Genomic DNA, 43,922 nt, shown 5'->3' on the forward strand with positions numbered 1-43,922 from the left:
CCCCGTCTCACCATCAACAACAGCTTCTGGAATACCACCATGCCGGGTGGCGACCACTGGTAACCCAAAACTAGCGGCCTCTAGATAAACGATGCCAAAACCTTCAACCGCCCCGTTCACCGTTCGTGGGGTCAAGCAGAAAATTGTCGCTTGGCGCATAAGATTGGCAACTGAAGCATCTGGCAGTAACCCACGAAATTGTACCTGCGGCTTTGTACCAACCAACGACTCAAGACGTTGTCGCTCCGGTCCGTCACCGACAATCTGTAGTTCCACACGTGGAAAAAAATGCCAAACAGTTTCCATAGCAGTCAGTAGCGTGTCAAAACCTTTGCGTTTAACGAGTCGCCCAACAGAAAGAATCATTTGCTTTTGTGATTGCGCTGCAGTGCTGTCCCCATATGCCGCTGGAATTGGATACAGCACTTGCACAGGCAACTCAGGAATATCAAGTCGTCCAACGGCTGTCGCCACATACGCGTTCGCTGCTACGACGCGTGCCGCTCGACGGCATATCTGCCGTATCATCCATCGCCGACGCGGTATGGAAGTCGCTGCGGTAATGTCCATGCCATGCACGAGTACGGTGTATCGAATCGTACGTACATACGAAAGAAGCCATACCGGTATGCCGAGTGGTAACACTTGACCAACTAAAATCTCACGTCCTGGTCTCCACCACCGAATAAGAACAAAAAAAGTAGCCAGCCAATGCGGCCACAGATAACGGAACAAAAGCTTACTGCCAGTCGGGTGCAGAGTACTTCGATCCACGAGAACGGTAATGCTATCCTTCAGCGTTGCGGCTAGTGCTCCATACATTCGGGCCACGCCGCCAATCTGAGGTGGATGCTCTAGGGTAAGGAGCAAATATCGAGACATATTACGCCTCTACGACAGGACGACGGAGATAGCCACTGACCCGTCTGATTTCACCCATAGATACCTCACGAGACAGTAAAACAACGGCACCGTACACGAGGACACCGATACTAATTTGCATACTTAACGGTGCACCATAAAGACCAAGGAGCCACACGGAAAAGCCCATAATGGCTGCTGCGGTGCACAGTCGCGCTAGTGATAAACTCAGTGAACCCCAGGGCAACGAAATCATCTTTCGACTATACACGATGCTCAGTATAAACATAACGACGTTTGCAATACTCCAGGCGACACTAGCGCCGATAAAGCCAAATGCCGGAATGAGATACATATTCATAGCCAGGTTGAACCCCAAACCAAGACCAAGTATCGTCGTTTGTTTACGCGCCTGATTTGCGGCGTTCAGCAGCGCTCCAAACGGAAAGGTCAGAAACATAAACGGCAAACTTGGTAGGAGAATACGTACTGCTGTTGCGGCTGGCGCATACCCTGGGCCAAGTCTGAGCACAAAGGCATCAGCTAGCACAAAAAGCCCCGTTGCAATTGGCAGCGATACCAAAAGAAGATACCGAATAGCCACTTGCGTAATTGATACAAAAAGCGATTTATTTGAGAGAAACACCGCGCTAAGCGTCGGATATAAGGCGGCCACGAAGGCGGCCGGTATAAATCCGAAGGCATTCATGGTCTTAGCGGCCACGCTATAGAGACCAACCGCCGCATTGCCGACGAGTGCGCTCAGTAGTACCGAGTCTAACTGGGCGTAGGCGGTTGAAAAAAAACCAGCAATAGCGAACGGCAGAAATGATGCTTTTAGTAAACGTGCTGACTCCAGGTCGCGTACGTATGCTGCAGTATCGACATGACGAAGCAGCGCAACACTCAACCATCCATACCCAATAAAGCCACCAACGAGTATGGCAATACCAAGCGCTAGCGGCGTCGGCATGACAAGAAGCGTCGCGACACCGGCCAGGAGCACACCTATTTTTTGAAGCACCAAGGCAATAGCTTCGTATGATAGTTCTTGACGAGCTCTAAAATAGCTATAGCCACTCAACGCAAATGAATCAAAAATCGCCACGAGTCCAGCCACGGCAACGAGCGGCAGCCGCGGGTGTGGTATACCAAAACTACCAAGTATAGATACCGAGCCGAGGAGCACAAGCCAGGTCACTACAGCCAATACGGCCTTCGCTCGTAGTGACGTTGTTAGTAACTGACTCGCCAGGTGCGGATAGCGAGCACCCTCACGAATGAGTACCTGACTAAGCCCGAGGTCAATAAAAAAAGCAAACAGGGTGCTGTACGCGAAAGCGGCCACGTACTCCCCGGTTGCCAGCTCACCTAACCGATGAGCAATGAAAAGGAAGAAAAAATACGAAATAATTTTCTGCAAAACGAATGCGGCTGTAACGTACGCCGCATTCGTAGCCATCCTGTCGGTCGTATGCATAGACTACCAGAATACCACACTCCGAACTCGACTGCTTATTCAATAGTAGGCGCGAGTACGCTAACGGTAGCAGTGGACCGACCACGAGGATTGCTGGAAACAAATATGTCGATTGTTGGGTGTGGTCGCATGTCATCAAGCCATTTCGCATAACGATCCTCGCAGGTGTACGTTACGCCAGCCACTACAACTTGCGTGCCCAATTTTAAGGACATTGGGCAGGCGGCGGCTCCAACGTACACGGCTCGCCCGCTCGCCATCAAACACTTACCTTTCCGAATGTTGTGGCAGCTGTCGGCGTAGCTGTATTGCGTAATGACTGCTTTAAACTCTCGCTCCACCGCAACCGCTGCTTCCTTTGTGTCGGCTTCTATAGCTGACAATGAGGGTGCGGCGGCGATACCGGTCATTGGCCCATAAAATAGACCAACGAGTACTGCGATGCTAGCTGAGATGCGTAAGTGGCTCAGAAATAGTGAATGCTCACTTTTTTTGGTATTAAAAATATGTCTCCGGCGAAGTGCCAGGACGATATTGGTAACGATAATGTATTTTTTAGCTCGCTTGGTTATGCCCATAAAGCTAATGAAAAACCCTGCGGGTAACCGTCAGAGTTGGCAAATATACTAACAAAAAACTACTTTCTTGTCAATACCTAAGAGGCGAACCCGATTTGGATTCGCCTCTTGGAGTGTAAAAGTATTTTGATTAATTCTATCGCTTCTGCCACTGTGGGGCTCGTCGGGCTCGCTTCAAACCTGGCTTCTTTCTTTCTTTAATACGGGCATCACGGGTCAACCATCCCATTTTTCGCATGACGGAACGCCAATCTTCGTTGTGAACCAACAGTGCTCTAGCAACTGCCAAGCGAACGGCCTCGCTTTGGGCATGCTTCCCACCGCCCGCTACCTTAACCGTAACGCCAACATCCTCCAGTAAGTTAACGTGCACCAACGGCTCAACCGCCACGTCTCGCCACAGGGTGTAAGGGAAATATTCAAGAATTGGCATCTCGTTCACGATAAACTTACCATCACCCTTCACGGTCAAGCGTAAACGCGCCACTGCCCGTTTTCGCCGACCAATAGTCTGAATATAGTCCTTTGGTGCTGTAACTTTCTTTACTGCTTTCTTTGCAATAGGCATAGCTTAACGGGTAACGATTCGTAAACGGGCCATTTGCCCCCGACTTAGCTTATTTTTTGGCAGCATTTGAGAAACCATGCGTCGCATCACTTCTTCCGGTCGCTTTCCCCATAGCTCTTCCAGAACGACTGAACGAAGTCCGCCAGGGTAACCAGTGTATCGGTGGTACATCTTTTGCTCCAGCTTCTTACCCGTAAATTTGGCATCCTTCAAATTTGAAATCTCCACAACGGCACCTTGGTCGAGATGCGGCAACCAATCAGCCCGATGCTTACCCTGGAGGTATTTGGCAGCTTCCGTAGCTACCCGCCCCAGACTTTTGCCTGTGGCATCAATTTTCTTAATAGTTCGTTCTTCCATAGTAGCTACTAAACTAGTTCAATACGCGCAATTGCCGCACCGTCCCCTGCTCGAACACCCAATTTAATAATTCTTGTGTACCCACCATCTCGCGCCTTATACCGTGGTGAAAGATCGTCGAGAGCTTTGGCAACGGCTGGCTTAACAGGAAGCAACTTTAGCAGCGACCGACGCGCGGTCAAGTTATTTTGCTTTGCCACCGTAATGGCGTGTTCCACAAGCGAACGCACTGCCTGGGCTTTCGCAACCGTCGTTGTTACTTTTTCGTACAAAATGACGCTGGACGCCAAGTTACGCAACAACAGCTCACGCGGTGCTTTCTTTCGGTCGAGAATTACTCCTGTGTTGCGATGGCGCATACTTTTTAGGCGTCCTTTTTAGCTCGTTTCTTTACTACTGGCACAGCTTCTTCAGGGGTAGCAATCTCCGCCACCTCGTCGCTACCAGTTATGCCGAGCGCACCAATGTGAGCGAAGTGATCCACCAAAATTTTGGCTGAGGCCTTAACTGCTTCCTCGCCGCTGATAGTGTTGTCCGTTTCAATGGTCATCACCAGCTTGTCAAAGTTAGTCATCTGACCAACCCGAGCTCGTTCTACCGTGAAGGAAACGCGTCGAACTGGTGAATAGAAGGCATCAACAGTGATAATACCTGCCTCACGCGGCAGTGCGTCACCGTATGAATCACCAATGTCGTATCCCCGACCCTGCTGTACCCACAACTCCATATCGAGCGCAGCGTCTTTGCTGGTAAGGGTCGCCAGGACGAGCTCTGGATTAGCAATCTCAATACTACTATTTGCCGTAATATCGCCCGCGGTCACTTGTTTCTGTCCTTTAGCATGAAGTTCTACCTTAACAACCTCGTCATTAAAAAGCTTCAATCGAAGCTGTTTCACATTCATGATAATTTGCAGCAAATCTTCTTGCACCTTTGGTAAAGCCGTAAATTCATGGGGCGCACCGGCAATACGTATGGCGATAACAGCCGCACTTGGAAGTGAAGAAAGTAAAATACGATGCAGGGCGTTACCAACCGTTGTTCCAAATCCCGGGTACAAAGGCTCCACGACGAGCTTACCGATACCCTTTTCGGCACCAGCCTCAAATCTAATTGTTGACGGCAAAGGAATTCGTTCCATAGTTTGTTTTAGCGTGAGTAGTACTCAACAACAAGTGTCATGTTGAGATTTTGTGGGAAATCTTCCGGCGCAGGCATGGAGAGCACCTTGCCACTCAAGCTGTCACGATTCGCATCCAACCAAGACGGCATGGGTGCCTGTCCTGCGCCACCAGTAAAGACCGATTTCATGAGCGGCCCTTGCTTTAACGCCGGTTTCACTCCAACGGTCTCGCCGACCCGAACTTGGTACGACGGAATGGTGAGTCGCTTGCCGTTTACTTGAACGAGACCATGGCTAACCATTTGACGAGCCTGGGCGCGTGTCTTGGCAAAACCCATTCGAAAAACAGTATTGTCGAGCCGTCGTTCTAGACCACGCAAGAAATTTTCAGCCGTGTTACCAGTCTTTCGAATGGCTTCATCGTAATAACGACGCAACTGCTTCTCCATGACGCCATACATAAATCGAGTCTTTTGCTTTTCTTTCAGCTGTGTACCAAATTCTGTAAGTCGACGATAGCCTTTCGGGCCATGCACACCCGGTGGCTGTTGACGGCGTGAAGATGGACACTTATCGCTCGTACAAAGCCGTTCTCCGACTCGACGACACATGCGATGTTTTGGACCAAGTATTTTTCCCATACTTTTTTATACGCGCCGAGCACGCGGACGGCGACAGCCGTTGTGTGGAATCGGTGTAATGTCTCTAATGGTTGTTACAGAAATATTGTTGGCGTGTAAGGCACGAATTGCCGCCTCACGACCCGAACCAACGCCTTTGACGAGGACGCTCACTTCTTGCAGCCCATAGGCCTTTCCGCGCTCTAGGGCGTCTTTGACAATAACCCCAGCTGCATATGGTGTTGATTTCTTTGGACCCTTAAATCCAACTCGTCCAGCGCTAGACCAGCTCACCACATTACCATTGAGATCAGTCAACGTAATGATGGTGTTATTGTATGTGGCTTGAATGTGCGCCTGGCCTTGTCGCACTTGACGCACGGGTTTACCGCGACGAGCCCGTCCAGTTGCCTTCTCGGCAGCTGCTGGCTCGGCAGGCGTCTCACTCGTCGTTGGTTCCAAAACTTCGTCCATTTCCATATAGGTGCTCTAAGTCTTCGTCAAAATACGCTTTCCGCTGCCCATTGTTCTTCGAACGTTTCCACGAACGGTACGGGTGTTTGTCTTACTGCGTTGACCACGTGCTGGCAATCGCTTGATGTGCCGAGTGCCACGGTACGAATTGATGTCTTTGAGGCGCTTGATGTGGCCAATAATTTCTCGTTTTAAATCTCCTTCAACACGAAGTTTCTTTTCAATATACTCTCGAAGCAAGGAAACCTGCGCTTCTTGTAAATCTCGCGTTCGAATATCTGGACTTACCTTCGTTTCCTTTAGAATTTTTTGCGCGGCCGCCAAACCAATACCAAAAATGTAGGTCAGTGCTACCTCAATTCGCTTGTCGTTTGGAATTGTAACACCAGCAATACGCGCCATACTAACCCTGTCGTTGTTTATGCTTTGGCGTACGACACACAACTCGCAATATGCCATTGCGTCTGACGTGTCGGCACTGCAGACAAATTTTCTTTACTGATGCTCGAACTTTCATAGTCTTAATATCGATAGGTAATCCTGCCCTTCGTCAGATCGTACGGTGTCATTTCTATACGAACACGATCCCCGGGAACTATACGGATTCTGAATTTACGCATTTTTCCGGACAAGTGAGCGAGTATTTCAGGTCCATTATCCAGCTTAACGCGAAACGTCGTTGCTGGAAGCAATTCAGTTACTTCACCGTCGACTTCTAAAAAGTCTTTAGAGGTATCAGCACGATTTTCTTCAACTCGTACTTTCCCTTTCTTCGCCTTTGCTATAGAACCTGAAGTTAGCATCCGGCAATGCCGGAAAAATAAAATCACTTGGTGCAGTCGCTCAGTATTTTTTACTATAGCGATTTGTACCAAATGGCCCAAAAAATGGATTTTCAGACATACCGCAACTGCTCCCCAAACTGGTGCGCAATTTCGTTTAGCCTACAGATATTCGTACTGTATGTCAAGGATTATGGTCACATTTTCGTAGCGGAACGGTAAAAACCGAAAAAAGCTTGGAAAATGCCTAATTTCTACCGCAGTAACGTTCGGTATTCCCTCAAAATAGGCTCGTAGCTGTGACTCATTTTTACGCCTTGTGTAGTAGTCAGTCTTAGAAATTGAAACTATTGGAACAGCCTTAGCTGAAGCCACTAGAATTACCGCCGTACGATTTTCGTCAGTGTCGCTTGTAGTATCTATCTCAAAGCTTGTCGTAAGTGAGTCGTCTAAAAGTACCAGCTCGCGAGAAAGTGCAGCCTGAATAGCGGTTTCAGCAAACTGCTTTGTGTCCTCACTGGCCGCGCACCGCACCGTATTTTGAATGCGAATTGTTGGCGCGTCGGGAACACACAACGCATCAGCCTTGGCAGCGAAAACGGCCAAGTTCGGCAGCGATTTAGAAATGGAAGTATCAAGCGTCGCCGGCAGCCGAACCTGAATTGGCTCTGACGCAACGGTTACCCGCACGGTCGCATGATGGGCAAAGAGAACGACAATGAGTGCTGCAATGAGAACAATACTCCACCCCAAAAAGCCTTTGGCGTGTCCCCCCATAAATCCGACTAGCGAACGACGGCTCGAATACGACGTATGCCTCGAGAAACAGCCTCTTCTTTGGTGATTACAAACGTACCAACCTGCGCTGTGTGCGTAACGTGTGGCCCACCACACACTTCCTTACTGTAATCTCCCATTTCATACACCTTCACTTTTTCTCCGTATCGGCTTTCAAAAAGACCCAGCGCGTTAACAGCCTGAGCTTCCGCAAAGGTCATCTCCCGCCAACTCACCGGTAAATCGAGTGAAATGGCCTCGTTTACGGCTTTCTCAACAGCCTGCAACTGCTCTGGGGTGAGTTTAGTGTCATGAGAAAAATCAAAACGCAGCCGATCACGGGTAATATTTGAACCCTTCTGAAACACATGCGCTCCAACAATCCGTCGCAGTGTCTCCTGTAATAAATGCGTGGCCGTATGCAGACGGGTGCACTCCCACGAATCGTCAGCTAATCCACCGTGAAATTTTTTTGTCACGTCTACGCGGGACAGTGCCTGATGCTGCTCAAACTCAATTGCGAACTCAGTCATTATCCTACTCCGATCGTACATACGTCGCTCGTCGATAGAAAGCGCCGGCAAAATAACTCGCTCTAATTCCTCAAGGGACAGCTCCACTGGAAAGCCATAGGTCGCGTACATCATAAATATATCCTGACCAGTAATGCTGTCGGAACTCGCTTTATGCTGCTCTACAATTTTGGCCAATTCCCGCTCCCCTCGAGCCAACGTCAAACGAAATTTTTGCTCTTCTGCGCCGATAATCTCAGCAATTTGGCTCGTTCGCGCGAGGACCTCAGGGTATGCCTCTTTATAAGAGGCCGTAATTACACCAACAAGTGAAGCCAACGAATTTTCCTTCATACCCAGAAGGTCCATGTGTCGAACGGCGCGACGAAGGAGGCGCCGAACCACATAGCCACGCTCTTTGTTTGATGGCTCTGCGCCGTCAGAAATGAGAAACGTCGCCGCCCGAAGATGGTCCGCTATGACGCGAAACGACCAACGAACGTTTAGGGTCGCTGTACGGTAATCAACCTGACTACGCACTTCAACTGCCTGGACAATCTCGGCTAGCGAATCAACGGCTGTAAAAACATCCGGATTATTATTCGCCGCGGCTGTTGCTCTCTCTAAACCGCCACCGTAGTCAACGTTTCGCTGTGGCAAAGGCTCAAATCCAGTCTCAGTTTTTCGATACTCCATGAAAACTGAGTTACCAATCTCCATAAATCGCCCGCAATCACAGTTGGGATGACAAAACGCGCCGTACGTAGTGTCGTGCGGAATCTCAGTAAATTCATAGAAAATTTCACTGTCTGGTCCTCCGGGTTCCCCAACAGGCATTGCTTCGGGTCGACCAGCTCTACTCCACCAGTTTTTTGAAGCATCGAAATAGAAAATTCTGCCATCCTGCATGCCAATTTCGTTTCCACGCTCTGGGGTTAACAGTTCAACGTCTTTTGCGTCAATACCTACTCCCGCAAACAAGCCCTTCCAAATGCGAACCGCTTCCTCGTCACGAGGAATATTGTTAGCCGTATCACCCGCAAAAACAGAAACGTAAAGTCGCGCGGGATCAATACCCAATTCACTCGTAAAGAATTCGAAGCACCACGGCAACTGCTCAGTCTTGAAGTACTCCCCAAGTGACCAATTGCCCAACATCTCAAAAAAGGTGGTATGTCGATTATCCCCTACTTCTTCAATATCTTCCGTTCTAAAACACTTCTGTGAATCAGTTAGCCGACGACCCTCCGGATGCGGCTCACCCAAGAGGTACGGCAAAAGCACTTGCATGCCCGAGCCAGTAAAGAGTGTGGTAGGATCGTTCTCAGGTGTGAGTGGCCCCGACGCCAAAGCACTATGCTGCCGAGAAACGAAAAAATCGATATACTTTTTACGAACTTCAGATGATGAAAGCATAGAATTGTTTCTACAAGGATATACCATATGGAAGAACGACTCAACGCCTATATAGCAAAACGCTCCCGCTGGTCGCGGCGAGCGATTGATGCGCTCATCGATAGTCAGCAGGTCATGGTCAATGGTCGCATTGCAACGCTCGGCCAAAAGGTATCTGACGCTGATGTAATCATGGTGAGTGGCGAAACAATTTCTACGAATCGTGAGCTTCCGACTTACTATATGCTGAACAAACCAATTGGCTGGATAACAACAACCGCGAGTGGCAGCCAAGACAACGTTATGGCAATGCTGCCGCCAACGCCGCGCGTCTACCCCGTTGGTCGGCTCGATGTTTCGTCATCTGGACTGCTGCTACTAACGAACGACGGTGAACTTGCCGTCCGACTGACCCACCCTCGCTATCAGCACGAAAAAGAGTATGAGGTAACCGTGGCTGAACCTATTGGCGACGCTGATTTGGAGCAGTTTCGTAACGGTATGCTCCTCGCCGGTGAATTCACGTTACCCGCCAAGGTTAAACGCTTGACCACAACAACCTTTCGTATTGCCATTCGCCAAGGGAGAAACAGACAAATACGAAGAATGTGCGAAGCTCGAGCCCATACTGTCGTGTCCTTGCGACGCACCCGTATTGTTTCTCTCCAGCTCGCAAATCTCCCGGTTGGGCAATGGCGGACACTAACAAAAGATGAAGTCCATCATCTACGAGAGGCGGTTGGATTGTCCACAATAACCCCACCACCCATAACGACGTCTCCGTCGTAAAGTACGGCTGATTGCCCTGGGGTGACCGCCCGCTGTGGTTCGGCAAAATGGAGCAACAGTGAATCTTCGCTATAGTCAACAGTGACGGGTACAAGTTTTTGACGATAGCGAATACGAGCCGTGTAGGTCTGCCCTATTGTCGGAGCGGCACGCAGCCATGAGGCGTGACTGAGCGCCACCACAGACTGAAACAGCGCTGGGTTGTCGTGGCCAGGAGCGACGTAAACAATATTTTCTGAAACGGAAACTCGAACCACGTAAAAGGGCGCGACCCCAGAAACGGCCACGCCATGCCGCTGCCCAACGGTAAATAAGGCAGCTCCAGAATGTTGACCAATCACCCGCCCGTCGAGTGTCTTAATATCCCCCGGGGTGAGCGTGAGGCCAGCTTCTAAGAAGGCCCTCAGCGAAACAGGACCAATAAAGCAGATGCCCTGTGAATCTTTCTTGTTCGCCGTCGGTAAATGCGCCTCATTTGCCAACTGCCGAATACGCACTTTTGTAAACTCACCAACGGGAAATAATGAGCGAGCCAGCTGCGACTGCGTGAGTGACCACAAGAAGTACGACTGATCTTTTGTTGTGTCTACGCCGGTAAGGATCTGTGCGCCGTCACTCGTATCACGACGCCGAACATAGTGGCCTGTTGCTATGTAGTCAGCCCCATCCCGCATGGCCTCATCGAAAAAAGCACCAAATTTAATTGATCGATTGCAGGACACATCTGGATTCGGCGTATGACCAACGGCATACTCCTCAAAAAATTCGTCGACAACCTCTCTTCGATATTTGTCAGTAAAATCATAGGTACGAAAAGGTATGCCCAAAGTTGCCGCTACCGCGGCCGCGTCACGTCGCTCGGCACGCCAATTACAGCTGTCAGCGAACTGTAGGCCCCGAGGCGTCACAAGACCTTCCCAGCACTTTAAATAGACGCCAACCACATGGTATCCCTGACGCTGCAACAAAAGGGCGGCGACTGAAGAGTCAACACCGCCGGAGAGACCAACAAAAACTGTTTTTTTGGGACGTCTCAGCATGGTGTTTCGTATGCTAGCGGTCACCGGTTGAGATGTAAAGTTACGGTTTTCCCAAAAGCAGTAGTACCCCCACCGCAATGAGGTACGCAAAAAAACCAACCGTTAAGATTTCGCTCGCAAAAATTGGCTGCTGTGAGATATCTAAATATATTGCCCAGACACCAGCCCCAAGCCCTCCCCAAACGATACCGCGCTGAACAACTGCTGGGGATAGTATATGCCGACGGGTAGTCGGCACTTCAATAGTCACAACCGGCAATTGTGGCGGCCTGCGCCCAAACATTAAGAATCGTTAAGTGAGATAGTTTCACCAGGATCGACACTGCGCCAATGTGGCGTAACTGGTTGCCGGGCTACGGTTGGTGCTTCCATTTCAACCGGTGTAGGCGCTGGCCTTTTTGTTTCAATAGCAACAGTCCGTCGGACTTCTGTTGAAGCTTTGGTTTCAGTCGTAACAGTCCGTCGGACTTCTGTTGAAGCTTTGGCCGGTTGCACAATCGGCTTCGGTTGGACTTCTACCTGCGGAATTACCGGACCACTTTTAGCCTGCTCACGCCGCACCTCGCTTAAGCATGACTTACAATAAACCGGCCGTTTACCATCCGGCTTAAAATTAACCTCAGTAGGCGCGTTGCAGCGAGCGCAAAGTGCCGTAAAAACCTCCTTAGGCGAAGCTGCGGTTGCGGCCGTAGCGGTAACTGACGCAACCGACGGCGTTGCTGGCTTTGGCGTAGCCACAACGGGCCGAGGTTGCGGCGAAGTTCCAACACGCTCAATGCGTGGTGGTTGGGCACTGATCGCCTTATGCTCATCAATGGCCTCTTGCTCTAGGCCACTTGCCCATCGAGATATTTTATCTTCAATAACCTCACGCGGCTTGGCAAAACGCTCACGAGACACCCGAATAACTTTGTCTCGGTTATTGTAATCGGTTACCACCGGCATCAACGTGTTCGCTGAAAATGGGGTTGAGGCAACACCATCAATCATCAGCTTCAAATAAATTTGCCACTTGGCAAGGTTCACGAGATCTTCTTCGGTAAAATACGGAGTAAATTCTTTTACTAAGACTTCGGCGTCCGTAGCACCAACGCGGAAACAAACAATCGTACCAACGTTACCGAATACGGCTGCGGTGACCTTCTCATCAAGTTGTTCGATGTATTGGTGAGCGATGATGAGGTTAAGACGATACTTACGAGCCTCAGAGAGAATATTCGCAAAGGATTCTGTGGCAAAGTTCTGAAACTCGTCGACATACAAGTAAAAATCTTTTCGTTCGGATTCAGGAATATCAATTCTCGCCATGGCCGCCAGCTGAATCTGTGTAATCATCATGGCACCCAAGAGCGCCGACGTATCTTCACCAATTCTTCCTTTTGAAAGATTCAAAATAAGAATCTTTCTGTTGTCCATGACGTCACGAATATCTATGGATGACTTTACTTGCCCAACAACGTTTCGAATGAGTGAGTTCGATAAAAACTGTCCAACTTTGTTTTGAATTGGCGCAATTGCTTCCGCCTGAAAGCGGTCCGGATATTTTGAATACTCGTCGACCCAAAAACTGCGCACCACCGGATCCTGAATTTTTTCAATAACTCGCTTTCGATAGGTTTTGTCAGTAAGAATACGGAGCACTCCGAGGAGGGTTGAACCGGGATAATCGAGGAGCGCCAAGATGGCGTTTCTAAGCACATACTCAAGACGAGGTCCCCATGAATCTGCCCAGATTTTTTTGAAAACGCCGACGAGCCCAGACGCTACAAGATGTTTTACGGCTGGGTTCACTGTTTCAAGAATATTAAACGCTATTGGAAAATCGAGGTCCGCCGGATTCACGTAAATAACGTCGTTCACCCTGTTCGACGGTATAAGATCAAGTGCTGCTTCGGCCAATTCACCGTGTGGATCAATGATTGCTAAACCATTTCCACCGATAATATCCGAGTACACCATCTGCTTGAGTAATTCAGATTTACCCATGCCGGTCTTTCCAATGATGTACATATGCCGCCGTCGATCGTCACGCTTTATGCCAAACAGCCGGCACTGATCGCGGTAGTTCGTTTCAGCAAAAAACGTTATATCGTTTGGTGAAGGCATAGCTATTGTGTGGGCAAATTCGGCGGTTCAGTCGGAGCTGTTTTTTGAACTGTTGTTGGAAATTCACCACCAGGCAACTCTGAAGCATAGGGCAAGGTGGTTGGTGGTGGCGTGTGCTTAAAGTCTGTTCGCTGCACCATCGCGCGTATTGGCTCAGTTAGGGTTTTCGCCGGGAAGTGCCACAACGAGGCAAGCTCTTCGGTGTTTAGCACGTAGGGACTACGACCATAGCTGACGCTACGGTCCTTGTAGTGCGCCATAATCTTGGTACGCTTTCGATTTTTACGCCAGTCTTTGAAAAAATAATTAGCGTGTACGCCGACGTGCTTTGTATCTGGTTTTAGCGAATTGATATCCTCAGTGTTGAATTGCTTAATAGCTCCAACGAAGGCCTCTCGACGGCCACGGTGCACAGCGTAGCGCTCTTTCGTGGCAATATAGATGTAGCGAATTTTAGTTTCAAAACCTATTTTTTTAATTTTTCTCGCCATGGCCTCAACTTGCTCGCGCTCAAACGGCGGCAATAGTAAGGTGCCGCTCTTCTTCGGGTCGTGCGCACCAGCATCTTCAAGAACTCCAGATTTACCAGCGAATTGATCGGAAGCAGAACTGCCGAACTTCATTAACTCTCCAAAAATTGTGTTGAGTAACCCGGGACTACTGTGGTGTTCCTGGGTCATTTCTTTCATTCTTTCAATAACATGGTGCTTCCAATGATTACTGATGGGTTCAATATTAATTTGAAACCAGTACTGTTCACCGGGACCAATTTTACTCATGGTTTCAAACATAGCGTTCAGTGGGTCTTTCAGTTCTTGCGTCATCTGGTGCTCAAACTCTGGATAGGTACGGAACGGCAACGCCTCGTTTTCTACGAGAACAAATTCGGTGCCATACATGTCATAGCGCTCATCGGGAAAGACAGTTGGGTAGCCCTTTGTATAATCCTCAATTTCCGTAATCTGTGCGTCCGGGTACTGGCTATAAACCGCCGCCTCGACTAAATCACGTAACCCTTCGGTCGTTCGAATAATAAACTGTACGTACCCCTCGATACTGACAATCTCCATCGAGAAATGTGCTTGCACCTTCCCTATCCAATATTTCTCTAACAAAGTGCTCGTGCCATGGGCGCCGGCGAGGTGCGCGAAAATATTTTCAACAGCCTTTGGCGACTGAATATTATCTTTTGGCACATCAATGGCCAGTAAAATCCACTGAAAATTGTGGTGTTCAAAATGGTGTTGAATGTGGAGTACCCAAAAATGAATAAACAGTTTCCACATGGCTATTGCAACAATCACCCATCCGCCTTTTATGAAAAGGTACCAGGTGAGCTCTATCGACGTAACGAGCGGTGTCGTTCCGTAAACTGCTTTTTCAAATAATGTAGAAACGGTTTCAAGAAAACTCATGAAAATTATTTCTTTTCAACTAGTGTGTAGCGACCATCAGAATCTTTTTCGAACAGGGAACGATTGAGTAGTGCTAAATGAATCGTTTGCTGCTTCACAATGCGGCGCGCCAACACCGCGCTCACAAGCTGCTCTCGGGTCAACGCACCTTTTTCCTTCACTATGGCGACGATGACGTCAGAAACGGTGCCTGGTCGATAACCCCATTCACGAAGCGCATACGTACCCCGACCAACGAGTACGAAGCGTTTGTCGAGGATGAGTTCGTTGTGCACTGAGGGAGGCTTCGCTACCTTTTTGTCAAAACCAGCCGCATTCACACGGGCACTAATTTCTGTAAAGTGAAGTGGCTTACCCTCATGCTTGAGGATAAGATAAATTTTATCATTCATTCGCCGCGGCCGCACGGTCGGCCAGCTACTAAATCCCCATTCACCAAAGATATTTCTGTCGAGTGGCGCCGCTGCCGCTACGTAAGCCATAAGTACACCGTGAACTTCAGCTTTACTTACCGGAACATCCAAATCAGCCACGTCGCCAAACTGACGAGCAAAACGAATCGGATCATGTACTAGTTTACTCTGCTCGGCCGCATAAAAATCCGTCTGACAATACTTCTCAAAAAGTGCGACGTCGGTAAGTGGTGTAGTGCCTTCACTGAGAACACGAACAAACTCTCCAGCCGCGCGTTTGAGTAAGGTCAGGTCTGAACCAACTAAAACATAGAGCGGCTTTAGCTCGCTCGTTGCCGCAACTTTACCTACAACGTCATTTAGTATTTCTTCTAAAAGAAAACGCAAGCACTGTTCGGCTCGAGTTTTTTCCGCAGGCGAAATAATAACAGTACCTTCAGCGGTCAGAATTTCATTAATGAAGAAAAATTCTTCTACCGCGCCGCCATATCGCCGTAGGAGATGTTCAATTGTTCTCACCAATTGCTTCACGTCGTCGTCGCGCTGCGCCAAAATACGAACCTTTTCTGTCGTCGAACGAGCAATTTGCCGAATGCGCTCTCTCGTGACATTCAGTTCCAAACCGATATGTTCTAACGTTGCGGGCGCAACCCCTTGCGGCACGCCATAACGCTTCGTTAGTACACTTCGTTCCCTGTCAGTTAGTTCTGAAAATAGATTTGTGATTGTATGCACCGGGTCAAACGAGCGCATCTCGTCCACATGGCGCTGCGTAATGATTCTGTCCAAAATGCTTGAATCAGCCATAAAAATGCTACATTTACAATAAATTTATATTAGCACAAATATTGGATAATGTCAACAAAACACCCCGACGTCAAGTCGGGGTGTTTTAGCACGCTTTCGTAAGCACTACTTCCCGTGCTTCTCTCGCCAAGCAAATATACTTACAAGCAGCGGTGAGGCGATAAAAATTGAACTATAGGTTCCGAAAGCGATACCGATGATTAAAGCCAGAACAAAAAAACGAATTGATTCACCACCAAACAGTAGTGTAGCGAGAAGCACGACGAGTGTAGTGAGTGAGGTATTGATAGAACGGGCCAACGTCTCGTTGACGCTGCGATTAACCACTTCCGAGAAGCGATCAGTGGCTCGGTGCAGATTCTCTCGAACACGATCGAACACAACAATAGTGTCATGCACAGAAAAACCCAGAACTGTTAAGAGCGCGGTTACAAACAAAACACCAACTTCAACTCCAAGATACCGACCGAAAAGAACAAACGCACCCATTGTGATAAGAACATCATGAACAAGCGCCACAATAGCGACGACACCATACTGCCACGACGGCACGGGTCGAGAAACTTTTCTGAAAGCCCACGATATATACAAAATAATAGCGAGAAGCACAGTCAACACCGCAACCCAAGCTCGCTGTCTGAGCTCAACGCCAACCGTTGGTCCAATGGTTGTAAATCGTTCTTCGACGACACTAGCACCGTCAATGGCGAACGTCTTCTGTAGGGCGTTGAGTACCGCTTGATGCTCTGGTTCAGTGACATTTCGAAATCGCAAACTGACCCCATGCTCGCCAAGTGGTGCTGCTTCTGAAACCCCAACGATAGGCTCAACCGACTTCGAAACGTCAGCCATGAGTGGTCGTGCCTCACTGAAGGTTACTTCCGACAGTGAACCGCCAGTAAAATCGATGCCTGGCTTTAAGCCCCACCCAGGAAGCAGTAGCAGGAGTAACGATCCTGCCGTTAGCGTAAGCGAAAAAACGTAAGCAATTCTTCTATAGCCGACAATTTGAATAGTGCGCATAGAAAAAATTAAATCTTATCCCCTACTACCCTGCCGTAGAGCCACAACCGGCGGTTACTCTTCTCGCTCACTACGGCGCGAAGGAATGTACGGGTGACAGAAATTGCGGAGAACATGCTAATGATAATACCGATGGCCAGCGTCAAGGCAAAACCGCGAACAATACTTGTTCCAAACCAATACAAAATTAAGCACGTAATGAGCGAAGAAACGTTTGAATCACGAATTGATGTCCAGGCACGAGGGAAGCCTAACTCAACAGCCACACCAAGTGGTTGACCCCGTCGCAATTCTTCTTTCATTCGTTCAAATATCAAAACATTAGCATCCACCGCCATACCAACCGACAGAATGAAACCTGCAATGCCGGCGAGCGTCAAGGTAACTGGCCAGAATTTAAAGAGTGCCAACACAAGTGAGCCGTACACGAGGAGTGCCAGCACGGCCAAAAGTCCCGGTAATCGATAATAAAAAATCATGAACAGTCCAACCAATACGAAACCGACGAGAGCAGCTTTCAGACTGTCCGCAATGGCTACCGCGCCAAGACGCGCCCCAATTGTCTGCTGACTCAGAAGGGTGATTGGCACTGGCAAAGCACCAGCGTTTAATCGTTGCGCTAACAGTTTTGCTTCGTCCACGGTAAACGTTCCAGTAATAACCGCCTGACCACCGATAATGGCCTGCTGCACTGTTGGCACGCTAATGGGCTGGCCATCAAGAAATATTCCAACAGGCTTACCAATATTACGACCCGTAATTTCCTCAAAAAGTTTTGCCCCCTCGTCGTCAAAGGTTAGCTGTACTTGCGGTTGACTGGTCTGTGGATCAAAGACAACGAGCGCAGTTTTAAGTTGCTTTCCCGATAACGTTGTGTTCTTCCAACCAGCTGATGCGTCCCCGGCTAAATAATCTTGCTCAGTCGGTACGCGAACTAAAATATGACGGAGATGAGCTTCGGTAGCTCCATCTTCGGCCTTTCGCTCATCAATCTTTTCAATAATGTGGTACCCGAAAGCCGTTTTAACCAAACGCTGCGTCACGCCGCCAACCGCTAAAGTATCAAAGGCAGCGTTAGCAAAATCTATGTCTAGTATATCTCGCTTTATGTAGCCCAAATCGCCGCCACTATCTTTCGAGCCTGGATCCTCAGAAACTTCCTTGGCCACAGTCGCAAAATCTTCACCCTTGAGAACTCTAGACAGTGCAGCCGTTGCTCGCTCTTTAGCAATACTGTCACCGGCTACTAGCGCGGCTTTCTGCTCGGGTGTCAGCTCAACCGCCGCTGGCGCTTCATCTTGCTCCTTAAATTCCAGTAGCGGTGTTTCGCCAATCTGGGCGATAGCCTCGTTTACATCGTCCACACCAGCCAACTCTACTAAGACGCGCCAGTTGTCTCCAGAGCGATCAGTTTGTACCAATGGTTCAGCCACACCAAATGCGTTTACCCGGCGTTCAATAACATCCCGTACCCCCTCGAGCGCCGAGGCGCGATCAGCTTCAGGAATTTTTGATGTATCTGCGTCGTAGAGTAGCTGCGTACCACCAACTAAATCTAACCCTAAGTGAAACGGTGTTTCTGTTACAACTGGTAAACGTACTTTGGCAACATCTTTTACAAAGGCAAATGCCTCTGGCATGGAGCGCGTTTCTAATGCTGCCAACTGACTATTTAGTGCCGTTACAGCATCGTTATAGGGCTTTGCATAATTGTACGTACCGGTAACAAGGGTTAATAGCACTATGCCGGCAATTGACCAGCGAATCTTGCCGTGACGTGTCGACCAGCTTAGACGAATGGTCATGAACACCACTTTAAGCCCCTGCACTAACGTAAAAACCGCGAAGCCAATCCACTCCAGTGGTTTAACTAATACGTTCTTTATAGCTTGAAAATTGACCTTGCTCATGCGTTCCTTAAAGAAAATAGCCTATTGGCTAGAGTTGACTTATGGTAGCAAATGCTGGGGCTGACGCAAGAGCTGAAAGAACAGTGCAATCAGCGTACCTACGCCCCATGACACTTCTTAAACTTCTTCCCTGAACCACAGTGACACGGATCATTTCGACCGATTTTCGGTTCGCTAATGAGCGCGCTCGTGTTCGACGAATTACCTTCCCCCATTACTTTTGCTGGCGCAGAAAGCGTTATGTTTCTGTTTGCGAGTAGCGACGCTGGTGCTGACTCAATGGCCACAGTCATCTTATAGATACTGTAGACGACCTGTCGCCTAATGTATTCGAGTAAACCAGTGAACAGCGTATACGCTTCCCTCTTGTATTCAACCAATGGATCGCGCTGTCCATAGCCGCGTAACCCAATACCCTGCCGCAAGTGATCAATGGCTTCCAAATGTTCTATCCATAGGGTGTCGATGGCGCGAAGCAGCAAACCGCGTTCGGCCGACAAGAAAACGTTTGGCTCCTTGGTCGCTTCAATAACTCGTTCACGTACTTGCGCATAGGCTTGGCGAGCATCAACCATAATCGCATCAATGAGCATCGTTCGCTCTTCGGCGGGACTTCCCAAATGCTCAGAGTCTTTCTTAAAATAGGAACGGACGCGTTCTTCTACCGCTCGAGACATGGGGTAGATAGTCCGCAATACTTCGCAAATCTCTTTGCCGTCTGACGAAGTACTACCAACACTGGTGTGGAAGGAGACGACCGTCCCCACTTCGTCCGCCACCATTTCAAGAATGGTTTCAGACAACTCGTCTGTACTGCTTGCTAGGTCCCGCTCAAACTGATCCAGCACTTTACGTCGTTGCCGGTAAATGGTTTCTCGATGTTTGTTGATGACGTCATCGTACTCGACCAAATGCTTACGAATATCAAAATTGTGCCCTTCAACACGATGTTGCGCCGACTCTAACGCTTTCGACACAATGCGATTTTCAATCGGCATTTCGTCCGGTACCCCTAGTCGCTCCATAAGACGCTTAATCCGCTCAGAACTAAAAATTCGCATGAGGTCATCCTCGAGCGACACATAGAACTGTGAACACCCAGGATCGCCTTGCCGACCAGCTCGACCACGCAGCTGGTTGTCAATTCTCCGCGCCTCATGTCGTTCAGTACCAATGACAAAAAGCCCACCACTTTCAACTACTGCCTGGTGCGCTTCTTCCCAGGCAATTTTAGCGGCGGCTGTTTCCACCCCATCAGTCAGTCGCGGAGCTGACCCACCCAAAATAATATCGACACCACGGCCAGCCATGTTTGTGGCCAGCGTCACGGCCCCGGTGCGCCCGGCTTCAGCAATAATTTCAGCTTCTCGTTCGTGATTCTTGGCGTTCAAAATTTGATGAGGAACCCCTGACTCGGTCAACAACTGGCTTAGGTATTCATTTTTTTCAATCGATATTGTACCGACAAGAACCGGTTGCCCTGCCTTATTACGCTCCGCCACCTCCGCCACCACAGCCGCAAATTTTGCTGCCTCAGTACGATATATTCGGTCAGCCAAATCTTTACGAATCATTGGCCGGTGCGTTGGTATGACGACGACATCAAGTCCGTAAATCTTACTAAACTCTTCGGCTTCAGTTGCCGCCGTACCGGTCATACCGGCCAATTTGTTATACAAGCGGAAGTAGTTTTGCAGGGTAACCGTGGCGAGCGTCTTACTTTCACGCTGTATGGTCAAACCTTCTTTCGCTTCAATGGCTTGGTGTAACCCTTCCGAATAGCGCCGACCGTACATCATGCGACCAGTAAACTCATCAACAATGATGACTTCCCCATCTTTCACAACATAATCACGGTCCAGTTTATATAACCGTTCAGCTCTGAGTGCCTGCTCTATGTGGTGCACCGTTTCGAGTCCGGCCGTTGTATATAAATTCTCAACACCAAGGAGCTGCTCTAATTTCGTAATACCAACCTCCGTTAATGTCGCCGCCCGCATTTTCTCGTCGACGTTGTCGTCTACTTCTGGCACAAGCCGCCGAATGAGATCAGCGAATTGATGGTAACGACTGGTCGATTCTTCCGCTGGAGCAGAAATAATGAGCGGCGTTCGTGCTTCGTCAACCAAGATGCTGTCAACCTCGTCTACGATGGCATAGTTAAGTTCACGCTGCACGCGCTCGCTGTTATTCATCACCATGTTGTCACGCAGGTAGTCAAAGCCGAATTCGTTGTTTGTGCCGTACGTGATATCGCACGCATACGCCTGGGCGCGCGTCACCGGAACTAAACTTCGACTAGCTTCGTCGTAGCGAAACGCGGCATCATGCTGGATACTACCGACAGTAATTCCGAGCGACGAAAAAACCGCCCCCATCCATTCACACTGAAATTTTGCTAGATAATCGTTAACCGTGATGAGGTGCGCACCAGTACCGGGTAATGCATTTAAATAAAGTGGCGCTGTGGCGGTCAATGTCTTTCCTTCACCAGTTCGCATTTCGGCAATGCCGGTGCGATGCAGTACGACGCCTCCCATAAGCTGGGCGTCAAAGTGACGCTGCCCCAAGGTCCTCTTAGCCGCTTCACGAACAGCGGCGTACGCATCAGGCAGCAGCGCATCAAGCAATTCGCCTTTCGCAAGTCGATCACGCAGCGCACGCGTTACTGAACGCAAGGCAGCATCATCTTTGGCCTGGTACACCGGCTCTAAACCAGTAATGACCGCAACTGTCGCCCGCACTTCTTTTAATGCGCGCGCGTTTGGGTCGCCGAAAATACGAGTAAGAACGCTCACCGTCGTTTACTTTATTGCAATGCGGGCCGGTCGGTGATCGCGATCTAGCTGTTTTTTGTGCGCCTTACTAAGGTCACGCTTTAACTCAGTGCGCAAACTGTCAATGGCAGCGTACAGATCAGCAGCCGTTTCTTCGGCCCGAAACACATGCCCGGGCACAGTGACGTTCGCTTCCGCAGAAAATAAACCATCCCCTTTGTGGTGGTGTGTGGAGGTAAGACCGAGGTCAAGTCGAATTTGTTGAATGCCTGGGTAGTATTTATCAAGGTCGCCAATCTTCTCTTCTGCGTAACTACGGATTGCGTCAGTGATGGCAATGCCACTACCTTTATACGTTATATTCATTGAACTATACTAGCATTTTCACACCCTTCAAGCAAGATTTCCCAGTGGGTCTTCAGAAAATCCAAGCCGCTGTGGTTCGGGCTCTAACCAAACAGCAAACTGATTCTGTACCGACCGCTGAATTTCGCGCGCAAAATGAACAACAGCCGCCGAGTTCGCACCACCGTAGTTAACAATTGCCAACGTGTGGAGTGGTGAAATGCCAACCGCCCCAATTTTTTTTCCTTTATGAAAACCGCTTTTTTCAACAAGCCACGCGGCGGAAAGTTTAATGCTGCCATTTTCATTTTTCCAGTGCGGGACGTCTGTGTACCGAACCTGCAATGCGGCAAACGCTTCAACCGTGATACTTGGGTTCACAAAAAATGAACCAACGCTTTGCAAACTATTCTTGTGTCCAATCAACATTCCTTTTGACTCCCGAATACTGAGAACGGCCGCTCGAATTTCGGCTGCGCTGCCAGTACCGGCGCGAGCAAGAACTTCAGGGTGGCGTGGTGTCTCGGGTGCACCAATCGATAAACGAAAGGTGACGCCAAGAACCATATACTGCGTACGCCACACTGTTTTAAAGGCACTTGTTCGGTATCCAAAGGCGCAGTTTGCCTGTGGTACTACAGTAATGCGACCAGTGCGTACATCGAGTGCACGAACCGATGCAATGGCCGCGCCCACTTCTTGTCCATAGGCACCAATATTTTGTACTGGTGCCGCACCAACACTACCGGGAATACCGCTCAAACACTCAATGCCGACGCCACCACGCGCTAAACTTCTCACCACGACGTCATCCCAAACAACAGCTGCCCCAGCCACAATTTCAAGCTGCCCGCTCTTTACCTCATCGGTTAAAGTGGCGTCCGTATACTGAAGCACCAAACCAGGGATACCTGCGTCATTGATGAGCACGTTACTGCTTGAGCCAAGAATGGTTATTGGAATGCCGTGCTGCGAAGCCACCATAACGAGCGTGCCAAGCGCCGACTCGTTGTCTGTGGCGCAGTACACTTCGGCCACTCCCCCCACCTTAAGCGTTGTAAGTGGCGCCAGCGGTACGTGCTGCTCAAGCCGAGCGTCTACTGCTCGTTGTGAGAGTATTTCCCAAGCACTTTTCTGTTCGCCGCGCGACGAAAAATAAGTATTCATATACGTTACTTCTGATGCAGTAAACGGCGCCCAACCTGCCAGACGTCTCCAGCACCAGCGGTTACGACCACGCTATGCATCGGCGTGGCGGCCACGAGTGCCACAGCGGCAGCGAAATCAGCCGCCATCTTCGCTTTGTCGCTAGCAATAACGTTAATAGCCGCCACTAAATCTTCGCTGGTAACTGTACCTGCCCCTTCCCGAGCTGAGGTGTAAATAGGCAGCACAACAACAACGTCTGCAGCGGCGAGCGCAACAGCAAATGCTGGTAATAACTCCGCTGTCCGAGAGGCCGTGTGTGGCTGGAAGACGAGCACCAACGGCGAACCGCTATACGCTGCTCGGAGCGCCTTTATAAGTGCCGCAATCTCAGTTGGATGATGTGCATAATCATCAATCACAATCTTATCCTCCGCCTCGCCAATGTACTCCATGCGTCGAGCCGTCCCTCTGAATGAACGAAAGGCCTGCGCCGCAACGTCACTGGTCACCCCAAGATTTTCAGTTATGGCCAGTGCGGCAATTGCGTTTCTTGCATACTGTTCTCCGGCATAGGGAATGGTGAAAGTTCCAAAAACTTCCTCGCCGCGCAGTACGGTAAAGGTCGTGCCACTTTTGCTGACGGCTACAGCAGTGAGTCGCCACTGACACGCCGTTGACGCGCCAAACCGAACAACCCGCGCCGAAGTAGCGGCACCAAGCGCCGCACTTTGCGGATCTTCATCCCACAGTGCCAACAGCCCGTCATCGGGTAAACGAGCCACAAAATCAACAAATACCTTTGTATAATCAGCTTCGCTAGGAAAAAAGTCAGGATGATCGTAATCAACATTAGTTACAACAATGCGACTCGGCTGATAAAACTGAAATTTATTTTGATACTCGTCGGCCTCATACACAAACACGTCATTACTACCGATGCGAGCATTTGATCCCCAGTCGCTTACCGGTGCACCGACAACTGCCGATGGATTTTTACCAGCCACCTCAAGTAGTCGCGCCACCAAAGTCGTTGTGGTCGTTTTACCGTGTGAACCGGCAACGGCAATACTCGTTGTAGCAAATGACGACAGCAAACCGAGGACTTCTGGATAGCTCCACTGTGGAATGCCACGCTTCGAAGCCGCGATTCGTTCGATATGCGTTGCAGCGTATGCCGTCGAGTACACCACGGCTTCAATATCGTCCGTTATATGTGCTGCTGAAAAGACGTCAGCAACGTCAATGTTCAATCTGCTAAGCACCACATCAGTTGGAAATTCCTCAGCGACGTCGCTACCCGTTACCGTGTAGCCTTGCTGCACAAGAAACTGAGCAATCGCCGTCATGCCCACGCCCTTAATGCCAATGCAGTGCACTCGTGCTGGGGGGTCCGGAAAAAGGTGCGATATGTTCATACCGTCATAACAATGTCGAGTAACGCATTTGTTCCGTTCGGAATGAGTTGCGCTAGTCGATTCGCCATGGCCGTGGCGGCCATTTTATCTTCAAGGGTACGTCTTACGAGGCGTACGAACGATTCAGCGGTTACGGTTGCCTCATCAACCACAATGCCTGCTTCGGCTTCCTGAATAACCTGTGCATTGGCCTCCTGCTGTGTACCGGGTAACGGTATAACAATTGCCGGCTTATGACTGGCAGCTAAGTCACTCAGCGTCGCCATACCGGCACGAGTTACCACCACATCAGCCGCCGCCAAGAGGTCATGGTGTTCGACGGCCAGTTCTATAGTGATGTACCGCGGATTTGTAGTGTTGCCAATACGCTTTCCGGAACCTGTCAAATGTATAACCACGGCATGCTCTAAAAGTTTCGGCAGTGCCGAAGCAACAAGCGTATTAATAGCCACTGAACCAGTGCCGCCGCCAGTGACATAAATAACCGGTAGACCGACCAACGTCGGGTGCGCTTCAAAAAATCGCGAACGACTGCCCCTTAAAATCGACGGCCGACTGGGGTTACCAATAGTTTCGGCGCCAGGTCTATCCCAAACAGTCGTTCGACGGTTAACGACCGGCCGCATTAACCGGTTCGCCAACCCATCAATTATGTCTTGCTCGTGCAGTACCACTGGAATGCGTAGTGTCCAGGCGGCCCAAGCCACCGGAACACTCGTATACGCTCCCGTTGAAACAACAACGTCCGGACGTAAACGGAGCACTAAAAGTACTGACTGCCCGAAGGCAAAAAATAAAAGAAACGGGCTAAAAAAATTTCTCCAATCAAAGTACCGACGCCACTTGGCGGTAACAATGGCGTGGTATGGCAACGTATATGAGTGAACAAGCACCACTTCCGGCCCGCGCCGCGTGCCGACCCAGGTGAATCGCACTGGCAAAGACTGTTCACGAGCCGCCTCAACAAGTGCCAAGAGTGGCGTAACCGACCCAAGGGTGCCGCCACCAGTGAGAAAAATGTGACGCATACAACTAGCGAGCTGACTGCCGAGAGACACTCATTAATATTCCAATGCCCGTTAACATAGTCATGAGCGCGGTTCCGCCATAACTAATGAACGGCAGCGGCAGACCGGTGAGTGGAAATAGAGCGACCATTGCGCCAACATTTACCATCATTTGTACAAAAAGCCAAATACCAATACCCGCCACGAGTAACCGACCGAAGGTATCCGGTGCCCGCTCAGCGATACGCAATATGCGTAAAAATATGTAGCCATAGAGCATAATGAGCGCAACGGTAAAAACGAAGCCAAGCTCTTCGCCGATGACAGCGAAAATTGAATCACCGCTCACCTCAGGCAAATACTGAAACTTTGCTCGGGAATGTCCGTAGCCCCTTCCCCAAAACCCACCCGAGCCAATGGCGAGGAGCGCTTGGTTAATATGGTAGCCATCGCCCAGTGGGTCACGCTCAGGATGTAAAAAAGTTAACAATCGTTCCATTCGGTACGGCGCAACAGCAATTAGCCCTGCCAGACCAGTGGCGGACAGTACACCAATAATGCCAATATCGCGGTATGGAGCATTTGCCAAAAAGTACATACCAACCGCAACGCCGCCGATAGTAATAGCGGTTCCCAAATCTGGTTGCGCCACAATAAGCAAAAAAACACCGCCGATAATTGCCAGAAACGGCATCAAACCAGTGCGATAGTCTTTGATTGTTCGACCTCTACTGTCCAGCCAGACACTCAAATATATAATGAGTGCCAATTTCATTATTTCACTGGGCTGAAAATTATACCCAGCAACTGACAACCAACGACGAGCACCATTGTACTCTTGGCCAATTCCCGGTATGAGCACGAGAACAAGTAACGACAGGGCAAATATAAACAACGGCAACGCCAATCGCTTCAATAAACGGTAATCAATTCTCGCAACTATTGAAAAAAATAGTAACCCAGGTAGTACGCCGAATAGTAACTGCCGCTTTAAGAAATAACTGGCGTCGCCATACCGCGCAACACCGACCGCCGAACTGGCCGATGAAAGCATAATGAGACCGAATAAAAGCAGTACACCGAGCGCCGCCAGCAATCGATAGTCTGGTTTTTTTATGGTTACCTCACGCATGATTACAGCGGTACGCGATCAATAAGAAAGAGTGCCAACCCCAGCATCACAGAAACACCGGTCACCAACCACAAACGCATGACAATTTGCGGCTCCGGCCATCCAATAGCTTCAAAGTGATGATGGATGGGAGTGGATAAGAAAATTTTTCTGCCGAATAAGCGCTTCGACAGTAACTGCACAATTACCGACGACGATTCGATAACTAAAACGATGCCAAGTAACGGCAGTAGTAGTGGCGTATCGGTAAGCATGGCCAATATACCGACGACCACACCCAAAGACATGGCCCCAGTGTCGCCCATAAAATATTTCGCCGGATGAATGTTAAACCACAAAAATGCCAGCAGTGCGCCTTCAATCACGGCGATAAATGCCGCGAGATCGTAGCGATCCTGGGCAAAACTAATCACCGCGTACGCCGCCAACACAATAAGTAACACGCCTCCGGCCAAGCCATCTAAACCATCGGTTTCATTTACTGAAAAAGCGGTGGCCACAATGACAAAAAAAGCCAGCAACGCATACCACCAGCCAATAACCACATCCCCATACAATGGAATGTGAACGGAATCCCAACCAAGTTTCCATGCGAACCACCAGGCACCAACCGCGGCGATTACCGCGTAGAGCAGTAAACGGTGTCGAATTGATAATCCCCCACTCACCGCACCTCTGCCCCAAATATTTAGGAGGTCATCCACCAGGCCAACCAGTGCCGCCGCGATAAGCGCACCTAATGGCAACCACGTTTCGGCCCGGGTTAAAAAATTGAGTGTTCCAAAAAGTGCTGGTGAGTAGGCGGCGAGCAGCCAAAAAATTCCCGTAATTGCCGCCGTCGTTACCCATATCAGCATGCCGCCCATGGTGGGTGTTCCCCGCTTATCTTTATGCAGACTAGAAAATACAGGCGTCTCGCCGGAATCGCGAACGTGTTTGCCAAAACGTCGACGGGACAGAAAATCAACCAAAAATGAATTCCACGCCATCGCCAACGCGAACGATAGTACCGCCAAAAGCAGTATGCGAAGGACAGCAAAAAGGGCGACAGTGGACATTACGTAGCGAGGTTAATAGACAAGGTCAGAGAAGCAGACAGGGCGATAATGATAGTAACCGCCACAGTACCGAGCGCCAAGAAGCGAGCCAGACTTTGCTTATGCTGCCAGACGAGCCAAGCCACGGTGGCGTTCATAATAACGAAAATACCGCCCACCAACGGGAGGCGAAGCGCCGTTGCCATGTCACCCAAATAATCGATTCCGAAATACACATTATAATGAAGCGGTACGGCGTCTCCAGCCGGAAGAAAAGCGACAAACGAAATTGCGACGCCGCAGAGCACGAACATCGCAAAACCATATGGGTAGTGTACCCATGGATCGCGGAAAAAGGTGGCCAACGCTGCTGTCGGTAGTAATCGCATACTTTGTAATCACATCCTAGCAACCCCAGCAGGTGTATTCAACTCCACAAAATCTATTGCGAGCGCCAGATACTTCCGAATGACGCAAACAAATGGTAGACTATCAATATGTTCACAGATAAACAGCTCGTGAAAGTGTTGCAAGATTCGCAACTCTTTTCTCCAGCAGATATTCAAAAGTACCAAACAGAGGCAGATGCAAAGCAGCAGCACCTTGAAGCCTACCTGGTAGCGAAACGTCTCGTTTCAGAAGACAGCCTCTACGAGAGCGCGGCCAGTGTCTACAGTGTTCCCTTCCTAAAGCTTGGTGGTAAACCAATTCGTAAAGATGTCCTTTTCCTCGTCCCTGAACCACTCGCAAAACACTACCAAATAATTGCCTTTGAAGCCGACGATAAGACCATTCAGCTCATCACAACAGATCCAGAAAATATACAGGCGGTTGAGTACATCAGAAAAAAAACCGGAAAAGAAGTTACGGTAGCGGTTACCACGCCCGATGAGTGGCAGGAGCTGATGAAGCAATATCACAAAAGTCTTAACGCTGAATTTCGAGACTTGAGTGGTAAACCAGCCGCCACCGTCATTGAAGGCGCCATTGAAGGTGACAAAGACTTAAAGGAGCTCGCTGAAGATTTGCCCGTTATCCGTGTCGTCGACACAATTCTTGAGTACGCGATATTTGAGGGTGCGTCTGATATTCATATCGAGCCCGAAGACCAAGACGTCGCCATTCGCTATAGAGTCGATGGTATTTTAAAAAATGTCATGACCTTGCCAAAGAACGTTCAATCGGGCATCACCGCTCGTATCAAGGTCTTGTCGAATCTAAAGCTAGACGAACACCGCCTACCGCAGGATGGTCGTTTTAAAATTCAAACCGCTGATCATAAAATTGCTTTCCGTGTTTCAATTTTGCCAACCTTTGATGGTGAGAAACTTGTTCTGCGATTACTTGATGAAGGTGGCCAAATCCTCACCTTGCAGCAACTTGGCCTTCAACCAAAAGCGTTTGAGCTTTTGCAAAAAAATATTGCCAAGCCTCACGGCATGATTTTAGTGACCGGTCCAACTGGTTCTGGAAAAACAACCACGCTCTACACCGTACTAAATGTGCTCAATAAGCCAGAGGTAAACATTTCGACTATCGAAGACCCGGTTGAGTACCGAATGGAGCACATTAACCAAAGCCAAGTCAGTCCAAAAATTGGCTTCACCTTCGCGGCTGGACTTCGCGCGTTACTGCGGCAAGATCCGAATGTCATCATGGTTGGTGAAATCCGAGACCAGGAAACAGCCGAAATCGCAGTGAACGCGGCCATGACCGGGCACTTACTATTGTCGACCCTACACACAAACGATGCCGTCACCGCTATCCCCCGCCTCTTTGACATGAACGTTCCTCCTTTTTTGGTTGCCTCAACGACGAACATGATTATGGCGCAGCGACTTGTCCGTAAAATTTGCCAAACCTGTATCTCTAGCTACTCGCTTGATGCAGCCGCCATGAAGCAACTGGAACGACAGTTCGATTTAAAGCTTATCTTACAATCTTTAATTGAATACGGCAGTGTGGCTAAAGGCACTGATTCTTTGGATAAATTACTATTTTACCGAGGTAAAGGCTGCAAACAGTGCAATAATGAAGGCTACCGCGGCCGAATTGGCATCTACGAAGTTTTGGATATTGACAAGGAAATGAACGAAGCGATTCTTCGAAAAGCGGTCCGGGAAGAACTTTTGGAACTCGCCAGAAAAGGCGGCATGTTAAGTATGATGGAAGACGGCTTCTTAAAGGCGCGCGCCGGTATTACGACCGTTGAAGAAGTGCTACGCGTTACGCAAGAATAACAATGGAAATCGCTCAAAAGAAACCAAGTAAAGGAGAGAACGGGCTACCAAGTCCACATTTTTGGCAACGTATTTCCGCTACCGAAAAACTTTTCTTGGTGCAACAAATGAAAATTTTGATTCGCGCGGGTGTTCCTTTAACAAAGACCTTGTCGACCCTCGAAGCGCAATCGGAAAAAAAATATACCAAACAAGTACTGCTCGCCATCAAGTCATCGATTGAGCAAGGAAATACACTGGCCCAAGCACTCACCCCGTTCATGCGAGATTTTGGCGAACTGATGATTAATATGATTGCCGCGGGCGAAGCAAGCGGACGACTCGATGAAGTGCTTGACCAACTCTACACACAAATGAAAAAGGATCACGAGATTCTTTCTAAAGTACGTGGCGCGCTTACCTATCCGGCAATTGTTGTGCTGGCCATGTTCGGTATCGGAACGTTTATGATTGTTTTCATAGTGCCGAAGTTGACCGGTCTCTTTAAAGAAGTTGAGGTGGCACTACCGCTCCCAACGAGAATTCTTATTGCCGTAAGTGATTTTTTGGCGAACCATGGATTTCTCGCCTTCCTTGGACTCGTTGGCATTATCTCAGTCTTCACCTGGACCATTCATCAGCCTGTTGGTAAGCGGCTGTGGCATAGCTTGCTTCTCCGAATGCCGGTTGTCGGTCGCATTATTCGACAAGTGAATATCGCACGGTTTGCCCGTACGGTCAGTTCTTTTTTGAAAACAGATATTCCCATCGTTAAAACACTAGAAACAACAGCGCATGTTTTGGGTAACGTCCACTACCGTGCGGCACTCATTGAGGCATCTGAAAAAATAGCCAAAGGCACCACGTTAACGAAGTCACTCGAACCACATGCCAATCTCTTTAACGCCACCATCTTACAAATGATTAATATCGGCGAGGAGTCTGGCTCACTCGACAGCATATTGGCCGAAGCGGCCGAATTCTACGAGGGCGAGGTTAGTCAGACCATGGAAACGTTACCATCGTTACTAGAACCAATACTCATGTTACTGCTTGGCTTTGGTGTTGGTGGAATGGCGGTGGCTATCATCTTGCCGCTCTACACACTAACCGCGGCGTACTAGCTATGCGTCTACCACACCTAACACTACGCCGGGCGGTACCGCCAGATGCCTTTGGACTGGACATTTCTGACGACTCAGTGAAAGCGCTTCAGCTCCACAGCCACAAGGGTACCTATACGCTCGACTTTGCAGCCATTGGAGAATTACCAAGCGGACTCATTAAGGACGGCGAAATTATAAATGCCGCCGGTTTAGCAACGAGTATTAAGGAACTACTGCATCCATATCAGGATACAATGGTTGGCGCAGCCGTCCTCTCGTTACCTGAAATTAAAACGACCACGCAAACTATTCTCGTCCCGAAACATGAGGGTGCCGTGTTTTCGTCAAGCCTCATTGCGGCACTGCCAGAATTCATTCCAAATAACCTCGAAGAAGTCTACTTTGACGCAATGATTCTGTCCGAAGATGACAATCAGTGGAAAGCATTGGTTGGTGTATCACCTCGAGCCGTCGTCGATAGCTATGTAGCGGTCATGGAAGCAGTGGGTATCACCCCAGCCGCCCTTGATGTTGAACCGGCCGCGACGGTTAATGCGGTTATCTCGCCTGCGCTCAGCACGGGTTGTCATGCCATCGTTAACCTTGGTCGACGCCGTTCGCACCTTATTGTCGTTGACGACGGAAAATTACTATTCACGCTTAACCTACCCATTGCCGGCGAGTTGGTGTCTCAGGAACTCATGAATCAACTTTCAATAACTTTTGCGCAGGCTGAAAAAACAAAACGGCTGTGCGGGCTTGATCCAAAAAAGTGCGAAGGTGCATTGCGACGGGTCTTAGAGGCTATGGTACAAAATCTTATCGTTCGCATTACGGAAGGTGGTAAATACTACCGCGACCATTTCGCCGACAGTAAAGCATTCTCCTCAGTTGTTCTGACAGGCGGCGGGGCCGAACTTGTTGGGCTCACTGACGTACTCGCTGCCGCACTCGCTATTCCAGTAACCCTCAGTGATGTTTGGGCAAATACTCCCCTTTCAGTACGTCCATCGTTAGAGGGAGAGCAACGATTCAGCACAGTAATTGGTCTAGCACGACGAGGAGAACGACTATGATGTTCGTATTAAACCTTATCCCAGAGGGCGTCAAAGAGCGGCTCCGTTTAGAAAAACTGTGGCGTACCTTACGCTCACTACTCCTTATCGCCGCGCTCGGCATACTCTTCGCAGGCATTATTATCCTCACGGCGCGGCTCATACTGCAGCACCAATTTAACCGCATCGTGAACGAAACTACGCTCGTTACCGGTGGCCGACACGCACTTGAGAATTCAATTCGCTCTCTAAATGTTGATTTATCAAAGGCAAATAAAATGCTCCAGTCGGCTTTTGACTGGCCCATCTTCATTGACGATTTCGTTGCTTTACTCCCGAGCGGTGTTACGGTAACGAGTATGACGTTTGTCATTGGTGACGAATCAACTGTTGTCGGTACGGCACGAACTCGTGACGACCTTCTATCGTTCAAACGCGCCCTTGAAGATTCTCCACTCGTGGAGAAGGTTGACCTCCCTATCACTGATCTGCTAGCTCGCGATAACCCCGCATTCACTATGCGTTTTACCATTCGCCATGCAACTCCCAAACGTTAATCTAAGCCGATTTACTCGTCAGCAAATTGTCGCAATTTGTCTTATGGCGGCGTTGGTGCTTGTGCCGCTCGTCATTATTTGGCCAAATGCCATCAACATTAAGGGGACGGCTGATGCAATTTATGCTGAATATACCTTTTTAGAAGACCAGTACCGTCGTGGGCATGATGTGCGCAGAGCTGAACGCGACGTCGTTGAAGCAAAAGAGCACATTGAACGTATTCAAGCGCTATCGCTCGCCTCTGGCGACGAGCTCACTCTCATTACCGAAATTGAAAAAAACGCTGACCTGACCGGTGTGCGGAGCACCCTGCGACTCGACGAGGAAAAAGGGAATACGCTCCCCTTTTCTCTTCAGGTGACGGGTACCTATTATGCTGTGCAGGAGTACCTGGTGGCTCTCCAAAAACTCCCCATGCTCCTTTCCTTCACTCGAGTTTCCCTAACGCCTTCGGTGGCCGAGCGAGGCGCGGCACAAACAACGAACATATCGGCCACGCTCAGTGGCTATGTTCACAAAACTGTTGAATAAGTATGAAATCTCTGCATCTACTGCTCGCCTCAATAATTCGTTATGGTCACATGGTACTCATGCTGCTTCTGGTAGCTGTTTTTGTTGCACTATCTTGGTTTCTTTACCTCTACGTCTACCAGCCACTAACACAAGCCACACTCGTCGCTGAGCTCCAGTCGAGCGTTACGAGGATTTCAATTGACCGCCGACTACTGCGCCAAGTACTTGAAACCTTAGACAAAGAACGTCTAACCACGCTAGAAATTCAGACGAGTCGGAATCCTTTTGTCAGTACACCACTGCCGGCCATTGAAACGCCAGCAGCACCGACCGAACCACCATCCACAACCACAACACCCTGAGGTAGTCTTGACGCAGTGGCTACTTTCTTCTACAATAGCCCAACGTAAGCGCTGTATTATATTTTGGTAACGAACCCCTATGGCCCATAAAAAAGCGGGTGGATCTACCGCCCTAGGCCGAGATTCCCATGGTCAACGTCTTGGTGTTAAAGTAAACCAAGGTGAGTTTGCCACGGCCGGCTCAATTATCGTTCGTCAAAGAGGTACAAAAATTCGACCTGGCACAAACGTGATGCGAGGCAGTGATGACACCCTTTTCGCCAAAGCGGCGGGCGTCGTGCGCTTCACCTCTCGTAAGGTCAAAGCCTACACTGGACGATTGAAGATGGTTAAATTCGTTCACGTCGAGGCCAAAGCATAAAATTTTTCATTAAAAAACATCCCGTGTACACGGGATGTTTTTTATTTGTCTGTTTTGCTTCTTATCGTGCCTTTTTCTTTGGCTTCATCGGTCTCTTTTTCTTTGGGGCTGATTTTACGACGTTCGTTGTTTTCATTCCCTTGTTGGAGCGCTTCTTCGCCGCTTCAATAAACGCCCGGAACAACGGATGTGGTGCATCTAATCGCGAACGAAATTCTGGGTGAAACTGCACACCAACAAAGAACGGATGGTCGGTTAGCTCCATTATTTCTACCAGCAAATTATCTGGTGACGTGCCGGTGAATTGCACACCCTTTTCAATAAACTGTTCACGGTAACTGTTATTGAACTCGTACCGATGACGATGCCGCTCCGAGATAAGCGCTTTTCCGTACGCCTTACGGCTAATAGAGTCCGGCGATAATCGACACGGATACGCACCAAGTCGCATGGTAGCGCCGTAATGTTTTTCTGCGAGCTTAGCTACTTGCTCAGGCATGATGTGAATAATCTCGTGCGCCAATTTTTTACCCCACTCTTCAGAGCCAGCTGACTTTAACGCGCAAACATTCCGAGCAAATTCAATGGCCGCAAGTTGCATGCCGTAGCATAAGCCAAAATACGGTATGCCGTGCTCACGAACGTAACGAATAGCCCGAATTTTTCCTTCAACACCTCGCCCGCCAAAACCACCGGGCACAATGATGCCGTCAAAATTCGCCAGCTCTCGAACACGCCTTGGCTCACGTTCGTACGCCTCGGCATTGAGCCACGTAATTTCTGGTTGGCGTCCGGCTGCCCAGGCCGCGTGACGAACCGCCTCAATAACAGAAATGTACGAATCAGCTAACGTGAAGTCTCCGGTGCCAAAATATTTTCCAACAATGCCAATCTTGACTGGCGTTTTCAAATTATGAACTTTATTAACCAACCGACGCCAGGCATCAAGATCCTTTTTACGCGGCTTAAGTCCTAATTTCTGCAGTAGCTTATCGCTTAAATGCTCACGCTCAAAATTAACCGGGATGTCGTAAATGGAAGCAACGTCCGGCGCCGAAATGGCAGCGGTAGGCGGAATGCCGCAAAACGTAGCCAGTCGTCGCCGACGCGGCTCATCAATGGGGCGTTCGGCCCGACACAATATAAAGTCGGTTTGGAGTCCGGCAGAATTAAGTGAGCGTGCCGCATATTGCGTTGGCTTTGTTTTCATTTCACCAACCGTTTTTGGTATTGGAAGGTAACTGACAAGAACAATGGCAACGTCCAGTGGCACTCGCAGCTTTAGCATCCGAATAGCCTCCAGGAACAAAATATTCTGATATTCCCCTACCGTGCCGCCTATTTCGATGACGACTATATCGGCATGCTGTCGTTTACCAGCCGCTGTTATACGACGCAGTATTTCATTAGGGATATCTGGCACCACTTCCACATCCTCGCCGTCGTACCCAAGGTTACGTTCCCGAGCAATAACGGTCTGATATACCTGACCGGTTGTTATATAATTTTCTCGGGCGCTTGTTTGACCGGTAAACCGCTCGTAATTGCCTAAGTCCTGGTCAGCCTCAATACCATCTTCCCCCACAAAAACCTCACCATGTTCTGTGGGCCGAATAGTACCGGCATCGATATTAATGTACATGTCGCACTTTACCAGGGCGACTTTGTAACCACGACTCTGTAATATTTTTCCTATTGACGCCGTTGAAACACCTTTTCCAACGCTCGACATGACACCACCAACAACAAATATGTACTTCATAGGTATACGTCGGGCTATTATGTAGCAGTTATAAGAATTCGTACTCGGGCCTCTGCGTCAGAAGCACCAATCACGACGTAGTGTGTTCCGACTTGCTTCAACGCATGCGGCAAATGAACAGCGGTTACGGGAATACGTAACTTAGAATACTGTTTCCGAATGCCTTCGACAATGTCTTCCGCGCTCACACCGGCAAATAGCGTACCACTGGCACTAGCTGAACGCGCAAACTGTACGGTTACCTCGTCAAGTCGACGCAAACTGGTTACCAGTGCTTCCTGCGCTTTCACGGCGCTACCTCGACCAGCCATTGACTGCTTAGCCTTAGTGACCGCTGCACCCGAGGCCAGCGCACCCAACTTTCTCGGTAACAAGAAATTTCTGGCATACCCTTCTGCTACATTCACAACAGCGCCGACTGTTCCGACACCTTTTACATCTTGCAGTAACACGATGTTCATACTAGCGGAGGAGTTCTTTTGCTCGCTCTAAGACTAGATCGTCGTCGTCAGCCGCTTGCTCACGAGGCTCCTCGACAACAACATCCGGAGTAATGCCGGCTTTATCAATAAAATGTTTGTTGGGCGTTAGCCACTCCGCCACCGTTACCTTAAGTGCTGAACCATCTCGAAGGGGGCGGTATTCCTGCACTGTTCCCTTGCCAAAGGTGGTAGTACCCACAATGGTGGCAGTACCGGTATCCTGCAGCGCACCAGCCACAATCTCAGAGGCACTAGCGCTACCCGCATTCACTAAAACAATCGTCTTCACGCCAGACAACAGTGGTGTACCACTAGCTTGATGCGCTTTCTCAACCGCACCATTGAATCGCTCAATAACAACCGGACCTCTCGGTACCCAGTAGCTGGCAATGGCAACCGCGCTATCAAGATAACCACCTGGATTGTCTCGCAAATCGAGAATGACACCCTGCGGCGCTTCTTGAAGCAGCCGAGTGACGGTAACGTTAAAATCCGCTGTTGTATCTTCGTTGAAATTTGTTATACGGAAGTACGCGATGTTTTCCTTGCCGTTGGCATCAGCAATCATTTTTCCTTTCACGCTCTCTACTGTTATGGTGTCCCGAACAACTGCCACGGTGATTGGTTCTTTTGCGCCTGCTCGTTCCAATACCAGCGTGACGGTTGTACCCCGTTGTCCACGAATTCGAGATACCGCGTCAACAAGCGACATGCCAGAGGTATCAGTCGTATCAATGGTACGAATAGCATCACCAGACTTTATGCCAGCTAATGCGGCGGGGGTACCGTCGAGCGGAGCAATGATGACAAGTTGTTCATCGCGAATGCCAATTTCAGCACCTATACCGTCAAAACTTCCTGAAATTTCTGCATTGAAATCACTAGCAATCTTAGGGTCCATGAATACTGTGTAGGGATCCCCGGCCCCAGCCACCAAGCCTGAGAGCGCACTGTAGAAAAGCTTCGTATCGGGGAGCGGCCTATTAACGTAGCTATCTTGTAGTGCTTGCCAAACGTCCCAAAACAACCCAAAGTCGACATCCTTACTAATGTACGTCGGTGCGGAAGCATTTTTCCCCGTAACAATCCCGCTACCAAGCGCCGCCTGCGTCCCCCGTTCTTCACCTAATCTATATGCTCCCCACAATATAACGAGGGCAAATAAAACTGGAAGCGCGGTTGTAAAAAACTTCCTTTTCGAGGAAGGTGACGTCCGTTCTGTGTGGGGTGACCGAAGTCCAAAGCCTAACATGTTGAAATTGTACCACACTGCGCGTTCCGTTCAAACCAAATTGCCTTTACCCCCCGTATCTGTTACGATTGCCACAATTTGCTATGAATCACGATCAAATACACATTATCGGCGGGGCTGAACTTCACGGCGAAATACCTGTTCAAGGGGCAAAAAATGCCGCCCTTAAAATAATGGCTGCCGCGCTCCTCTCTGACGAAGTCTGTACCATACCGAACCTACCCGACATCGAAGACGTGCGACGAATGGCCGAACTCATTGCGGCCTTAGGAGCAGACATTAAAACAGACAGCGCGGGAACGCATATTAGTGGTTCCGGAATCAGTTCGACCGTGCTGCCCGCCGACTTAGCGGGCAAACTTCGGGCGTCGATTATGCTGGCTGCGCCACTCTTGGCGCGCTTTGGTGAAGTAACACTACCCTACCCAGGAGGCTGCAACCTCGGCGTGCGTCCGATTGATCTCTTTCTGGAAGGCTTCACCGCCTTAGGGGCCTCTGTTACTGAAGCCGAAAAAGGTTTCAGCATACAGGCGCCGCAAGGTCTTATTGGCGCCAGCATACTCCTACCCAAGGTCAGCGTCATGGCAACGGAATCGCTCATGATTGCGGCCGTACTCGCCAAAGGAACCACCACCATAAAAAACGCGGCTATGGAGCCGGAGATTCCAGCTCTGGCAGAGTATCTCATCAAGAACGGTGCAAAAATTGAAGGCGCTGGTACAAGTACCATCATCATTCATGGGGTGAGCCAGATTGGCGCGAGCGCTTTCACGCTCATCCCCGACCGCATTGAAGCAGGAACATTTGCTATATTGGGCCTCCTCACCAACAGTGAAATTACCGTAACGAACATTGTCCCCGAACACTTAGAAAGCCTTTGGCTCCATTTAAGAAAGGCTGGTGCCACCCTAGATTTTACAAAAAACAGCGTTACTACCAAACGACACCACGGTCTCACCAGCACAAATATTACAACCCACGAATATCCGGGATTCGTGACTGACTTGCAAGCCCCTTACACGGCGCTCATGACCCAAGCCACGGGCATGTCGCTAATTCACGAAACAATTTTCGCCGGACGACTTTTTTATACAGACCTTTTGGCATCAATGGGGGCAAACGTTATCATGTGTGACCCGCACCGCGTCGTCATTCATGGACCAACGCAATTACACGGTCGCTTCTTAACAAGCCCTGATATTCGCGCCGGTATTGCCCTCATTTTGGCCGGTCTGGCCGCTACTGGCACAACCACCATTGATAACGTCTACCAAATAGACCGAGGCTACCATGATATTGTGGGGCGTTTACAAAAACTTGGTGCAAACATTACGCGCGTTTCAAAAGACGCGCTATGACGCACTTTCGTCGGCGGCTTCTCTTCTGGTCATTTTTCACCTCTTTTTTTATTATCGCGCCCGTACTCATTTTTTTTGCCCTTGGGTACCGCTACAGCACGCAAAGAAACGCTATTCTTAAAACTGGCACGCTTATCGCCTCGAGCCTTCCTCGAGACGCCATCGTCAGTATTGATGGTGAACGCGTAAACGGAACAACTCCATTAACGGCTCGTGCCATTACCCCTGGCATCTATACGGTTCGTTTCGAAAAGGACGGCTACCTCCCATGGCAAAAACGGCTTACGGTAGACGCCAACAAAGCAACCTTTGCAGCAGACATTCACCTTTTTCCGGATACAGCCGCCGAAGCGGCCACAGAACCAGCTGAATTCTTGTCACTGGCACCGACGGGTGACCGAGCACTTGGTGTTTGGCTAACGAATGAAAAGGAAGAGCTTCGTTTTTTGGCGCTCGACGTCTTTCCGGTTGCGGCAACGCCCCTCGTTACCCCAGAGTCTCGCATTGCAACTATTGCCTGGCGCAACGACGGTCAAGCGGCACTCCTAACCGACACCAAAGGAAAGTCGTACCTGTTTGACTCCACCTCGCCGCCGCTCCGTTTGCAAGCACTTCCAGCACACAGTGTTGAGTCCCGGCTAACCTGGTCTCCGGATGGCACGATGCTCCTTATTGAACCAAGCAAGGTCAGTGTTTATTCCACCACTGGAAGTGGCCGAGTGCTGACAAGTAGCAATACTCCTTGGCGCATTTCAGACGCCGCCCGCCTGCCAAATGGCGACTTATATAGCATCCTCACCGACGAAACCACGTCAACCCTCACTGTCCAGCACGCCAGTAGTCAAACAACTTCGACGGCGGAACTCGCGGCCACGAATCTTCATTTTCGATTAGCAACAGAAAAGCACATCATGACGAGTGATGCGGCTGGTCAAACAGAGGTTTTTCGAGTTGAAAAAAGTTCGCTTGCGAAACTCACTTCTGTAGCTGCTACTTCTGGTAGCTACAATCCCATCACAACCACCTACCTTTACTCATCAGGTAATGCGATATGGCTCTACTCGCTTCTCGCAGACACCCGTGAATTATTACTACGTACCAGTACCGCAATTTCGGCGATTGCTTTTGTGCCCGATGGCAGTGCCATACTCTATGCTGACGCCGCAGTTCACGCCCTAGAAATGGATGGCCGAGATACCCGAAATGATGTTGTGCTTGTACCAGATTCCGCCAATGCGGCTACGTGCCTCACAACAACAACTGGAAACCGCCTCTACTGCACCGCTAGTGCGGAAACAAAAACTATCCTTTTATCCCGGCCGCTATAAAGGGCTAACAACAGTATCGATTGGTGCAGCAGCAGTTTCGCCTGCTTCAGCCACTGGAACGGAAGGCAAACTAGCGACGCCCACCAACCATCGTTCTGGCCAAGGGCGATAGTAGCTTTTGAATTCCTGCGTTACGATGCGCCCGTCAGCATACGTCACCGTATAGTTAGCTACGGCACTCCCCCCAGGATGCGCTGTCTCTAGTCGTCGCTTTTCTCCAACCGGTATTTTATCGGTTTCAACATAAATTGGCGGACCAGACGGCGTGGTACTGAGTGTCCGCGGTCCATCAACCTTAGCTACCCGACCATCTTTTGTACCGTATAACTCAAAGGTCAAAACATCTCCGTCAACGTACCCTGAAATGAGAATATTTTTACCAGTATCATTCATAAATTTAAAATCTGGGTTTGGCTGGTAAATAGTCGCGTCTAGCCCCGGACCAATGTATACGCCATTCGCGTCCCGTTCATAGTAGCTCACGCGGTACGAATGATTTTGTCGAGCCACAACAGGTAGTCCTGCATTTAAAACCGCCCGAAAAAGAGTGGTAGAAACTTGACACAATCCCCCGCCAAACTCAGGCACCGTTCGGTTTCCTTTGATAACGAGCTCTGGTAGGTAGCCGGTGGTGTTGTCGATTGTGCCAAGCGCCCCAACTGTAGAAAATACTTGACCAGGTTCAATTAGTATTCCTGTTAAGAACCGCGTGCCATTTTTTATATTTTCTCGGCGATTTTTTGGGCTTCCAGCGAAGGTAGTTCCTGCCCGACCAATTAACTCTGCAATACCAAGTTCTGCGGCAGATCCGTGCACCCCTGGGTCTCGAACAACAACCGGAAGGGTTATTTCATTCGTGCTCACTTTCCCACTACGCCGAGCCAGTAGTTCATCTCGAACCAGTGTAATGGTGTTCGTCTCCTCCAACGCACGCCCAGGTCTCGGAGCAGTAAATGAGATTACTTTACCATCCCGCACCACCAACTCAGGATTCGTGGCGGCGGTATTAAGCGCTGCAGCCACTTCTGTTACGTATTCACTCAACGCCCGCTCGTTAATGCTAACTTCAAGGCGGTCATCAACCACTATGGATTCCAAAAAACCAGCTAAACGCTCGGGGGTCAACGTAAACACACGTGCTTCAAAACGAAGCACCAAAGGTTTTGCCACTACCTGTTCTGCACTAGCTTTTGCATCACTAGCGTTCTGAACACTAACTGCTGGTGTGGTCGCGACTCTGGCGAGCGAAATCGGCTCGGCTGACAGAGTGACGGCTGCCCGATAAAGCGCTTTTTCTAAAGCCTCACGCGGCACAACCAGCCCTGGCTTAGTATCGGTCAGCACTGAAACTGTGGCGCCTTGAAAAGCGAGCCGAACATCTCTTCCCGGTTCTTCTTTCCCAACAATGAAGGTGTCTAGCTCCAACGCAAAAACCCGTTCATCAAGTGAAATAGGAAATGGCACAATTGTCTCCCCAAAAAGCGGCCTGGCCCAATCACTCATGCGACTGGCCACATTGCCTCGCCTACCAAGCGACCAGGCTTTCGCTACGGCACTATCCGTATCAAACGTTATACCGAGCTGCTCTGGATAGAGTCGGTATCGTTCACCGTCAATTTGAACAGCAAAACCTTCCTGGTTTAAAGCCTCAACTCGGCTCGTCAATTTTTCCTTGAGTACCCGCTCAGACAATCGACCAACCGGAACGGTGCCTATCGAAGTCTGCGCTTGCACGCGACCGACCGACAAAAGGTATATGCTAGCAGCAGTAACGACAATAACACCAACGAGTACGAGCGCCGCTAGACCAACATGTTTATTTCTACCTATGTCCATTTATGCCAGCGCCACCCGAAGTAATTTAGTTGCTAAGGGAATCGATGATGCCCTGAAGTTGAGAAAGTGGAACAGCTCCATTAACAGGGATTTTTTCATCTTTGGAGACGACCACTGTGAACGGCGTGCCAGTACCACCAGCCGCAATTGCGTCGTCGTAGTCAGCCTGCACAACATCGGCGTTATCACCGCTCTTCAAGCAGCTTTCAAATTTCGCTCGGTTCAACCCAATCTTCTCGGCAATCTCAGGTAATGCCGTCTCAGGGAGTGAATCGTTAGAGTTCGTCTGAGTGAAAACCTCATCTAGGAACTTCCAGAAAGCGTCATTACCACCCTGGTCAGCCGCACACTCTGTCGCAATGGCTTCTCCTCTGGCCTTTTGATGAAGTGAGTCGAGCGGAAAGTGTCGATATACCCAAGCCACCTTATCGCCATTGTCGGCCACAACCTGCTTCACTGTTTCGTGGAATTGCTTACAGAATGGGCATTCCATGTCAGAGTATTCAACCAAAATTATGTCGGCATCAATGTCCCCACGAAGGTGATCAGCCTTTGAAACGTCGCGTATTTCTGCGCTTGCCACTGGTGGCGTTGTGGTGTCAGTAGGCGCAACTTTCTTTGCTTCTTTCGCTAGCGAACCAAACGAACCACCTCGCAGCATAATTACCAAAAGTACGACAAAACCAATGGTACACAACGCCATAACACCGGCAATGGCACCAAACCAAAATTGTGTTTTCGACTCTGGCTGCTGAAAGGGGTTCATCATACGTTTATTTATAAATTGAATAGTTTTAGTATAGCACAATCTCGACAATACTTTCCTAAACCTCAAGGCCGGCTTGCCGTCCCATAAGGGCGTTGGCCCGAAGTAGCGAGCCAAACGTGCCGGCGTCGGTCCACTCACCGGCCACTGTTTCGTACGTCATGGTTCCTGCCGTTACATAATGTGCATTAACATCAGTAATTTCTAGCTCGCCGCGATGTGAGGGCTGCAGGGTTTCAATAATCGAAAAAACATCCGCATCATAAAAATACAATCCCGTTACCGCTAAATTGCTTTTTGGTTGCTTCGGCTTCTCTACTATCGAGATTATTTTACCATCCTCTACTTCTGCCACACCAAACCGTTCGGCGTCTGGTACCGCCTTCACAAGTACTTTTGCTCCCTGCGGCTGCACTCGAAAATCGTCCGCCGCCTTTCTGACCTGTTCTAAATCGGTAAATATATTATCACCCAATATCACGATAACTCGCTCACCACTGGCAAAATTACGTGCCAACCCCAGTGCCTGCGCAATGCCGCCGGCCTCATCTTGCACCTCGTACGAGAGACGAACGCCAAAATCTTTACCCGAACCAAGCAGGTTTAAAAAATGTCCCGCATGCTCTCGACCCGAAACAATTAATATATCTTCCACCCCACACGCCAGTAACGTTTGCAGCGGATAGTAAATCATTGGCTTGTCATAAATTGGCAGCAGGTGCTTGTTGGTCACCCGTGTCAAAGGAAAAAGCCGACTGCCAGTGCCACCGGCCAGAATGACGCCACGTAATGTATTATTCATAGTTTTAAATAATAGCACGCTCTCGGTTAGACATATACTCACGCACCGCATCCCGCCATGGGCGCAGTGCCGCTACTTTGGTCGTTCCCAGAACGGAGTATTTTGGTCGTGGCGCTGGGCGAGTTGGGAGAGAAGTAATTTTGACGAGGTCAATATGAATGCGACTGGTGTCGGTACTGTCTAGGGTATACCGCCGAGAAGCGGTAATGACCTCAGCCGCATACTGATACCAGCTTGCTTCGCCGCTATTTGTTCGGTGGTACATAC

Annotated in this window: 46 protein-coding genes; 10 read left to right on the forward strand and 36 right to left on the reverse strand. The window is 49.5% G+C overall.

Features of this window, described 5'->3' with window-relative positions; genetic code table 11:
* The 14 genes from WC052_04885 to WC052_04950 form a co-directional block, all read right to left on the reverse strand.
* On the reverse strand, window positions 1-882 hold an 882-nt coding region (locus WC052_04885; protein ID MFA7286966.1), incomplete at its 3' end, for a glycosyltransferase.
* Window position 883: 1 nt separating this feature from the next.
* Entirely contained in the window at window positions 884-2,341 is a 1,458-nt protein-coding gene (locus WC052_04890; GenBank protein ID MFA7286967.1) for a flippase, read from the reverse strand.
* Window positions 2,342-2,376: 35 nt separating this feature from the next.
* Window positions 2,377-2,919, reverse strand: a complete 543-nt coding sequence (locus tag WC052_04895; GenBank protein ID MFA7286968.1) for a hypothetical protein — start codon at window positions 2,917-2,919, stop codon at window positions 2,377-2,379.
* Between the two features lie 136 nt (window positions 2,920-3,055).
* The gene (gene rpsI, locus WC052_04900; GenBank protein MFA7286969.1) at window positions 3,056-3,487 is read right to left on the reverse strand and encodes a 30S ribosomal protein S9; all 432 of its coding nucleotides are present in this window, start codon (window positions 3,485-3,487) and stop codon (window positions 3,056-3,058) included.
* A 3-nt stretch (window positions 3,488-3,490) separates the two neighbouring features.
* Window positions 3,491-3,847 (reverse strand): 50S ribosomal protein L13, encoded by a 357-nt coding sequence (rplM, locus tag WC052_04905; GenBank protein ID MFA7286970.1) that lies wholly within the window; start codon window positions 3,845-3,847, stop codon window positions 3,491-3,493.
* A gap of 8 nt (window positions 3,848-3,855) precedes the next feature.
* Entirely contained in the window at window positions 3,856-4,206 is a 351-nt protein-coding gene (rplQ, locus tag WC052_04910; protein MFA7286971.1) for a 50S ribosomal protein L17, read from the reverse strand.
* A gap of 5 nt (window positions 4,207-4,211) precedes the next feature.
* On the reverse strand, window positions 4,212-4,988 hold the full coding sequence (gene rpoA / locus WC052_04915; protein ID MFA7286972.1) for a DNA-directed RNA polymerase subunit alpha: 777 nt from the start codon (window positions 4,986-4,988) through the stop codon (window positions 4,212-4,214).
* Between the two features lie 8 nt (window positions 4,989-4,996).
* A complete protein-coding gene (rpsD, locus tag WC052_04920) occupies window positions 4,997-5,611 on the reverse strand; it encodes a 30S ribosomal protein S4 (GenBank protein ID MFA7286973.1) in 615 nt (204 codons plus the stop codon).
* A gap of 6 nt (window positions 5,612-5,617) precedes the next feature.
* Window positions 5,618-6,064 carry a 30S ribosomal protein S11 gene (gene rpsK, locus WC052_04925; protein ID MFA7286974.1) on the reverse strand — a complete coding sequence of 149 codons (447 nt, stop codon included), beginning with the start codon at window positions 6,062-6,064 and terminating at the stop codon, window positions 5,618-5,620.
* A gap of 15 nt (window positions 6,065-6,079) precedes the next feature.
* A complete protein-coding gene (rpsM, locus tag WC052_04930) occupies window positions 6,080-6,466 on the reverse strand; it encodes a 30S ribosomal protein S13 (protein ID MFA7286975.1) in 387 nt (128 codons plus the stop codon).
* 1 nt (window position 6,467) lies between these two features.
* A complete protein-coding gene (rpmJ, locus tag WC052_04935; GenBank protein MFA7286976.1) occupies window positions 6,468-6,581 on the reverse strand; it encodes a 50S ribosomal protein L36 in 114 nt (37 codons plus the stop codon).
* A gap of 4 nt (window positions 6,582-6,585) precedes the next feature.
* Window positions 6,586-6,849, reverse strand: coding sequence for a translation initiation factor IF-1 (gene infA, locus WC052_04940; GenBank protein MFA7286977.1), 264 nt, complete (start codon window positions 6,847-6,849; stop codon window positions 6,586-6,588).
* A gap of 159 nt (window positions 6,850-7,008) precedes the next feature.
* Window positions 7,009-7,623: a hypothetical protein gene (locus WC052_04945; protein ID MFA7286978.1), complete on the reverse strand. Its 615-nt coding sequence runs from the start codon at window positions 7,621-7,623 to the stop codon at window positions 7,009-7,011.
* 8 nt (window positions 7,624-7,631) lie between these two features.
* Complete coding sequence (locus WC052_04950) at window positions 7,632-9,551, reverse strand: alanine--tRNA ligase (protein MFA7286979.1); 1,920 nt, start codon at window positions 9,549-9,551, stop codon at window positions 7,632-7,634.
* Between the two features lie 27 nt (window positions 9,552-9,578).
* Between WC052_04950 and WC052_04955 the strand changes: the two genes are divergently transcribed.
* A complete protein-coding gene (locus WC052_04955; GenBank protein ID MFA7286980.1) occupies window positions 9,579-10,319 on the forward strand; it encodes a pseudouridine synthase in 741 nt (246 codons plus the stop codon).
* Here WC052_04955 and mnmA read toward each other — a convergent pair.
* From mnmA to WC052_05030, 15 genes are all read right to left on the reverse strand, one after another.
* Window positions 10,253-11,383: a tRNA 2-thiouridine(34) synthase MnmA gene (gene mnmA / locus WC052_04960; protein MFA7286981.1), complete on the reverse strand. Its 1,131-nt coding sequence runs from the start codon at window positions 11,381-11,383 to the stop codon at window positions 10,253-10,255. The genes WC052_04955 and mnmA overlap by 67 nt on opposite strands.
* A gap of 16 nt (window positions 11,384-11,399) precedes the next feature.
* Complete coding sequence (locus WC052_04965; protein ID MFA7286982.1) at window positions 11,400-11,609, reverse strand: hypothetical protein; 210 nt, start codon at window positions 11,607-11,609, stop codon at window positions 11,400-11,402.
* 32 nt (window positions 11,610-11,641) lie between these two features.
* Complete coding sequence (locus WC052_04970) at window positions 11,642-13,465, reverse strand: CxxC-x17-CxxC domain-containing protein (protein ID MFA7286983.1); 1,824 nt, start codon at window positions 13,463-13,465, stop codon at window positions 11,642-11,644.
* A gap of 2 nt (window positions 13,466-13,467) precedes the next feature.
* The gene (locus tag WC052_04975) at window positions 13,468-14,880 is read right to left on the reverse strand and encodes a hypothetical protein (GenBank protein MFA7286984.1); all 1,413 of its coding nucleotides are present in this window, start codon (window positions 14,878-14,880) and stop codon (window positions 13,468-13,470) included.
* Between the two features lie 5 nt (window positions 14,881-14,885).
* Window positions 14,886-16,100, reverse strand: a complete 1,215-nt coding sequence (locus tag WC052_04980; GenBank protein ID MFA7286985.1) for a sigma factor-like helix-turn-helix DNA-binding protein — start codon at window positions 16,098-16,100, stop codon at window positions 14,886-14,888.
* Window positions 16,101-16,205: 105 nt separating this feature from the next.
* On the reverse strand, window positions 16,206-17,123 hold the full coding sequence (secF, locus tag WC052_04985; GenBank protein ID MFA7286986.1) for a protein translocase subunit SecF: 918 nt from the start codon (window positions 17,121-17,123) through the stop codon (window positions 16,206-16,208).
* An 8-nt stretch (window positions 17,124-17,131) separates the two neighbouring features.
* Window positions 17,132-19,033 (reverse strand): protein translocase subunit SecD, encoded by a 1,902-nt coding sequence (secD, locus tag WC052_04990; GenBank protein ID MFA7286987.1) that lies wholly within the window; start codon window positions 19,031-19,033, stop codon window positions 17,132-17,134.
* A 98-nt stretch (window positions 19,034-19,131) separates the two neighbouring features.
* On the reverse strand, window positions 19,132-21,831 hold the full coding sequence (secA, locus tag WC052_04995) for a preprotein translocase subunit SecA (protein MFA7286988.1): 2,700 nt from the start codon (window positions 21,829-21,831) through the stop codon (window positions 19,132-19,134).
* Between the two features lie 6 nt (window positions 21,832-21,837).
* Complete coding sequence (raiA, locus tag WC052_05000) at window positions 21,838-22,176, reverse strand: ribosome-associated translation inhibitor RaiA (protein MFA7286989.1); 339 nt, start codon at window positions 22,174-22,176, stop codon at window positions 21,838-21,840.
* Between the two features lie 27 nt (window positions 22,177-22,203).
* Entirely contained in the window at window positions 22,204-23,322 is a 1,119-nt protein-coding gene (locus tag WC052_05005) for a UDP-N-acetylmuramate dehydrogenase (protein ID MFA7286990.1), read from the reverse strand.
* Between the two features lie 5 nt (window positions 23,323-23,327).
* Window positions 23,328-24,719 (reverse strand): UDP-N-acetylmuramate--L-alanine ligase, encoded by a 1,392-nt coding sequence (gene murC / locus WC052_05010; GenBank protein ID MFA7286991.1) that lies wholly within the window; start codon window positions 24,717-24,719, stop codon window positions 23,328-23,330.
* The gene (locus WC052_05015) at window positions 24,716-25,747 is read right to left on the reverse strand and encodes a UDP-N-acetylglucosamine--N-acetylmuramyl-(pentapeptide) pyrophosphoryl-undecaprenol N-acetylglucosamine transferase (protein MFA7286992.1); all 1,032 of its coding nucleotides are present in this window, start codon (window positions 25,745-25,747) and stop codon (window positions 24,716-24,718) included. The genes murC and WC052_05015 overlap by 4 nt, the downstream gene beginning before the upstream one ends.
* Window positions 25,748-25,751: 4 nt before the next feature.
* Complete coding sequence (gene ftsW / locus WC052_05020; GenBank protein ID MFA7286993.1) at window positions 25,752-26,858, reverse strand: putative lipid II flippase FtsW; 1,107 nt, start codon at window positions 26,856-26,858, stop codon at window positions 25,752-25,754.
* Between the two features lie 2 nt (window positions 26,859-26,860).
* On the reverse strand, window positions 26,861-27,916 hold the full coding sequence (gene mraY / locus WC052_05025) for a phospho-N-acetylmuramoyl-pentapeptide-transferase (protein MFA7286994.1): 1,056 nt from the start codon (window positions 27,914-27,916) through the stop codon (window positions 26,861-26,863).
* On the reverse strand, window positions 27,916-28,284 hold the full coding sequence (locus tag WC052_05030; GenBank protein MFA7286995.1) for a hypothetical protein: 369 nt from the start codon (window positions 28,282-28,284) through the stop codon (window positions 27,916-27,918). The genes mraY and WC052_05030 overlap by 1 nt, the downstream gene beginning before the upstream one ends.
* 108 nt (window positions 28,285-28,392) lie before the next feature.
* On the opposite strand from WC052_05030, the gene WC052_05035 reads away from it, so the two are divergent.
* The 7 genes from WC052_05035 (at window position 28,393) to rpmA (ending at window position 34,069) form a co-directional block, all read left to right on the forward strand.
* Window positions 28,393-30,135, forward strand: a complete 1,743-nt coding sequence (locus WC052_05035; protein ID MFA7286996.1) for an ATPase, T2SS/T4P/T4SS family — start codon at window positions 28,393-28,395, stop codon at window positions 30,133-30,135.
* A 2-nt stretch (window positions 30,136-30,137) separates the two neighbouring features.
* Entirely contained in the window at window positions 30,138-31,238 is a 1,101-nt protein-coding gene (locus WC052_05040; GenBank protein ID MFA7286997.1) for a type II secretion system F family protein, read from the forward strand.
* Window positions 31,239-31,240: 2 nt separating this feature from the next.
* Window positions 31,241-32,296: a pilus assembly protein PilM gene (gene pilM / locus WC052_05045; GenBank protein MFA7286998.1), complete on the forward strand. Its 1,056-nt coding sequence runs from the start codon at window positions 31,241-31,243 to the stop codon at window positions 32,294-32,296.
* On the forward strand, window positions 32,293-32,832 hold the full coding sequence (locus WC052_05050; protein MFA7286999.1) for a PilN domain-containing protein: 540 nt from the start codon (window positions 32,293-32,295) through the stop codon (window positions 32,830-32,832). The genes pilM and WC052_05050 overlap by 4 nt, the downstream gene beginning before the upstream one ends.
* Window positions 32,813-33,364 (forward strand): hypothetical protein, encoded by a 552-nt coding sequence (locus WC052_05055; protein MFA7287000.1) that lies wholly within the window; start codon window positions 32,813-32,815, stop codon window positions 33,362-33,364. Before WC052_05050 ends, WC052_05055 begins: the two co-directional genes overlap by 20 nt.
* Window positions 33,365-33,366: 2 nt before the next feature.
* Window positions 33,367-33,708, forward strand: a complete 342-nt coding sequence (locus tag WC052_05060; protein MFA7287001.1) for a hypothetical protein — start codon at window positions 33,367-33,369, stop codon at window positions 33,706-33,708.
* A 79-nt stretch (window positions 33,709-33,787) separates the two neighbouring features.
* On the forward strand, window positions 33,788-34,069 hold the full coding sequence (gene rpmA / locus WC052_05065; GenBank protein MFA7287002.1) for a 50S ribosomal protein L27: 282 nt from the start codon (window positions 33,788-33,790) through the stop codon (window positions 34,067-34,069).
* 61 nt (window positions 34,070-34,130) lie between these two features.
* On the opposite strand, the gene WC052_05070 is transcribed toward rpmA, so the two are convergent.
* From WC052_05070 to WC052_05080, 3 genes are read right to left on the reverse strand one after another with little or no spacing between them, the layout of a single operon-like run.
* Entirely contained in the window at window positions 34,131-35,831 is a 1,701-nt protein-coding gene (locus WC052_05070) for a CTP synthase (protein ID MFA7287003.1), read from the reverse strand.
* Window positions 35,832-35,848: 17 nt separating this feature from the next.
* A complete protein-coding gene (gene rplI, locus WC052_05075) occupies window positions 35,849-36,292 on the reverse strand; it encodes a 50S ribosomal protein L9 (GenBank protein ID MFA7287004.1) in 444 nt (147 codons plus the stop codon).
* Window position 36,293: 1 nt separating this feature from the next.
* Window positions 36,294-37,565: a S41 family peptidase gene (locus WC052_05080; GenBank protein ID MFA7287005.1), complete on the reverse strand. Its 1,272-nt coding sequence runs from the start codon at window positions 37,563-37,565 to the stop codon at window positions 36,294-36,296.
* An 83-nt stretch (window positions 37,566-37,648) separates the two neighbouring features.
* Between WC052_05080 and murA the strand changes: the two genes are divergently transcribed.
* Together murA and WC052_05090 are read left to right on the forward strand one after the other, a co-directional pair.
* Entirely contained in the window at window positions 37,649-38,923 is a 1,275-nt protein-coding gene (gene murA, locus WC052_05085) for a UDP-N-acetylglucosamine 1-carboxyvinyltransferase (protein MFA7287006.1), read from the forward strand.
* Window positions 38,920-40,251, forward strand: coding sequence for a PEGA domain-containing protein (locus WC052_05090; protein ID MFA7287007.1), 1,332 nt, complete (start codon window positions 38,920-38,922; stop codon window positions 40,249-40,251). Before murA ends, WC052_05090 begins: the two co-directional genes overlap by 4 nt.
* Here WC052_05090 and WC052_05095 read toward each other — a convergent pair.
* The 4 genes from WC052_05095 to WC052_05110 form a co-directional block, all read right to left on the reverse strand.
* Window positions 40,246-42,087, reverse strand: a complete 1,842-nt coding sequence (locus tag WC052_05095; GenBank protein MFA7287008.1) for a VanW family protein — start codon at window positions 42,085-42,087, stop codon at window positions 40,246-40,248. The two genes, WC052_05090 and WC052_05095, sit on opposite strands and share 6 nt — an antisense overlap.
* Window positions 42,088-42,112: 25 nt before the next feature.
* Window positions 42,113-42,856, reverse strand: a complete 744-nt coding sequence (locus WC052_05100; GenBank protein MFA7287009.1) for a thioredoxin domain-containing protein — start codon at window positions 42,854-42,856, stop codon at window positions 42,113-42,115.
* Window positions 42,857-42,911: 55 nt separating this feature from the next.
* The gene (locus WC052_05105; protein MFA7287010.1) at window positions 42,912-43,655 is read right to left on the reverse strand and encodes a sugar phosphate nucleotidyltransferase; all 744 of its coding nucleotides are present in this window, start codon (window positions 43,653-43,655) and stop codon (window positions 42,912-42,914) included.
* A 4-nt stretch (window positions 43,656-43,659) separates the two neighbouring features.
* On the reverse strand, window positions 43,660-43,922 hold a 263-nt coding region (locus WC052_05110), incomplete at its 5' end, for a sugar nucleotide-binding protein (GenBank protein MFA7287011.1).

Source organism: Patescibacteria group bacterium (assembly GCA_041675205.1).
Classification (GTDB): Bacteria; Patescibacteriota; Patescibacteriia; order GWA2-46-9; family GWA2-46-9; genus JBAYUF01.

Bases quoted from the DNA above. Each gene is read 5' to 3' on its own strand.
- WC052_04895 (MFA7286968.1), bottom strand. From the start codon at position 2,919: ATGGGCATAACCAAGCGAGCTAAAAAATACATTATCGTTACCAATATC.
- rplI (MFA7287004.1), bottom strand. From the start codon at position 36,292: ATGAACATCGTGTTACTGCAAGATGTAAAAGGTGTCGGAACAGTCGGC.
- WC052_05080 (MFA7287005.1), bottom strand. From the start codon at position 37,565: ATGTTAGGCTTTGGACTTCGGTCACCCCACACAGAACGGACGTCACCT.
- WC052_05060 (MFA7287001.1), top strand. From the start codon at position 33,367: ATGAAATCTCTGCATCTACTGCTCGCCTCAATAATTCGTTATGGTCAC.
- rpmJ (MFA7286976.1), bottom strand. From the start codon at position 6,581: ATGAAAGTTCGAGCATCAGTAAAGAAAATTTGTCTGCAGTGCCGACAC.
- WC052_04945 (MFA7286978.1), bottom strand. From the start codon at position 7,623: ATGGGGGGACACGCCAAAGGCTTTTTGGGGTGGAGTATTGTTCTCATT.
- WC052_05090 (MFA7287007.1), top strand. From the start codon at position 38,920: ATGACGCACTTTCGTCGGCGGCTTCTCTTCTGGTCATTTTTCACCTCT.
- WC052_05035 (MFA7286996.1), top strand. From the start codon at position 28,393: ATGTTCACAGATAAACAGCTCGTGAAAGTGTTGCAAGATTCGCAACTC.
- secF (MFA7286986.1), bottom strand. From the start codon at position 17,123: ATGCGCACTATTCAAATTGTCGGCTATAGAAGAATTGCTTACGTTTTT.
- rpsD (MFA7286973.1), bottom strand. From the start codon at position 5,611: ATGGGAAAAATACTTGGTCCAAAACATCGCATGTGTCGTCGAGTCGGA.
- rpoA (MFA7286972.1), bottom strand. From the start codon at position 4,988: ATGGAACGAATTCCTTTGCCGTCAACAATTAGATTTGAGGCTGGTGCC.
- rplM (MFA7286970.1), bottom strand. From the start codon at position 3,847: ATGGAAGAACGAACTATTAAGAAAATTGATGCCACAGGCAAAAGTCTG.
- rpsK (MFA7286974.1), bottom strand. From the start codon at position 6,064: ATGGACGAAGTTTTGGAACCAACGACGAGTGAGACGCCTGCCGAGCCA.
- WC052_05105 (MFA7287010.1), bottom strand. From the start codon at position 43,655: ATGAATAATACATTACGTGGCGTCATTCTGGCCGGTGGCACTGGCAGT.
- WC052_05005 (MFA7286990.1), bottom strand. From the start codon at position 23,322: ATGAATACTTATTTTTCGTCGCGCGGCGAACAGAAAAGTGCTTGGGAA.
- WC052_05095 (MFA7287008.1), bottom strand. From the start codon at position 42,087: ATGGACATAGGTAGAAATAAACATGTTGGTCTAGCGGCGCTCGTACTC.
- rpsI (MFA7286969.1), bottom strand. From the start codon at position 3,487: ATGCCTATTGCAAAGAAAGCAGTAAAGAAAGTTACAGCACCAAAGGAC.
- rpsM (MFA7286975.1), bottom strand. From the start codon at position 6,466: ATGGCGCGTATTGCTGGTGTTACAATTCCAAACGACAAGCGAATTGAG.
- rplQ (MFA7286971.1), bottom strand. From the start codon at position 4,206: ATGCGCCATCGCAACACAGGAGTAATTCTCGACCGAAAGAAAGCACCG.
- WC052_05070 (MFA7287003.1), bottom strand. From the start codon at position 35,831: ATGAAGTACATATTTGTTGTTGGTGGTGTCATGTCGAGCGTTGGAAAA.
- WC052_05015 (MFA7286992.1), bottom strand. From the start codon at position 25,747: ATGCGTCACATTTTTCTCACTGGTGGCGGCACCCTTGGGTCGGTTACG.
- WC052_04970 (MFA7286983.1), bottom strand. From the start codon at position 13,465: ATGCCTTCACCAAACGATATAACGTTTTTTGCTGAAACGAACTACCGC.
- ftsW (MFA7286993.1), bottom strand. From the start codon at position 26,858: ATGCGTGAGGTAACCATAAAAAAACCAGACTATCGATTGCTGGCGGCG.
- WC052_05100 (MFA7287009.1), bottom strand. From the start codon at position 42,856: ATGATGAACCCCTTTCAGCAGCCAGAGTCGAAAACACAATTTTGGTTT.
- mraY (MFA7286994.1), bottom strand. From the start codon at position 27,916: ATGTCCACTGTCGCCCTTTTTGCTGTCCTTCGCATACTGCTTTTGGCG.
- WC052_04975 (MFA7286984.1), bottom strand. From the start codon at position 14,880: ATGAGTTTTCTTGAAACCGTTTCTACATTATTTGAAAAAGCAGTTTAC.
- murA (MFA7287006.1), top strand. From the start codon at position 37,649: ATGAATCACGATCAAATACACATTATCGGCGGGGCTGAACTTCACGGC.
- WC052_04950 (MFA7286979.1), bottom strand. From the start codon at position 9,551: ATGCTTTCATCATCTGAAGTTCGTAAAAAGTATATCGATTTTTTCGTT.
- rpmA (MFA7287002.1), top strand. From the start codon at position 33,788: ATGGCCCATAAAAAAGCGGGTGGATCTACCGCCCTAGGCCGAGATTCC.
- WC052_05055 (MFA7287000.1), top strand. From the start codon at position 32,813: ATGCAACTCCCAAACGTTAATCTAAGCCGATTTACTCGTCAGCAAATT.
- WC052_04955 (MFA7286980.1), top strand. From the start codon at position 9,579: ATGGAAGAACGACTCAACGCCTATATAGCAAAACGCTCCCGCTGGTCG.
- WC052_04980 (MFA7286985.1), bottom strand. From the start codon at position 16,100: ATGGCTGATTCAAGCATTTTGGACAGAATCATTACGCAGCGCCATGTG.
- WC052_05030 (MFA7286995.1), bottom strand. From the start codon at position 28,284: ATGCGATTACTACCGACAGCAGCGTTGGCCACCTTTTTCCGCGATCCA.
- murC (MFA7286991.1), bottom strand. From the start codon at position 24,719: ATGAACATATCGCACCTTTTTCCGGACCCCCCAGCACGAGTGCACTGC.
- WC052_05050 (MFA7286999.1), top strand. From the start codon at position 32,293: ATGATGTTCGTATTAAACCTTATCCCAGAGGGCGTCAAAGAGCGGCTC.
- WC052_04890 (MFA7286967.1), bottom strand. From the start codon at position 2,341: ATGCATACGACCGACAGGATGGCTACGAATGCGGCGTACGTTACAGCC.
- WC052_05040 (MFA7286997.1), top strand. From the start codon at position 30,138: ATGGAAATCGCTCAAAAGAAACCAAGTAAAGGAGAGAACGGGCTACCA.
- pilM (MFA7286998.1), top strand. From the start codon at position 31,241: ATGCGTCTACCACACCTAACACTACGCCGGGCGGTACCGCCAGATGCC.
- raiA (MFA7286989.1), bottom strand. From the start codon at position 22,176: ATGAATATAACGTATAAAGGTAGTGGCATTGCCATCACTGACGCAATC.
- secD (MFA7286987.1), bottom strand. From the start codon at position 19,033: ATGAGCAAGGTCAATTTTCAAGCTATAAAGAACGTATTAGTTAAACCA.